We start from the raw sequence: 55294 nt of genomic DNA on the forward strand, positions 1-55294 counted from the left end.
CTCCTTCTCGTGTCCAGAACGCCGCGAAACGTCTGAAACAGAGTAGAATCAATGTCATGCGCCTTGTCCAGATATTTAAACCGGACAGCAGTGGGACAAGCCCGAGGATGACGCCGAGTGAGTGGCAAGCGCTCACCAAGAGCCTCAGGCTGCTGACCGTCCTCCGTCATCCTCGGGCTTGTCCCGAGGATCTGCGACGCTCATGGGGTCTGACACCAGTGACGCAGGACAGATCGGTATTCCAGACGCAACACCACGGCGCACTTTTGCTGGAATCGCTGCTCCCGTTGCACGATGAGCAGGCAGACAGTAAATCCCGTCAGGCCGGGCGTATTAATCGCGCCAGATCCGGTGGATTTTACAGTCTGCAAGTTTTATTTGAATATTTCCTCAAGAATTAGCTAATGCAATTTTGTGGCGATTGCAACAGGAATCAGGTTTTCCCGGAGTTCGCCCGGGAATTCATGAGGTTTCGGCCGAGCGATGCGCGTTCAACGATTCACCGAGAGAGTATTCTCCAGCTCTCCTGGCTGTCACGAAGGCTTTCAACGGCCGATCTCATGCCGTTCCAGCCCGTCAATTCAGGCCGGCACGGGCAAGTCCCTCGATCAGGCGCGCCCGATCCTCGGCGCGGACGAAAGACGATGTTGCTTCGACGGCGTCCCGTGAGATGTCAGGAACGAGTGACTTGAGCCGTCCGAGCAAGTCCGTGGCAGCCTCCCGGTTGTCCAGAAGTCCGGCACAGGCGGTGCCGATGATCAGCGGAACCGCATGGCCGGACCGCAAGCGATGCGCTTCCCGTGCATAACTCAATCCAAGCTCATAATTCGCGCCCTGGAAGTAAGCCATGGCGTAGTAGAACTGAAAGTCGCCGAGAAAAGCCTCGCGCGGGCTCAGTCTGAGGGCGTAGTCGATGCAAGGAATGGCGTCCGCCGCGCGGCCGGCGTTGGCATGCGCAAGTCCCAACTGGCCGTGAGCGAACGCGGAGTTGGGGTTGATCGCGACAGCCTGGCTGATCGCTGCCATCGCCAGGACATTGTCACGCGTCGCAAAGGCTATCATCGCCTGCGCAAGGTAAGCCCACGGTTCCTTATCGTCCGCGGCAATGGCTTGTTGGACGATATCCCTGGCAAGGGCCAGGGCGTATCCCATGTCTTCCCACCCCTGGAACGCGCGCCACATCATAATCCAACCTTTCATGGCGAGCGCCTGGGCATAACCGGGAGCCAGTTCGATTGCCCGATCAAGCAGGGGGAGCATCTTCCGACTGCTCTCCTCAGACAGTTGGGAACACAGGAACACCGCCCGCACGACACATTCCCAGGCATCAAGGCCATGATGCGGCTTGGGGCTTTCGCGGGCATGCTCTGCCGCCAGGAGTTCCGGCCCGATGCGGCCGACGACGCTTGCGGTGATCTCGTCCTGAATGCCGAAGATGTCGCCGAGGTCGCCGTCGTACCTCTCGGCCCAGAGATGGACTTCGGAGGCCGCATCGATGAGCTGCGCGGTCACCCTAATCCGGTTGCCGGACTTGCGGACACTGCCCTCGAGAATATAGCGGACCCCGAGTTCGCGCCCGATGGCGCGCACATCCACGGGCTTTCCCTTGTAGGTGAACATCGTGTTGCGGGCGATCACGAAGAAGCCCCTGAGCTTGGATAGCGCGGTGGTGATGTCCTCGGTGAGCCCATCGCTGAAGAAGTCCTGCTCCGGGTCGGCGCTCATGGCGTTGAACGGCAGCACGGCAATGGATGGTCGGTCCGGAAGTGCGGGCCTGGGCGATGCCGTTCGTGCGGTCGTCCCTTCCAGAAGGGGGCGGTACAGTCGCACCGGCCGCTCCATGTTCTTGAGCGCGCGTTCGCCGAGGTACTCGTAGTCGCAGTCAAGTTTGCCCTGGAGGTGATCGTACGCCGTGCCGGAAATGCAAATGCCGCCTGGATCCGCCAAGGTCTGGAGGCGGGCCGCGATATTGACGCCATCGCCGTAGAGATCCCCATCAACCTCGTGGATCACATCACCGAGATTGACGCCGATCCGGAAGATGATGCGTCGCTCCGTTGGGATATCGGCCTGGTTCTCGGCAACGCCCTTCTGGACGGCGACCGCGCACGCGACGGCATCGACGACCGAGCCGAACTCCACGAGCGCACCGTCGCCCATCAGCTTGACTATACGGCCCTGATACTCGGCCAGCAGCGGATCGATCACCTCCCGGCGCAGAACCTTCAGGGCCGACAAAGTCCCAGCCTCGTCATGTTCGACGAGGCGGGAATAGCCGACGACGTCAGCGGCCAGGATCGCGGCCAGCCGCCGCTCCGCTCTTGCAGTTGCCATGGCTGTCTCTCCCTCAGGAGATCCGCCGGATGAAGCCCAGGCGATTGACGCGACATGCACGATCCGGCTGCCCGACACCGCGACCGTGCTGGTTCATGATACCACTGAGACGGTCATGTGGCGACGCTTCACGAGAGTGCCGCCTTCAACAGGAACGGGATCCGCGAAGCGGTCACTGCAAAGGTCTGTTGCGGTCCAATGGAAGGAGGGCGTCATCAGAAGGAGGTCCGTTTTCGGGACCTCGAACCCACGTCACCCTCACACCAGCGACCGCCTCGCCACCTCGATCACCTTCTGCGTCAGGCCCGTCAGCCGGTCGGCGGCAAGGCGGCTGATCTGCCAGTAGAGCACGACATCGAGAGGTGTGCCTGATATCAGTTCGACGAGGCGGCCGGCCTTGATGTGGGGTTCGGTCAGATGGATCGGGTTCATGCCCCAACCAATGCCGAGCAGGGCGGCATCGAGAAAGCCCTGTGTGGCCGGCAGCCAGTGCGTCGGTGCGTTGACATCTGTCGCAAACGTGCGGCGGATCCAGTCTGCCTGCAGCCGGTCCTTCTGGTTGAAGGTGATGGATGGGGCGCGGGCAAGAGCTTCCGGGGTGACGCCGTCGGGGAAATAGCGGCGGACGAATTCGGGGCTTGCGGTCGCGTGGTAGCGCAGCGCGCCGAGCGAGTAGCGGCGGCAGCCGGCGACCGGCTTTTCCATGCTCGTGACGGCGGCGATGACGCGGCCGCGTTCCAGCCATTCGGCCGTATGGTCCTGATCGTCGACGGAAATGTTCAGGAGATAGTTGGAGGTTTTCGAGAAATCCGCCATCGCCTCCAGAAACCAGGTGCCGAGGCTGTCGGCGCTGGTGGCGATCCGCAGCGTGACGTGCTGTTCGGGACTGTCGCGGTCGCTGAGATCAGGCAGGTGCTCCAGCAATTCGCTTTCCAGCATGCCGACATTTTCCATGTGCCGGCAGAGCCAGTCGCCCTTTTCCGTTGCCGTGCACGGCGTGCCGCGCACGACGAGGGCGGTGCCCAGGCGCTCTTCCAGCTGCTTGATGCGCTGCGAGACGGCCGATGGCGTAACGTTCAGGATGGCGGCGGCCTTTTCGAAGCTGCCGGTCTGGACCACGGCAAGCAGCACGCGAAGGGCGGGATAATCGATCATGGGTAAGCTGTGCTTAATTGACGTTAGGAGGATTAACTAGCCTAATCCGATCGATCCGTCTACGGAACGTCTCAACAACGCGACGGAAGCCTCTGATATCATGAATTTTACCACCTATTTCACCGGTTTAGCCGCCGGGCTCAGCCTGATTGTCGCGATCGGTGCGCAGAACGCCTTCATCCTGCGGCAGGGGCTGCGCAACGAACATGTGTTTGCCGTCTGCCTGGCCTGCGCTCTCTCGGATGCGATCCTGATTATCGTCGGCGTCACCAGCCTGCAGCAGGTGGTAAACCTCATGCCCTGGCTCGATCCGGTCATGCGCTATGGCGGGGCGGCGTTCCTCCTCTGGTATGGGGCGAAAAGCCTCTATTCGGCGGCGCGGTCTTCAGGCGCGCTGCAGGTCGTAAACGGGGCAGGGGCGAGCTTCGGCAGGACCATGGCGATGTGCCTGGCGCTCACCTGGCTCAATCCGCATGTCTATCTCGATACGGTCATCCTGCTCGGCACGATCTCGACGCGTTTTGCCGGTCATCAGGCAGCGTTTGCCGCAGGCGCTGTGACCGGCTCCTTCCTGTTCTTTTTTTCACTGGGATATGGTGCCGCCTGGCTTCGCCCCATCTTTTCACGACCGGCGTCCTGGCGCATTCTCGAAACCATCATCGCCTGCGTGATGTGGCTGATCTCGTTCAGGCTCCTGAACGGCATGTAACGGCAGCATGCGCCTCAAGCCCATTCGACCCCAGGGAATTCAAAATGTCATTCGATCCGCATCACCTTGCCCTCGTCTTCACCGCCTATGTCATCGCCGCAGCCAGCCCCGGTCCCAGCAATATGCGCATCATGGGGGTCGCCATGCATCAGGGGCGCCAGTCGGCGCTGATGATTGCCGCCGGTGTCGTCAGCGGCTCGCTCTTCTGGGGCTCGATGGCGGCGACCGGGGTTTCGGCCATTCTGGCGCAATATGCGCAGGCGCTGATCATCCTGAAAATCTTCGGGGGTCTCTACCTGCTGTTCCTCGCCTACAAGGCCGGCAAATCGGCGATGACCTCCGATGAGAAGCAGGGCAGGGCGATCGATGCCATCAGGCCGGCCTCCGGCTTCAGCCTCTATCGTCGCGGGTTGCTGATGCATCTGACGAACCCGAAGGCGCTGCTCGGCTGGATCGCGACCATGACGCTCGGTCTCGGCCCGGGCGCGACGCCGGCGACCGTTGCCGTCATCCTGGCGGGCTGCGCTATTCTGAGCGTCACCATTTTCGGCGGTTATGCCTTGGTCTTCTCCACTGCGCCGATGATCCGCATGTATCGCCATGCGCGGCGCTGGATCGAGGGTACGCTGGCGCTCGTCTTCGGTGCGGCCGGCATGAAACTCCTGCTGTCACGCGCATAAGAAGGACGTTCCCGGTGCCGCTTTTCCATGGCCTTTCCGCCTTTCCGATCACGCCGGCTGATGCTTCCGGCATCGTCGATACCGGTGCGCTCGCCGCGGTGCTTGCCCGCATTCAGACGGCCGGCGCCGATTCCATCGGCCTGCTCGGCAGCACCGGCGCTTACGCTTTCCTGTCGCGCGGAGAGCGGCGCCGGGCGGTGGAAACGGCGATGTCCACGGTCGGCGGCAAGATCCCCGTCATCGTCGGCGTCGGGGCGCTTAGGACGGACGAGGCGCAGGCACTCGCCAGGGATGCGCGGGAACTCGGGGCAGATGGTCTTCTTCTGGCGCCGGTCTCCTACACACCGCTCACCGATGACGAGGTCTATGAGCATTTCGCCGCCGTGGCCGATGCCGGTCAGTTGCCGCTCTGCATCTACAACAATCCGGGCACGACGAAATTCACCTTCAGCGCCGACCTGATCGCCCGGCTTTCCAAGCTCGGCACCGTCAAGGCAGTGAAGATGCCGCTGCCTGCCAATGGCGATTTCGCCGAGGAGATCGCAAGTCTCCGGGCAGTGACGCCGGCGGATTTTGCGGTCGGCTACAGCGGCGACTGGGGTGCTGCAGATGCGCTGCTGGCGGGTGCCGACGGCTGGTACAGCGTGGTTGCGGGCTTGCTGCCCGCCGAAGCGTTAAAGTTGACGCGGGCCGCGCAGGCGGGTGACGCCAAGGAGGCGGGACGCATCAACGACGCCTTCGCGCCGCTCTGGGCGCTGTTTAAGGAGTTCGGCAGTTTCCGCGTCATGTACACCATTGCCGATCTCATCGGCCTCGGCCGGTTTTCGCCGCCGCGCCCGGTGCTCGGTCTTCCGGAGCAGGCGCGTGGACGCGTGCGCGAGGCGCTTGAAAGCCTCGGTGCTGTAGTCGGCCGCTAGTGCGGCCGCAGCCAGCCCGGCCGGGTCCTTTGTGCGGAAGTCGAATGGCGACCTACGCCCAAGAAGGCGTGTTAAGTGTGAGGGTGGTCAAGCAAACCGGGCGCTTGAGAAATCAGTCGCTGACAGATCGATCAATTCCGGCGGCAGGATCATCTTCTTGAAGTCGACGGGGCGACGTTTGACCTTGACGGCGGTATAGTTTTCACTGGGACCTGCCGTGCTCTTCTTCAAATCGCAAGGATTAGTGCCTGAGCATTCTTTTCTCCGACCGGTCGCCGATCTCTCGCTTCAAAATCGGGAAGATTTGCAGGTCTTTTGGGATAGTCCCTGAGAGGCTTCAGCCAGAATGCAGGGTCGAAGAGCCGCTTGGGAGGTCAGACCGACAGGTGTCACCCGGCACTGCCGGGTGACAGATCGTCCTGATGACGTTGGATGAAGGCCGCGGTCTGGTCGATGTCGTCAAGACCTGATGAACGAGAGCAGGTCGGGGTTGAGGACATCCGCATGCGTGGTCAGCATGCCATGAGGGTAGCCCGGATAGGTCTTCAGCGACCCGTTCTTGAGCAGGTTGACCGCACGCGGCACGGAACTTGCGAAGGGGACGACCTGATCGGCCTCGCCATGCATCACCAGCACCGGCACGGTGATCTTCTTGAGGTCTTCGGTATAATCTTCCAGCCAGGAGGCGACAGTCGCGTGGTGAGCGAGAGCACCACCGCCCATGCCCTGGCGCCACCAGTTCGCAATGATCGCCTCCGAAGGCTTGGCGCCATCGAGGTTGTACCCGTAGAACGGGTTCTCGGGGACGAAACGGTAGAATTCCGACCGGTTGCCCAGCACGCCTGCCCGGATCGCTTCGAACCACTCCGGCGGCTGACCGGACGGGTTTTCCTCGGTCCGGTACATGTTCGGCGTCAGGGAGGCGACCAGTACCGCCTTCGCGACGCGCTCCTGGTGGCGGGCGACATAGCGAGCGACCTCACCGCCGCCTGTGGAGTGGCCGATGTGGATCGCATCGCGCAGGTTGAGGTGCTCGGTCAGGGCCGCGAGGTCGGCAACCCAGTGGTCCATGTCGTTGCCGGTGCCGGGCTGGTCGGACCGGCCGTGGCCGCGCCGGTCGTGGGCGATCACTCGGTAGCCGTGGCCAAGAAAGAAGGTCATCTGGGCGTCCCAGTCGTCCGCCGACAGCGGCCAGCCGTGGCTGAAAACGATCGGCTGGCCTGAGCCCCAGTCCTTGTAGAAGATGTTTACGCCGTCCGTCGTAGTAATTGTAGGCATCGTGTCGCTCCATCTGCTCTGTTGAACATTCGTTTTTCGATACAGTTGATTGCGAAATACCTCCGGTGAGGCGCGTTCGATCATATCTCAAAACTGCGACGTTGACTAAATCCCCTCTTTATCAAGGACAAATACCTTGTACGTTCAAGCTATGCCTTGAATGTATAGCGAGGACCCGATGGAACTCAGGCATTTGCGCTATTTTGTTGCTGTTGCGGAGGAGGGAAGCTTCCTGACCGCAGCCGAGCGGCGGCTAAACACTTCCCAGCCCTCACTCAGCAGGCAAATTCGCGATCTGGAAACCGAAATCGGTGTAAAACTGCTGGAACGGCAGCCACGCGGCGTGACGCTCACCGCCGCCGGCAAAGTGTTTCTTGATCACGCGCGGCTGGCCTTATTGCAAGTCGAGGCGGCTGCGGAAGGCGCCAGGCGGGCAGAACAACCGCAAAAGCAGTCGTTCACCATCGGTTTTCTCGCAGGACAAGAGGTCGTGTGGCTACCCCATGCATTGCGCATCATTCGTGAGGAAGCGCCGGAGGTTGAAATCATACTGTCCAGCCAGTCCTCCCCGGACCTTGCTCTGGCACTGATGCGAGGCAAGCTGGACGTCGCTTTCCTTCGCCCCGAGACGCAGAGTGTCGGTGTGTCCTTCAAGTTTTTAGCCAAGGAGCCACTGATTGCCGTACTGCCGGCGGATCATCGCTTGACGTCGCGCAAGAAGATCCGGCCGCAGGAGCTTGCGTGCGAAACTTACGTCAGTTCGGCTAGAATTTCCCCGGTATTGCAATCCGTGATCCAGGATTACGCGGCGGAAATCGGGATCACACTCAAGGCAGAGTACGAAGGTGACGGCCTGCCATCAGCAATGTCGCTTGTCGTGTCTACAGGTGGAATAACGCTTATTCCGCTTTATGCGCAAAATATGCTGACGCCAAATGTCGTTGCCAGAGCACTTGAGGGTGTGCCTCCGACAATTGATCTCACCTTGGGATACAACGATTCAAATTCCTCACCTTTGCTCCGCCGATTTTTGTCTCGTTCTGATGAACTGGTCGCCAACGTCCAAAATCAGAGCATCATCCGCTATGCTGAAGTTCCATAGAAACCGCTGCACACTTTTGCGCGACATGCTTTAGTACGAAATTTTCCCATCGACGATTGGCTGCAGCCCCGAGGAAAGTTGCTGTTTCAAGACCTGTTTCGCATCATTGCTGATGATCGACATCGGAGCGACGACGGCGATCCTTGCTGCTGAGCCCGCCAGGTCGGCGGTTCGAACGGCTGCCATGCCCACCTGATCGGCGAGCGAGGCCTTTCCGGTGTCCAGGGATTGTCCTGCCAGCCGCCGTCCAAGCAGCTCAACCATGTCCCTGTTATCGGCAAAGGTATTGTGGCCCAGCGCGTCGTCCGCTTTGACGGCGCTCGTATCGATGACCGTCACTCCGAGCTTATCCAGGTCCGCGGCGTAAGGTGTCGAATCGAAGCCGCCGACGCGCGTGACGCCGCCGGAGAGCCATTGCGAAACCTGCAGCGCCTTATCCCTTGTCGACGAGAAGATCGTGAAATGCGGGCGTTGCGGCCCCATCTCGATCATCTGCCGGCGAAAGACATCGATATCGATGTCGGGCGAGGCCAGGATAACGTTCTTTACTTTGGCCGGGATCGTCTTGTTGCGCATGGCAACACCACGCAATGCCTCGGCGGTCAGCCAGGATCCCATGGAATGAGCGAGAATCGTCACTTCGCCGACGTCAGGGCTCTTGGCAGCCTGCAGGATCAGATCCTCCAGCGCCCGCCGTGAGAAATTCGTACTCTCCTTGTCGTAGAGATAGTCGAAGACATTGGCGCGCGAGGGCCAGGTGAAGAGGATCGGCGTAGCATCCGTTCCGGAATCATGGGTGATCTGCGCGAAGCGAAAGACCGCATCGGCGTAGGTGTTGTTGAAGCCGTGCACGAAAATGACGACCTGCCGCCTGGCGTTGCGGTTCTTGTTGAACCATTCAAAGATTCTGCGTTCCGATGCCATCTCGCCGACGTCAAGGACGGCGAACTCCTTTTCGGGATCGGCCGGCACATGCGAAGGCCATTGCACCTCGCCGACTTTGCGGTTTCGATCCGGAGGAATGGAAACGACGATATCGTTGAGGGAAATCGCCGTGCCCCGCTCGCCGGAGTAAAGTTCGCCCGGCTTGTCGGTCGGCTGGCGCGTCGTTGCCACCAGCATGTCCACCGTGCTCGTGCCTGGACCGGCGGTCGCGAGCGGCTGGAGAACATTCTCCATTCGTCCCGCACATCCTCCCAATACCGAGAGAGCCATCAGGACTGAAAGGCACGATCGCTTGACAGCGAAGGAGGTCGATTCGCGCGGCAAGCTGGCAATCAGACAGCGACTGTCGGCAAAGGCTGTTCGTCGAACCTGTGGCATTCGTTCATCTCGTCAGTGGGACATGGCCCGCCCGGAATGATCCGGGCGGGCCTGATGTTGTCAGGCCTCGCGGGGTATTCGAAACCAGGCAACATAGAGAGCCGGCAGGAAGAGCAGCGTCAGGACCGTACCGACGACAATGCCGCCCATCATCGCGTAGGCCATCGGCCCCCAGAAGATTTCCCTGGAGATCGGGATCAGCGCGAGGGTGGCTGCCGCCGCCGTCAGCATGATCGGGCGCATTCGGTGCTCCGTCGCTTCGATGACGGCCTGCCAGGGTGGCACGCCCTCGCTTCGAAGGTGCTCGATCTGCACGATGAGGATCACCGAGTTGCGGATCAGGATGCCGATCAGCGCCAGGACGCCGAGGATCGCGACGAAGCCCATGGGCGAATTGCTGAAGAGCAGCGCCGCGACAACGCCGATCAGCGCGGTGGGGGCAACGGCGAAGACCAGGAAGAGCCTGCTGAAACTCTGCAGCTGGATCATAAGGATGGTCGCCATGGTAAACAGCATCAGCGGTGCGACCGCCACGATCGGCCCCTGCGCCTTGGCGCTCTCCTCGACCGAGCCGCCGTCGACGATCTTGTAGCCGGTCGGAAGGCCCTTGCGGAATTCGTCGACTTTCGGCTTCAACTCGGTGACGATCGTCGCCGGCTGGGTCGGTCCCACCACCGCAGCCTTGATGGTGACGGTCGGTATGCGTGTGCGCCGCCAGATCGTCGGCTGCTCCAGTTCGTAGTGGAAATTCGCAACCGCCGACAGAGGAACCGAGTTGCCGTTGGAGCCGGCAAGCAGAAGGTTCTGCAGCGTCTCGATCGAGCCTCGCTCCGAGGTCTCAGCCCGGCCGATCACGTCGACGAGATAGATGTCGTCGCGGATCTGCGTGGCCGCCGATCCCTCGACGATGCTGTTGAGCGCCGTGGCAATATCCTGCGACGAGACGCCGAGCTGCCGTGCCTTGTCCTGAAGCACATCCACCTTGACCACGCGCGAAGGCTCGTTCCAGTCGTAGGTCATGTTTGACAGCAGCGGATGCTCTCCGACGATGCCGGCAAGCTGGTGGGAGAGATCACGGACCTTCTGGATGTCAGGCCCGCTGACGCGATATTGCACGGGCTTGCCGACCGGCGGGCCGATGTCGAGCAGCTTCACGAAGGCGTCGGTGCCGGGGAAAGTCTTCGTCAGATAGGCCTGCAGCTCCTCCTTGACCTTGTCGCGGACGTCGAGCCCCTTGGTGACGATCACGGTCTGGCCGAAGGAGACGTCGGGCGTCTGCACGTCGAAGGACAGGATGAAGCGGGGAGCGCCCTGGCCGACATAGGTCGTCCAGTGGTCGATATCCTTGTTGCCGGCCAGCATCTCGCTTTCGAACTTCGCCATCTGCTTGTTCGTCTCGGAAATCGAGCTGTTCTGCGGCAGGTTCCAGTCCACGATCAGTTCGGGCCGGTCGGAGGAGGGGAAGAACTGCTGCTGCACCAGGCTCATGCCGCCGATGGAGACGGCAAACACCGCCACCGTCGCGCCGATGGTAATCCAGCGCCAGCGCAAGGCCAGGCCGAGGAGCCAGGCGAAGATCCGCGCGAAGCGACCCTTCTGCCCGTGATGCGATTTCATGGTCTTCGGCAGGATGGACACGCCGAGCAGCGGTGTGAACAGGACCGCAACGACCCATGACACCAGGAGCGAGACGGCAATGACAACGAAAAGGGTGAAGGTGAACTCGCCGGCGGCGCTGGAGTTGAGGCCGACTGGGATGAAGCCCGCGACCGTCACCAGCGTACCCGTCAGCATCGGGAAGGCGGTCGAGGTATAGACGTATGTCGCCGCCTTCCGGAGATCGTCGCCGACCTCCAGGCGGGCGACCATCATTTCCACGGCAATCATCGCGTCATCGACCAGAAGGCCAAGGGCTATGATCAGTGCGCCGAGCGAAATACGCTGCATCGAAATGCCGGTATAGGCCATGACGAGGAAGGTGATCGCCAGCACCAGCGGAATGGAGATGGCGACGACGAGGCCTGCGCGCACGCCGAGGCTGATGAAGCTGATCGCCAGCACGATGACGATCGCCTCGAACAGCGCACGCGTGAAGCCCGACACGGCCTCGTCCACGACGGCGGGCTGATCGGAAACGCGCTCGACGTCGACGCCAACAGGAAGGTCTGCCGTGACCTGTTCGATCTCCTTGTCGAGCGCTTCGCCGAATTCGAGCAGGTTTGCGCCGGTCTTCATGCCGATCGCAAGCCCGATCGCCGGCTGGCCGTTATAGCGGAACAGCGCCGAGGGCGGATCGACATAGCCGCGCTTGATCGTGGCGATATCGGTCAGCGGAAAGAAGCGGTCGTTGACGCGAAGATTGATCGATTTCAGACTCTCTTCAGACGTGAACTGGCCGCTCACCCGCAAGGCGATGCGCTCGGGACCGGCATCGACGAAGCCCGATTGCGTGACGGCATTCTGCGCCTGCAGCGTTTCGATCACGGATTGCTGGTTGAGCCCGAGAGCGGCGATCTTGCGCGTCGAGAATTCGAGATAGATGGCCTCGTCCTGCGCGCCGATAATGTCCACCTTGCCGACATTTGGAACCGTCAGCACTTTGGCGCGCGCGTCCTCGACCAGATCGCGAAGCTGGCGCTGCGTCAGCCCGTCGCTGGTGAAGGCGTAGATATTGCCGAAGACGTCGCCGAAGCGATCGTTGAAGAACGGCCCGACGACGCCGCTCGGGAAATCGCCCTTGATGTCGCCGATCATGTTGCGCACGCGCATCCAGATGGCATTCACATCCCTGGCCTTGGTCGTCGGCAGGAGTTCGACGAAGATCGTCGTCTGGCCGGCAACGGTCTCGCTCTTGGTGTAATCGAGCGATTCAAGCTCTTCGAGTTTCTTTTCGACGCGGTCGGTGACCTGCTTGGTCACTTCCTCGGCGGACGCTCCAGGCCATTGCACCTGGATGATCATGGTCTTGATGGTGAAATTGGGATCTTCCTCGCGGCCGAGGCTGATATAGGAAAAGGCGCCAGCCAGAATGAAGACGATCATGAAGTACCAAACGAGCGAACGGTGTTCGAGCGCCCAGTCGGACAAGTTGAATTTTTTCACGGAGACTATTCCTCAGTCTATTCTGACGGCCTGGCCATCGACGAGTTTGTGAACGCCGGCAACGACGATCCGATCGCCCGGGCTGACGCCCTCGGCGATGCGAACGGAGCCTCCCTCGACGATCTCTCCGTCGATCCTGATCGGGCGAATGGAAACCTTGGCGGCGGCGGTATCGACCACCCAGACATTGGGCTTTCCGTCCTTCGTCAGGATGGAGGAGGAGGGCAGCAGGATCGTCGGCTGCGCGTTAACGGTTGCGGTTGCCGTTACGACCGAGCCCAGGCGAAAGGCTGGCGGGGGATTGATGAGCGTAATCTTTGTGCGTCGCGTGCGCGTCGTGGCTTCTGCTTCCGGCGCAATTTCCCTGACCGTACCGCTGGTGCGGATGGTCGGGTCGAGTTGGAGGGCGACGTCGAAGGGCGAGCCCACCTTGAGGCCGTCGAAGCTTGCGACGGGGATGTCGATCACCGCATCGCTCTGTTCGGGGCGGGCGATGGTGACGATGCTCTGGCCGGCGGCCACGACCTGGCCCACTTCGGCCGAAGTCGCCGTCACGACGCCGTCGAATTCCGCCCGGAGCTGGGCATATCCGAGCTGCTCTTCGGCCTTGTCGAGATTGGCCTGCGCCTTGGCGACCGCGGCGATGGCGCTCTTGCGCCCGAGCTCGGCCTCTTCGTAGGCCGCTTCGGTTCCCGACCGGCTCTGGAGCAGGGATCGCTGACGTTCTTCGGTGGAGGCGGCATTCGTCAACTGCGCCTGGGCGTTCGAAAGTTCGGACTGCGAACTCTTGACTGCAAGCTCCAGCGCCAGCGGATCGATGGCGGCAACGACATCGCCCTTCTTGACGACATCGCCGACGCTGACCTTGCGCGCGATGATCCGTCCGAGGACGCGGAACGCAAGCTGCGTCTCGATCCTGGCCTCGACCGTGCCCGGCAGGGTCAGCGCGGAGGCTGCGGTCGATTTGACGACGACGGAAAGGACGGGACGCGGCGGCTCGTTATGGGCTTCCGCCTGCTTCTGGCAGGAGGTCAGCAGCAATGATCCGAGGATCGCAAGGCCGGCTGTGATACGGATATTCATTCTGCGGCTTCCTTGTCATAGGTGACGACCTCGCCCGGTCGCAGGAACTTCGTGCCGTCGACGACGACGATATCTCCGGGAGAGACACCCGCGCGCACCGCAAAGCGGCCGGTTTCATAATCGGAGACATCGACCGGGTGGAGCGACACGCTCGACGAGGCGGGGTCGACGATCCAGACGGCCGGCTGGCCGCTCTTGGAGGCCATGGCCGACCACGGCAATTCGATGGCGTCCTGCGCCGTGGAGCGGAAAGAGCCGACGACGGGAGCGCCGAGCTGCATGTCCGGCGTTGCTTCGAGACCCACCTTGACCCTGATCGTTCCGGTCGACGGATCGATCGTCGGCGAGATCTCGCGCACGGAAGCTTCTATCTTGCGGGACGGCGCCGAAAGGGGGCTGACGGCGACCGTGTTTTCGAGGTTGCGGCCGAGGTAAAGCGACTCGAAGACGTTGAAGACGGCGTCACGCGGCCCGTCATGCGCAAGCGTGAAGATGAGCTGCGCCGCCTGGGCGACCTGGCCGACTTCGGCGTTTCTGGCGGTGATGACGCCATCGGCATCGGCGCGCAGTTCCGTGTAGGAGAGGGCGTCCTGCGCCGTATCCAATTGCGCCTGCGCCAGTTTCACGCTGCCCTGAGCCGTCTGCAGCGTTTCCTGGGCCTGATCGAGTGCGGCGCGGGTCGCAACCTGCGTCCTGAAGAGGTTCTGCTGCCGGTCGAAGGCGAGCTGCGCCTGCGTCTGCTGGGCAATGGCCGACTGCAGGTTTGCCGTGGCGACGCCGAGATCGGCCTTCTGCTCTTCGGCGTCCATGCGCGCAAGCACCTGTCCGGCCTTCACCGATGAGCCGACATCGACGAAACGCTCGACGATGCGCCCGCTGACCCTGAAGGACAGGTCGCTTTCGACGCGGGCGCTGACCTCGCCGGTGATGGCGTTGTTTTCGACTGTTGGCGTGACCTTGGCCACGACGGCTTCGACATTTTTCGGCTTTGCCTCACTCGCGCTCTGCTTTTCGCATGAGGCAAGCGCGACTGCGCTGACGCCCAGCCAGGCGGCAACAAGGACAGTTTTCATGATTTACCTCTTGCATCGGTTCGGCTGACGAATAATGTTGACTAACCCATCAGTCAATGAAAATTTCTTGACGACTGACAACAAAAAACGCTCAAGGTGAGGCATGCCCGATACGAAGAAACTGACACGCGCCGAGCAGAAGGCCCGCCGGCCCGTAGAGATCCTGGATGCGGCCTTTGAAGAGTTCGTAGAGCGCGGCTATGTCGCGACGCGTGTCGAGGATATTGCGAGCAGGGTCGGGGTCACGAAGGGAACCGTCTATGTCTACTTCGAGACCAAGGAGCAGCTTTTCGAAGCGATGATCGGGCATATTTCGGAGCCGCTGGAAGGTCTGCTGGCGAGCGGGAGTGAGTTGAAAGGAACCGCCACGGAGCGGCTTCAGAAGAGGATCGAGCTGATCTACGATCTCGTGACCAGGGACCGCAGATTGCGCGAACTGATGCGGTTCATCATCGCCGAAGGTTCGCGCTTCCCCCAGATCGTCGACAGACACCACCAGGCATTCATCGATCCTCTCAACTGGCAAATGCAGTCCCTCATCGATGACGGCGTAAGGCTCGGCGAATTCCGCTCGGCGCCGGCCGCGTTTTCCGAGGCAGTCGTGGCGCCCGCCATCACCTTCCTGTTCTTCAAGCTGCTCTTCGACGAGCGGCGGCCCCTGGACAGGGATGCCTATCTGAAGGCGCATATCGATCTCGTCCTACACGGGCTGCTGGCCTGATGGGCAGGGTGTTTTGGCTTGTGGTCAATACGGTGACTGACTGATGAAAAAGCGCTTTGATGGTAGGGATGGGGATAGATTCAAGCCGTGAGTGACGGTGTGTGTCGCCCCTCATCCGACCCTTCGGGCCACCTTCTCCCCGCTGGGGAGAAGGGAAACTGCCGCACCGTCTCCGCATTCTAAAAGGCGTCCTATGCCCCGTCCCCTCGCCCCAGCGGGGAGAGGGTTAGGGTGAGGGGGGTCCGGGCGCTACGAATCAGGTGACCTGATCTCATTCCACCGGCATGAGAACCGGTGCGTCCTTCTTCTTCAGCAGCACGACGATGAATTTCGCCGGTTTGGTCTTGCTCGCATTGCGGCTGACCAGGTGAATGTCAGCAGGGCTTTCGTAAAATGTCTCTCCCGGCGACACGGTGACTTCTTCTTTGCCCTTGAGCTGCATCACGATCGAGCCCTCGATAACGTAGACGAATGCATCTGCCTCATGCTTGTGAATGGGCGTGGACCCTCCCGGCTCATACTCGACCGATATCATCAGCCCTTCCTTGCCGGGATAATCCGGAAGGTCCTTTTTCATGATCGGGGTGACGGTTGCCGCTTCGGCGGCGGCGGCCGGCAAAGCGCCGAGGCAAATCGAAGCCGACAGGCATAGCGATAACAAAGCTGAATTCATTGTCGTAATCCCTCTGTTCGTTGAATGCGGATGTGAGTTGATGCTTGGATCTATTTCGGCTGCCGGGATTTATGTCGGCCGTTGGGACTGGCGAAACCAATCCTCGAAGCCGATCGAGCCGAGTCTCGCGCCATCGCCGGGCACGAGCGAGCGATCGTCCAGTTCGGAGCCGAAATAGCGCGCATGAATGTCCGGTTCGACCGTCCTCGGATCATTGGCTGCTTTCAGATAGCGCGCGACGATCTCGTACATCGGACCGCGCTCGGGACCGGCAATCTCGATCGTGCCGTTCTGCGGTTTTGCAAGTGCTGCATCCGCCACCGCATCGGCGACGTCATCCGATGCGATCGGCTGGAAAGCCGCAGGAGAAAGACGCGCGACGGTGCCGACGGTGGCTTCGTCGGCGATGCCCTTCAGGAATTCGAAGAACTGGGTGGAATGGACGATCGTGTATGGAATAGGCGATGCCTTGATGAGTTTCTCCTGGGCGAGCTTGGCCCTGAAGTAACCGTTCTCGGGCAGTCGCTCCGTCCCGACGATCGAGAGCGCAACATGGTGCTTTACGCCGGCCTTGGCTTCGGCGGCGAGCAGATTGCGGCCTGAGGTTTCGAAGAAATCGAGGACCGCCTTGTCTTCCCACGATGGTGAGTTTGCAAGGTCGACGACGACGTCGGCCCCATCAAGCGCGTTCGCCAGGCCTTCCCCTGATATCGTGTTGACGCCGGTGCTCGGCGAGACGGCCAGCACCTCGTGGCCTTTGCTGCGCAGACGCGCCGCGGTCTTGGACCCGATGAGCCCGGTGCCGCCGATAAGAACGATTTTCATGACGAACCTCCCTGTTGACGCCCCTCCCGGGCGGATGTCTCAAGTCTGGATTGCGCAAGCCGCAATGAGCCGCGAATGGATGTGAGGCTTGGGCAAGTCGAAGTCGCGTCGTCTATCGTTGTCATTGATGAGGTCAGGCGAGACCGAGCCTGAAATCGCGATAGCGGGCACAATCCTCCTCGATGAAATTAGGCGGCCCAGCCCAAATGGCGAGAGGCGCGAAGATTGAATATCACCGTCGAATTTCGGTCGCGTCAGACTTTTGGACGCTGGCCCCCCACAAATCACAGATGGCGATGACTCTTTTCACCTCCTTGGAACGTCGTTGTTGCGACCGTCGTCGAGCGGTCGGACCCGACCCGAATGAGGACTGAGAGATGGATCTGGAAGGAAAGCGAATTGTTGTTGTCGGCGGGAGCCGCGGCTTGGGGAGGGGGCTGGCCGAAGCATTCGTGGCGCGCGCGGCCGACGTCACCGTGGTCGCCCGAAACGCTGATGCCGTGCAGGGGCCAGGCGAGCAACCGGCCGTCACCGCCATATCGGCTGATGCAACCGATATCGACGCGGCGTGGCGGATCATGGAGCAGACGCGCCCCGATCTCGTCATCATGAATGCCGGTGCGGAACCGCCGATGGAACGGATCGACCGGATTGGCTGGGAGGCCTTCACGGCCAACTGGAATGTGGACGTCAAGGCCGCGCTGCACTGGGTACAGGCGGCTTTGACCCTGCCGATGGCGCCCGGCGGGCTTGTCGTGTTGGTCTCCAGCGGAGCCGCCGTGCAGGGGTCGCCGCTGTCGGGCGGTTATGCGGGCGCCAAGCGTGCACAGTGGTTCATTGCAAAATATGCCGAGGGCCTGTCGGCGCAACTCGGCCTGGGTCTGCGCTTCCGGGTCATCGTCCCCCGGCAGATGTTTGCCGGAACCGGTGTGGGCGATACCGGCATTACGGCCTATGCCGCGGCGGCGGGCCGGACATTTGCCGAACAGGCCGCCACCTGGCCGGACATGACGCCGCGGGCTTTTGGCGATATGGTCGCCGAGCTGATCGGCAGGACTGATCTCGCCGAGGCCATGGTCTACGGCGTGCGTGGGGATACGGGAGTGACGGTCATCGAATGACGGAAGACGCGGCTCTCGAAGGCGAAGAGAAGAAAACGCGGCTCGCAGCGCTCGCCAGCGAAGCGGACACGCTTCGCCCCGAACTGCACCGCTATGCGGCGCGTCTGGTGGGGTCTGTCATCGACGGCGAGGATGTGATCCAGGACGCGTTTGCCAGGGTATTTGCGACGGCGGGCTCGATCCCGCCGGACGCGCCGCTGCGCCCCTGGCTTTTTCGCATCGTCCATAACAGAGCCATCGATGCCCTACGCCAGCGCAGCACGCGCCGGGCAGAGCCGCTCGAGACTGCCTTTGATCTCGCCGATATCAGCGCCGCCGGCCCGGAGGACGCGCTGATCCGGCAGGACACGGTGCTGATAGCGCTTAGCCATTTTGCAGAATTGCCGGTGACGCAACGCAGCGCTGTCATCCTCAAGGATGTGTTGGGAGAGTCGCTTGCGGATATCGCAGTGCTGCTGGACCTGAGTGTCGATGCCGTCAAGGCGCATCTGTCGCGCGGTCGGGCGAGATTGCGCGCCATCCCTGACATGCGGCTCGAGGTTGCGCCATCGCCCAGTCCCGAGGTCCTGAACTTTGCAGCGCTCTTCAACGCCCGGGACTGGGACGCCTTGCGTCGCATGCTGGCCGACGATGTTCGGCTTCGTCAGGCGCGGCGGCCGGAAATCTCCGGTGCCGCCGATGTCGGCCGGTTTTTTACCTATTATGCGGAATATCCGCCGGTCAGGCTCGAACCGGCCTGGCTGGAAGGCCGGGAAATATTGCTGGTATCGGCCGAACCCGCTGATAGTCCTTCCTATTTCATGCTGCTCGAATGGCGGGGGCAAAAGATAAGCCTGATCCGCGACCATCGCTATGCGACCTATGTCATTGACGGTGCTGATGTCATGCCGGCCGCATAGGCTGATTGCGGAAGTGCCGTCACCTCTCGAAAGCGCCACAGGTGTTCATTGCGCCCCTGGGGACCGCCCCTATAATCGTGGTACCGCGTGAGGAGGACTGCTGACTTGAAGCTGGTACGGGTATCGAGCCGATCTGAATGGGAGGCGTATCATCGAATTCGACGGCATGTGCTGTTCGATCTGCGCGGATTGTCCGGGTACGATGATCAACATCCCGACGACCGAAAGCCGGAGCATCTTCCGCTGATTTTTGTCGATGGAAATGGGCCTGTCGGTGCCGTCCGTCTTGATTTCACCGGGAACGGGAATGGCGTGGTTCGCATGGTTGCAATTACTGCAGATCGCCAGCGGCAAGGTCTCGGCCGAGCCATGATGATCGCCGTCGAGAGACTGGCCATGGCTCAGAATATAGTCAGGCTGGAAGCCCATGCAGCGCCCGATGCAGTGGGCTTCTACGACAAGCTTGGCTGGGAAATGGTCGATGCACATCGGCCTGATCCTCTTATGGCAAAGTTCTTGAAATGACCGCCCGGGCCGCAAGCCGTCGCTCAGTAAGGCCGGCTCTTCAAAGTCCGGGCCTCGTGCAGGATCAGGCCCAGAAACGAGCCTGATCCGGCTACCTTCGCTGGGGCAAATCACTCGCCCGCGGCAAGCCGCTCCGGCAGCGGTTTCAACGGATAGGCACTCCAGAAAAAGCTATCGGCGGCGGCCTGGTCGAATGCGAAGTTGCGAGCCTCGGCGATCTTTCCGTTCTCGATGCGGAAGGCGAGAACCCAGACCGTATCGACATTCGGGCCGGCATCGCGGTTCGACCATCCGCGGTGCATGTCGATGACCCAGTTTTCATCGGCCATCAGCGCAATCAGGTCGGCGCGAAAATTCGATCGGCCGAGTTGCTGAAAGAAAGCGGCAACCTCCGCCTTTCCTTGCTTCGTGCCGGCCAGCGGGTGATGCCCGGGAATGTGCCACTTGATGTCGTCGGCGAAAAAGCTTTCGACCTTGCTCATGTCGCCGCTGCCATAGGCGGCATAGTAATCGGTGATGACCTTCCTGTTGTCTTCGGGGCTTGCGGCCGTGGAGATATTTCCTTGAAACATGGCGGCGGCCAATACGAGGCCGGCGAGCGGGGATCTGATGAACATGCTGGTCTCCTGTTCGATCTGTCGGTTCGTGATGGCTTGCGATTGCGACGCGCGTCAGTTGCGGGTCCTGGCGCGCTCTGCGGCGCGGGCGGCCATGCCGCGGTCGCCCCTTTCATCCGTGTAGGTCATGGTGAGGCCCGAGATCTTCCAGTCGCCGTCGACCTTGGTCAGTTCGTAGCGGTAGTGCCCCGCCAGAACCCAGAGATCCTTGTCGATCCGATGAGTCGCCTGGAAATCGGCCTTGGCGGTCGCGGTCGTTCCCGTCACAGCGGTGATCGCGCTGTTGGTGACGAGGTGAAGCGTTTCGTCAAAGCCCGGCAGGAAGGCGGACCAGTCGGCAATCACCTTGTCGGCCGGCTGCTTCGTGGCGCTCCCGCCCCACAGGCTGGTATAGTCGAGCGTCACCTCATCGGCGAAGGCGCGGCGCACACGGTCCCACTGATGCCGGTCGGCTCCGGCGGCGATATCGGTGATCCTGGCCACGATTTCCGCATGGTCTTCCATGGCAGGTGAGGCAGGCTCACTTGCCGTCTCGTTGAAGTGCGCGGCGGCCGCATCGGCTGCGATCTTCACCGGTTCGGCCCCGTCATAGAAGTCGAACTGGCTGACGCCATCGAGCCAGATCTCCGACTTCTTACCGGGAACATCGGCAAAGAATGCATGTGCGCCGGCCGGGACCGCGGCATTTTCGGAGTGAACGATCAATGCCGGCTTGTCGAGCTTTGCCGCCAGCGACACGGCGTCATAGGTCAGCCAGGGTTCCCAGGTGGCGAGGTTGAACCGGTTGTCATATTCCCGGATCAGTCCGCGATTGGTCTCGGTATAATAGGGGATCTGGTACATCAGCGCGGACTGGTCCGTGCTGCTCGCGGCTGTGATCACCTGCGGGCGGCCCTGACGCTCGGCTTCCTCGGCCTTCCGGGACGTATCGATCAGCTTTGCGACGCCCTCGGCGCCACCATAGATTTCTTCGACCAACTGCCTGTTGTGAAGCCAGGGCGCCACCAGCGCAATCGATGCGAAGTTCGGATTTCCGGTCGCTGCGGCCGTCGTGTAGCCGGCCGAAGCGCAGATGCCGAGGCCGTTGATCCTGCTCGCATCGACTTCCGGCAGGCTCGCCATGAAGGCTGCTGCGGCGGCGATGTCGGAGGTCTTGGCGGCCGGGTCTTCCTTGAAGCGGACCGCACCTTCGGATTGGCCCCAGCCACGATAGTCAAAGGCCAGTGCGATAAACCCGCGCTCTGCCATTTCCCGAGCATAGCGGCCCGGCATCTGCTCCTTGATTGCCGTCCAGGCGCCGGTGACGATGACACCGGCAAGCTTCTCGCCCTCACGGTGATCGGCAGGCAGGTAAAGCGCGCCTGCAAGCGTCGCGCCCTCGTTTTCAAAAGATACCTTGCGGATCTCGATTTCAGCGCCAAGGGCCGCGGACGACATCATGCCGGCGCAGATGGTTGAAAGGGCTGTGATACGCATCTGGTCTCTCCTTGTCCTTGGTTGACGGACGGGAGTGTCGCGCTTTTCAGCCTGCTGCGCAGGCGTGAATCTTGGCAATGACTATGCGTTTCTTGCTGTCTTCAGCACTCGCTGCGAAAAGCGGCCGGCGTCGTTCCGACATGGCGGCGGAAATGCTGGCCGAACCGCGAGACGTCCTCATAGCCGCTTCTGTGAGCGACGGTGTGAATGGAGAGCCTTGTCGTCTGCAGCAGCACTTTTGCAAGCTTCATCCGTTCGCCGATCACATATTGCAGCGGCGAGGTGCCGAGCGCGTTGGTGAAGGCCCGAACGAAATGAAAGCGGCTCATGGCAGCCTCGGACGCCATGTCATCAAGCGACAGATTATCGGCAAGGTTTGCGTGGATATAGTCCAGGACCCGGCGAAGGCGGCGGTCTTCGATACTGCCGCCGCCCGGCTGCACGAGTGCAAGCACCTTGGCCAGATGCGCGGCGAATGCCAATTGCATGGTTTCGGCATAAAGCGACGTGCGTTCGCCGCTGGTGCCGGAAGCTTTCGCAAGCTGCACCAGAAGCGGATCCAGGGTGCCGACAAGCGGCCGGAATACGAGATCCCGATCGATCCCGACATCCTGCAAAAGTCCCTCCGATATCTCCACCATGAGAAAATCGAGCGGCGCGTCATATTCGCAAAAGCCGGAGGCACCAGCCGGCAAGATCCAACCTTGCCCGGCGCTCAATGGGATCAGTTCGCGCCGGTCCGAGCCGATGCTGAAGCGGTGAAAGGCCTGATCCACATGGAACAGTCCCATAGCCAGCCGCGGCAACGCAAACGCGCCGCCACCCGGCGGCATTTCATGCAGCGCAGCTGTCAGTTTCGGTTCGTGTCGTCCGTATTCCATGCCTGAAGGGTAGCGCGCAATGCGCCGAACTCAAGAAACAGAGGCGTGATGACGGATCTCGCTGATGTCACGGGGGCATCGTGAAACCTTTCGATTTGTAATCCGTTTTCGCTGGCATGACCGACGCAAAACGGAAGCCGAAATCGGTCGACGGCGCCAAGCCCGATGGTGCCGAGGAGACGCACCAGGGGAAGGCATCGACCGGTGAGGTCACGCCGCCGCCCGACGTCATCGAACCCGATCCGGACCTGACGCCCGAGGAGGCGGAGCAGGCGCGCAAGAGGTATTTGCTGAAGCGTTTCTGGATCAGCGCGCGCGGTTACTGGGGCCGCAGCGGCGACGGCTTCGCCTGGCCGTGCTCCATCGGGCTGCTGATCATGATCTGCATGAATGTCGGCTTCCAGTATGGGATCAACAGGTGGAACCGCGGCATATTCGATGCGATCGAGCGGCACGATGCCGGCACTGTCTACTATCTGAGCGCCGTCTTCCTGCCGCTCGTGGCCGGCAGTGTCGTTCTCGTGACGTCGCAGGTCTATGTCCGCATGATGATCCAGCGGCACTGGCGTCGCTGGCTGACGACCGCGCTGATTGCCCGCTGGCTGGCCAACGGCCGTTACTATCAGCTGAACCTCATCGGCGGCGATCACAAGAACCCCGAGGCGCGTATTTCAGAAGATCTGCGGATCGCGACGGAATCGCCCGTCGATTTCATCGCCGGCGTCATCTCGGCGTTTCTCTCGGCCTCGACCTTCATCGTGGTTCTCTGGACGATCGGCGGCGCCCTGACATTGCCGATCGGTGGAACGACCATCACCATTCCCGGCTTTCTCGTCGTGACAGCCGTGCTCTACGCTGCGATCACCTCGACCACGATTGCCGTCATCGGCCGGCACTTCGTCAAGGTCTCCGAGGTCAAGAACCAGGTGGAAGCCGAGTTTCGCTATACGCTCACGTATGTGCGCGAAAACGGCGAGAGCATCGCGCTTCTCGGCGGCGAGGAGGAGGAGCGCAGCGACCTCGACAAGACGTTTACCAATGTGCTGCGCCAATGGGCGCGGCTGTCCCGCCAGTATATGCGCACGACCTTCGTGTCGCATGGGTCGATGCTGGTTGCTCCCGTCGTGCCGGTGCTGCTCTGCGCGCCGAAATTCCTCGAAGGCAGCATGACGCTGGGTGAGGTGATGCAGGCGGCGTCAGCTTTCGCCATCGTCCAGACCGCCTTCGGATGGCTGGTCGACAACTACCCGCGCCTTGCCGACTGGAACGCCTGCGCGCGGCGCGTCGCCTCGCTGATGATGTCGCTCGACGGGCTGGAGCGCGCCGAACAGAGCGACGCGCTCGGACGCATCCAGCGTGGCGAAACGAAAGGCGAGGCGATGCTTGTTCTCAACGATCTCGCCGTGTCGCTCGATGACGGCACCGCCGTGGTCAAGGAAACCCGGGTGGAGATCGAAGCGGGCGAGCGGGTGCTGGTGGCCGGCGAATCCGGTTCGGGCAAGAGCACGCTGGTGCGCGCCATTTCAGGCCTCTGGCCGTGGGGTCACGGGAGCGTCGATTTCCATGCCGACAGGCGGTTGTTCATGCTGCCGCAACGGCCCTATATCCCCTCGGGCACGCTGCGCCGCGCCGTCGCCTATCCCAATGCTGCCGATGGCTGGCCGCTGGATGAGATCAAGGAGGCCCTTCAGAAGGTCGGACTCGACTATCTCAACGAGAAGCTCGAGGAAGAGGCGCCATGGGACCAGATCCTGTCGGGCGGCGAAAAGCAGCGGCTCGCCTTCGCGCGCCTGCTGCTGCACAATCCTGACATCATCGTGCTCGATGAGGCAACCTCGGCGCTGGACGAGAAGAGCCAGGACAGGATGATGGAGATGGTGATCGAGGAACTGCCTGTCGTCACCATCGTCAGTGTCGCGCACCGCGCCGAGCTCGAAGCCTTCCACAGCCGCAAGATCACGCTGGAGCGGCGCGAAGGCGGCGCAAAGCTCGTGAGCGATATCGATCTCATCCCGCGCAAGAGGAAACGGACCGTGCTTTCGCGGCTTCTGGACAGCCGGCCGAAGGGCAGCACGCATTCCAGCGAGGCTTTGACCCCTCGGAATAAGTGAGGTCCGACGCTCGCTCGGCGCTGACCGCGGATGGCGCATTTCCGCCGTCCACACATTGATGCATAGCAATGTATTGAATGTAATTATTATCAAATGCTAATAATAAAGCATTCACCGATTTGCTCTATCAATAGAGATGAACGAAAGAGGGAGGGACCTCTGTTTATCGTATCGGTATTGGATGAGGGCGAAGAGAGAAACTTCGTTGCCGTCGCTTTAAACATCAGCGGCGGCGAGATTCATATCGATGTCGGCGGCGTCGAGCACCATTTCAAACTCGTCGATCTGATCGATATTCTCTCGGTCGAACATCGTCGCGCCCATGACATCGAAGGGCGCATGCGTACCCCGGCGCTCTGCCATTGATATTGAGCATTTCCGTGGTTCGGAGATAAACGGAGTTGCTCTAGAACTCGCTCCTGATCCTGATGCCGACGGCATGGTCCTGTCTTCCGCTGCCGACGGCCGCCCGGTATTCCACGCCGACCGCCCAGTTGTTCAGCAGCGCAGCATCGAGCGAGAGCCCGAGCGTGGAATAGTCATCCCCCAATTCCTCCGCTTCGAGTTCGTACGGCAATGTGCCGATGTCGGCATATCCGAGCCGCAGCCGGCTGGAGCTCGCGAAATCATGGGTATATTCCGCCCGCACGCCTGGGGTCAGTGCTCCCCAGTCCATCAGCATGGTATAGCTCAGGCGAAGGCCGATAACGCCCGCGGCCGTATCGACCGTCTGATCGCCATAGGTCAGGCCGTAGATGCCCCCGCCGTTCTCGGTGAACCCGTCGAGCCATGACCTGGACAATTCGAACCGGCCGTATGGGGAGACAAGCCATGTCCTGTTCCGAAATTCGTAAGCCGCGGTAAGCGAGCCGAACATCTGCCGCCCATCCCTCTCTCCCGAGGCGAGATCCCCTGATGAGGCGACGTAACGGCTTGAATCGAAATCGAGCCGGCTTGCGCCTATCAGGCCGTCGAGGAACAGGTTTTCGGCCGCCTTGAAGGAGCCGTAGATCGCAGCGCTGTACGCCGCGCCACGGCTTTCCGTACCATCATCCCCGACATCGCTCTTGTCGTGGCCATATCCGATGCCGAAGCCGCCGACGAAGCGATCGGAGAAGCGGTAATCCACGCCTGCGCTCACGCCGACCGTGGTCGATCCGATGTCCACGTCGCTGTTGCCCGTATCGGCGAAATCGACGAAGCCTCCGGACCAGACCGCAAACGGACCGATATCCGGCCCTTCTATCTCCGGGGTCGAGCCGTAGCCTTGCCGGCCGGATACCGAAGGGCCGGTGAGGTCGGGGGCGCTGCCGCCCGGCCAGCCGTACTGGCGCTCGGCATTGACAACCCCACCATTGCCATTGTCGGAGCGGCGAAGCCCGAGGCGGATATCGAGCGATCGGCGCTGGCGCTCGCCCTCATCGTGCAGCTGCTCCAGGCGGCTGTTGAAGTTGCGCGTCTGATATTGGGCAAAGTGCCTGGCGGCATCCGCCTGCGCATTGAGGAGGCCGACCACATCAGGATCGTCAGTCGGATCGGGACGGCCAGCAACGGCAAATGTGATCGTTGCCGGGGCCGATGTGCCTGACGCATTCGACAGCGTATAGCCGACCGCAGCCGCGCCTGCGAATGAAGGGCTCGCCGAAAAGGTAAGCCGCATCTGCGCTGCGTCGAGAGAGACGCTTCCCGCTTCCGGGCTCGGCAGGGCGGTGAGCGCGGCTGCGGTGAAAGGCGCCCCGGTCGCGCCTGCCGTCAGGTCGACTGCGACAGTCGTGCCCGCCATCACGTTGATGGTGCGGGACGTGGCTGTCGGCCCAGCGGAGGCGGCACGCGTCACGGTGACATTGTAGGTCTTCACCGTTGCGTCCTGCGCGGTGACGACGACGGGGATCGTCGTGGCGCCCACTGCAAGGCTGACGGAACTGCTGGCGCTGCCGGAGGTGACCGGAGAACCATTGACCGTGACCGTCGCGTTCGGCTCGGAGACAACAGGTGTGAGCGCGATCGCGGTGACATTGTTGGTCACCGAGATCGAATAGGTCAGCGTATTCGCATTGAAGACCGGGCTGAGGTTGCCCTGGCTGGGCTGCAACTGCGACAGATCGGCATTGGACGAGGCGCCGGCAGTCCAGGGCGCTCCGGTCCCTGCCAGGTTGCCGTTGCCTGCGATGTTCTGAACGGAATTTGCCGGGATATCGAGACGTAGGGTGCCCAAGCCCGAAATGTTCTGGGCAAGAACCGTATAAGTGATGTTGTCAGAGGTTTGAAGGTTGGCCAGCGTGGCGCTGGCGGTTCCTGTCGTGGTCAAGACCATGTCCCCCACCGACATGCCTGTCACCGCCTCGGAAAATGCGATCTGGAACGTCACCTGCGTGGCGTTGGACGGTGGATTGCCGACGACGGCGGTCACGACAGTTGGGCTCTGCGTATTGACGAAGACGCCGGCAGTCGAAGCGACATTGTTGAGAGTGGTGTCGGTCGCTTCACCTCCGGCGTTCTCGATGGTGCCGCCGTTCAGGCTCATCGCGGCGCCGAGCGTCACGCCGTCCATATCCATGTCTCCGGATTGGAGCGCGTATCGGAACAGAAGCGAACTCGTTCCGCTTCCTGAAAGATAGCTTGCCTGCCGCGACTGGCTGCCGACGATCACTGAAACATATGGCGTGCCGCTGACGATTACGTTCTCGCTGAATTGCACGGCAAAGGTCAGACTGTCTCCGTTCCCGTAATATCCATTCGCAGGGGCTGAAACGGAGGTAACGACAGGGGCGGATTGGGCGGAAGACGTTGCCGCGCCAAGCAGCACAATCATCGTAAGGAGAATCAGGGAAAGCGGGCCGAACACGAGCTGCCGCATGAAGGCCCTGCCGGGAAATGTCCGATCATGTCGGCTATTCCCACCGTTTTCCGGCATTCCGGACAGCTGTCGAACGGAGGAGGCTGGGCGGCCGGGCAGGGGGAATGCCATGAAAAAACTCGCAATGGTTTTAAATATCGCAATAGTATGAAAGATCTCTACACGCAAAGGGCGTCCAAGGAAATGTCTTGCTGATATCAGGACCCCGTAACGAGAGGTGAAAACTTATTCGTGATGAGCGGAACCTCGCGACGAGCCTGAAGTTGTGCCTGATGACCAATGAAGCACCATGGAGGTTTTCATGCTTCAGAAGCTCATCACGGTATCCATCCTTTCCATCGGCCTCGCCACCTCTGCGATGGCGCAGTCGTCAGGCGTTGGCGGTGGTGCAGGCGGGGTAGGCGGCAGTACAGGTGGCGTGGGTGGCGCCTCCGGAGGCGGCCTGACCGGTTCCGGTTCCTCCGGCGGTATCGGGACAGGCACAGGCGCCGGCACCGGAAATACGTTGTTGCCGAACGCAAACGGCATCGACAACACCAATACCAACAGCACCGTGCCCAATCCCGATATGACGAATCCGGCGGTGCGCGGCCCGTCCGGCACCGGCAATGGGATGGGCAGGGGAACGCCTGACTGCAACGGCATGACGGGTACCGGCGCGTCGGCGGGACTTCCTGGAGCGGATTCGTCCGCACAGGTGCGCCCGAACTGCCAGTAAGAGGCTGACATAGCGCCGCTTTTCCGATCCGTCGCTTTTGGTCGGAGCCGCAGGCCTCGGCCTTTGCGGCGGATCGTTGTTGACTAATGTCAAAGACCGCACCGGGCCGGATTGTTAGCTTTGTGATATCCATTCACGGAGGCAGCCATCATGGCCATTACGACAGTTCTGAGCATCCTCAAAGGCAACAAATACGAGCAGGATCTGAAAAGTGCGACGAGCTTTTGCGCCACCTATGGGGCACATCTGACCGCGCTTGCCGTTTCCATCGGGGCGGCCCCGTCGTTCGGGGAATATAATGCGATCTCGACCGCCTGGCTGGATGAGAGGCAGCGGCAGATCGACAAGCTCGCCTCGACGGTCGCGAAAATCAAGGAGACGCTTTCAACCAGCGACCTCTCGTTCGAGGTCCAGGATCTCTATACGGAATTTGCATGGGCCGACCAGGATATCGCCCAGCGTGCGCTTTATGCCGACATCGTGCTCCTGGGGGCCGATGCGGCTGGGGATGCCGACCTCAGGAAGCGGATCTTCGATGGCGCGCTTTTCCAGGCGCCGACGCCGATCCTGATCAACCGCGGCCGACATGCAATCACCACCTCGCCAAGAGCCGTGGTGCTGGCATGGGATTCCAGCAACGAGGCAGCGCGAGCCGCCCGCCAGTCGCTCGATTTCCTGGAAGGAGCCGAAATCGTTCATGTAACCATGGTCGACCCTGTGGCCCGCATGGGCGCGAACGGCGAGGAGCCGGGCGCCGATATCGCAGCCTTCCTTGCCCGCCATGGCGTCAAGGTCCAGATCGATCGCCTTTCGAGCGAAGGCAAGAGCGCCGACGAGATCATTACCCGGCATGCGGTGGATATGGGCGCGGACCTGATCGTCATGGGGGCTTACAACCACCCGAGATGGCAGCAGAGCCTGTTCGGCGGCGTGACCCGCAGGATGATCGAGGATTGCCAGCTGCCTCTGTTCCTCGTCCACTGAGCGAGAGGACCGGCTACGAACCCCTGAGGCCGCGATCGGATGGATCGCGGTCTGCTCATTTCCCAGCTCGTTTTTAAGTCACGGGAATTCGCCTCGGCTCTGGACCCTCAACCTAAGTTAGAGTCTGCGTGATGGCCCGCAGATCGATGGTATTGGGCTCCCACCAGAGAGAGGGTGTCACCTGCACGACCCGGTCCGATGCACTCGATGACGGGGAGATGCTTGCCTGCGCATCGGCGGCTAACGCCATGCCAGAGAAAAAGCAGCCGACGGCGACAACCCCGCACCCGATGCCTTTGACAACATGTTCTCTATCCCCTCAAAGCGTCCTTGTAGATTCGGCCGTCTTTCATGATGATTTTGAAGTTCTTGTCTGGGTCGGCAAGCAGCCTGATATCGACGGTCGGATCGCCGTCAACGAGGAGCAGATCGGCATAGGCGTCAGCCTCGACCACGCCGATCTTGCCAGGATAAGGATTGCGGGGACCGGACATCGCGAGCATCTCGGCATTGCCGCCCGTAGCCATCACAAGTATTTCGTCGTTGGAATACCAGCGCGACATGGTGCCCAGGATCGCGCCTTGGTTCTTCGTCATCGACGGGTCGAAAAGGATGTCGGTACCCCACGCCGTTTTCAGCTTGTATTGTTTTGCGAGTTCGAAAGCGGTGTCTGTGCCCGCAAACATGGTGCGTTGCTTGGCGCGGTTGGGAGAACCTTCCGGATAGGGATTGGCGAACTCGTTTTCGATGAAGGCCTGGCTCGACAACCAGATGCCCTTGTCAGCCATGATCTTGGCAGTTTCCTCGTCCATCAACTGGCCGTGCTCGATGCAGCGAACGCCACCGCGGATGGCTGTCTGGATGGCGCGGGGTGTATAAGCGTGGACGGTGACGTAAGTGCCCCAGTTTTCCGCCGAATCGACGGCAGCGCGGAACTCCGCTTCGGTGTATTGACTGGCGTCAATCGGATCATAGTTCGAGGCAACGCCGCCGCCAGCGGCAAGCTTGAGCTGACTCGCTCCAAGCATGAGCTGTTCTCGAGCCCGCTTGAGGACCTGATCCACACCATCCGCTACCATGCCGCCGCCGATCGACTCACCACGAGAGAGCTGGGCGTCAATTTGAGCGGGGACCTCGTATGGCAGGCGGAAATCGCCATGGCCGCTGGTCTGCGAGATCATCGCGCCAGATGGCCAGATGCGCGGCCCGGGATTGAGGCCCGCGTCAATTGCCCGTTTAAGACCGAAGGCCGGCCCGGCAAGGTCGCGAATGCTGGTGAAGCCACGCAGCAGTGTTTTGCGAGCCTCTTCGGCCGCCGCGAGGTAAATGTACCCGACATCGGCTGTCATCAGATCAAGCATCGGCAGCGGCGCCATCATTGCATGCCAATGCGCGTCGATCAGGCCGGGCATCAATGTGCGGCCGCCGCCATCGATAACATCGGCCCCGTCGGGAGCTGCTTCTCCTTTCGGTTCGACAGCCTTGATCTTATTGCCGTCCACGACGACGCGCTGGCCTTCAATTAGCTGACCAGATGTGCCGTTGAATATTCTGACATTGGTGAACACGACAGGACGAGTGGGTGCCTCTGGAATCGCAGCCATAACAGCTTTGGGCGACAAGAGCCCCCCGGCGCCCATGGCCGCGGCCCCGGCCAGGAAAGCGCGGCGCGAGAATTTGTGCTCAACTAAGGCGTTCAGCCGCATGAATGCCGGACTATGGCAAATGCAGCTAAAGGTCCCGCTCTCAACATCGTCGGCAGGAGTGCAGGTAAACACTACTATCCCTCCCCAGTAAGATGGCCGCCTACTTTGTAATACCAGAACTGATTGCAAGCAAATACAACACCCGTACCTCCGGCTGTGGAGACGACGCAGACGAGCAGCTATGCAATGGTCATGGAATGTTGTGGCCCGCAGCGGATCAAGCAGGGCTGGTCTCGGGCATGCTTCCGCCGCTGCAAAAGTCGATCTATAAATAGAGATCTACAAATAGAAACGTCGACTTTAGAAGCTTGAAGGCTAGAAGAGAATGAGGATCGGGGGATCTTGGCTATCGCCTCTCTCTCTCTCTCTCTCTCTCTCTCTCTCTCTCTCTCTCTCTCTCTCAGCCGGTCCTAACAGTGGTTCGGAGATGTTGATGGAAAACCACGAGCCGTTTTTACGCGAGGCGATCGCGCTCTCGAAATCCGCGATGGAACGCGGCGACGAACCGTTCGGCTCGCTGCTGGTGAAGAACGGGGAAGTCATCCTGCGCGCCGAAAACAGCGTCTTCACCGGCCATGATATGACGAACCACGCCGAGCTGAACCTGATCAAACTGGCCGCACAGCACTACGACACTGCATATCTCGCCGATTGCACGCTCTACACCAGCACGGAGCCGTGCGCGATGTGCTCCGGGGCGATTTACTGGTCGGGCATCGGGCGCATGGTGTTTGCGTGCTCCGAGGCGCGGCTTGGCGAGATCGCCGGGATCGGGCTGGACGTGCCGAGCCGGGCGGTGCTGCAGACCGGCGCGCGCATCGTCACCGTTGAGGGACCGACGAACCTCGAAGAGGAAGCCGCCGCAGTCCATCAGGAATTCTGGCCGAAGCATCTGGGCAAAGCCTAAGGCTCGTTGTCTAGCGCAGCGCCCTGAGCGCATTCAGGATCACGGCCACATCGATCACTTCCTGCAGCATGGCGCCCGTGACCGGCGGCAGGAAGCCGGCGCCGGCGAAGATCATGGCGACGAGCGAGAGGCCGATGCCGGCGAGAACGCTCCGGAGAGCGATGGCGCGGGAGTGTCTTGCTATGTCGATCGCCGAAGCGATCCTGTTCAGATCGTTGCGGATCAGGACGATGTCGGCGGCCTCGGCTGCAGCCGCAAGATTGGTGGCGCCGACGGCAATGCCGACATCGGCGGCTGCGAGTGCGGGAGCATCGTTGACGCCGTCGCCGACCATCAGAACCTTTCCTCCCATGCGTTTACCGGCCAGGCGTTCCCTGGCGATGACCTCGACCTTCTCGACGGGAGAGAGCCGCGCCTCGACGGCATCCAGCGACAGGGAGCCGGCAATGGCGGCCGCGACGCTGCGCTCGTCGCCGGTCGCAAGCACGATCCGGCCGAAACCCAGTTTGCGAAGCTTGGCCACGAGGTCGACGGCATCGCCGCGCAGGCGATCCTCGAAGCCGATTTCACCTGCAATCCGGCCATCGATGAAGACCTTTGCCTGCATCCTGCCTTTCCCCTCCGTGGGGCGCGAGGGCTTGCCATCCGGCGCGAAGTAATTGTCGCCGCCGACGCTTACCCTGATACCGTCGACAAGCCCGGAAATGCCGGCGCCGGGACGCTCCGATACGTCAGTCGGGCGTGACAGCACCAGCCGACGTCTCTGGGCCTCCTTGACGATCGCCCGGCCGACGACATGTGACGATGCCTGGTCGAGCGAGGCGGCGAGGTGCAGGACTCTGTCAGGGCTTTCAGGGCCGTCGATCGAGACGACCTCGGGATCGCCAGCGGTCAGCGTGCCGGTCTTGTCGAAGACCGCGACAGAGGCGTCCGCCAGGATCTCCAGCGGACCTGCACCCTTCACCAGCACGCCCGCCTTTGCAGCCTTCGAGGTTCCGGCCGCCAGCGCCACGGGAACGGCGAGGATCAGCGGGCAGGGGGTTGCGACGACGAGAACAGCGACGATCCGCGCCATGTCGCCGGACAGGATGGCGGCGCCGGCTGCGATTGCGAGCGTCAGGAGAAGAAAGCCGATCGCGTAGCGGTCGGCCAGCCGCGCAATCCGCGCCTTGGACCGCCGGGATGCCTCGACCAGTTTGACGATGGCGGAATAGGTGCTGTCCTCGGCACGGCGTTCCACCCTGATCTCGATCGCGTCCCCGGCATTGGTGGCGCCGCTTTCGATCCGCTCGCCCCTCAATAGGCGAACCGGGAAGGCTTCGCCCGTCAGGACGGATTGATCGATCGATGCATTGTCCGATATCAGCGTGCCGTCCGCCGGGATGACATCGCCCCTGCGGATCATCAGGATATCGCCCACCGCAATGTCGGGAATGGGCACTTCCTCCAGCCCGTCTTCTAACAGGCGAAGTGCGGTTCGCGGCACCTGCGCCAAGAGGGCCGACATGCCTTCGTCGGCGCGCCGATGCGCATAGGCTTCCAGAAACTGGCCGCCGGCATACATGAGCGCGACGATCGCTCCGGCCAGATATTCGCCGAACCAGAGGGTCGAGCCCATGGCAAGGGCGGCGATCAGGTCGAGACCGAAATCGCCGTTTCTGAGCTTGGCAACGATGTCGATCAGCAGGAAGGCAAGGGCGGCACCGGTGCTTGCCGCAAGGACCAGCCGGCTTGCCTCACCGAAGTCCAGCAGGAAAAGCACGAAGGCGCCTGCCAGACCGAGCACCGCTGCCGCCGCCATGATCGTCGACCGCAGGCCGATATCGGGCACCCATGCGCGCAATTCGCCGAAACTGCCAATTCGGGGCTGAGCCTTCGGCTCGTCCAGAACGCTCATGGCTGCACGCCTCCCATTTTCCGCTTGGGCGTTTTCTGTTGGATGCGCAGGATCGATGCCTTGAATTCGTCGCCCGGCGCCCGTTATGCGCCCGGGAATGTGGCACAGTAACAGGATTTCTCCTTGATCTCACGCAAGTCGCGCCTGCCCGACAGGCATGGCGACTATGCGCCATGAGCCATGAGCGTCATTCGGCTCATCGAGAACGCTTATGGTCGCACGCCTCCGGGCTGACCTGTTTCTGGTGAACGTATACGACCATCACTTGTCTATCAGTTTTTACTGCGCTAAATAATGCAAGATTTAGTTGCATTCATTGCGCCAGATCGTAGGTCAATGGATGCTGAAGCGATACCTTCGGATGACACCATGATCTGGAACCATCGCATCACACGCATCACTGTCGGTCTGCTGCTGCTGGCAATCATCGCTGTCGTCTCATTGCCAGCGATCACCGGCTTTACGAGCCTTGATGGCACCGTCAACGCGCGGTTCGCTGTTGTTAATGCTCCTATCGACGGCACGATTGCAGATGAACCCCTCAAGGTCGGCAGCCCTGTCAGAGGGGGACAATCCCTCGCAGAAATCAGAAATACGCGCGTCAATCGCGCAATCCTCGCTTCGCTCGAGGCAGATCACAACACGGCGCTCGACCGCGTCGCGGCACTTAAAAAGGAGCGGGCGGAGCTTTCCGCGCTTCGCGAAGAATTATCTGCCAGATTGGAGGTCTACAGGCAGACTACCATTGCCAACCTCGAACGCGAAGTCGAAATCCTGCGGAAGAAAGTCGTGGTGTCGCAAGCGCAGGATCTGGTCGCGCAGGTCGACCTGAACCGTCGGATGGAGCTCGAGTCAAAAGGCATTCTTACGCAGAAACTGGTGGAGGCTGCGCGCGCTGCGGGAGTTGCGACCGGCGGCGAAGTCGAAATCAGCAATCTAACCGTCGATCAATTGCAACAAAGGCTCGATGCGGTTCGCCAGGGTATCTTTGTCTTCGGCGACGGACAGAATGATGTGCCTTATTCGCGACAACGCGAGGACGAAGTTATCGTTCGCATCAACGACCTGAACTCACGCATAGCGGAAAATGAGACACGCGCCGCCGAAGCCCAAAAGCAGCTGGTCGAAGAGGAAAATCGCGTCAGAAGCCTTGAATCCGCAACCGCAACAGCGCCGTTCGACGGCGTTGTCTGGAGCAGGAGTATCGTCAACGGTTCGAACGTCGTGCTGAACAACGAGCTGATGCGCCTCCTCGACTGTCGAGAGCTGTTTGTGGATATCCTTGTTCCAGAGATCAACTACGACGAGATCTACCCGGGACTTGTCGCGCAGGTGCGCTTGTTCGGGCGCAGTGATGTCTTCAAGGGCACGGTCATTTCTGTGAGAGGCAGCTCGGCGGCTGTCGAGATCGATTCCTTTGCAGCCAGTTTACCGCCATCGACACAGCGTAACGCTCGCATTCGGGTCCACCTCGATCCATCCTTCATGAACGAGGATTTTGCGAACTTCTGCCAAGTGGGGCGCACAGTGCAGGTACGGTTTTCCAAGCATCGCATCGACGTGTCCAACTGGGTCAAAAGCCTGTGGTTCAGTATCTTGTAGCGCTGCTTCCGACCTTTTTCGTTTTAGCCTTTTTTTTACTGGGGCCGTTCAATTGGTCGCGCCATCACACCTGGACGCGGGCGGTGACCTGCGCGTTTGTCGCAGCAGTCGCATTGCGATACATGTTCTGGCGCTTGACGGAGACAGTGCTTCCCTATCCCAACGACGGTGCGAATTTTTACTGGGTTTGGATCCTCTTCGTCGTGGAGATTCTGGCGTGCGTCGAGGTCATCCTTTTTCTGGTATTGATGAGCCGCTACGTCGACCGGAGCGCAGAAGCGGACAGGCTGGCTCGCGTTTTCTTTGCGCGAGGGCAGCGTGAACTTCCGACTGTCGATGTTTTCATTCCCACCTATAATGAGCCGCTCGACGTGCTCGAACGAACCATCATCGGCGCCCTCTCGCTGGATTATCCTTCGGACAAATTGAATGTGTATGTGCTTGACGATCAACGCCGGGATTGGCTGAAGGCCTATTGCGAAGAGAAGAACGCCATCCACGTCACGCGCGGCGACAACAAGCACGCCAAAGCGGGCAATATGAACAATGGGCTGAAGGTCAGCTCGGGTGAGTTTATCGCGGTCTTCGACGCCGATTTTGTCCCTTATCGACATTTCCTTCGCCGAACGCTGCCCTTCTTTTGCGACGACAGCATCGGCATCGTCCAGACACCTCAACATTTCTTCAATGTCGATCCGGTGCAATCGAACCTGGGCTTGGAGAATATCTGGCCGGACGAGCAGCGCTTGTTCTTCGACGAGATCGCGCCCAGCCGAGACGCCTGGGACGTCAGTTTCTGCTGCGGGTCATGCTCGATTGCCCGCCGCAAGGCCATTGACGCCATAGGAGGGTTTCCGACGGAGTCGATCACGGAAGACCTGCTGACAACTCTTTCGATGCTCAACAAAGGCTACAAGACGCGCTATCTGAACGAGCGGCTGTCGATGGGACTGGCTGCCGAAAACCTGACCGGTTATTTTGTGCAGCGCGAACGGTGGTGCCAGGGGGGTATTCAAACTCTTTACCTGTACAATGGCCCGTTGCGCGGCCCGGGATTGACGCTCTTTCAACGGATCATGTTCCTGCCGGCATCATGGCTCGTGCAGTACCTGGTCCGTTTCACGATATTACTCGTTCCCATCCTCTATCTCTGGCTCGGCCTGATCCCGCTTTATTTCACTGACATAGCCGATTATGTGGCGCACCAGGTGCCGCTGCTGGCGGCGTATTTTCTGCTTATGCTGTGGATTACCCCGACGCGCTATCTGCCTGTGGTTTCCAGTGCCGTCGGGACCTTTGCGGCATTCCGTATGTTGCCTACCGTGGTCTCCAGCCTGGTGCGACCATTTGGCAAGCCGTTCAGGGTGACGCCGAAGGGCAGCGGCAACGAGTCGAACCAGTTCGACCGCTACAGCTTCGTCTGGATCGCAAGCCTGATCGCGGCCACCGTCCTTGGTCTGCTGGTCAACATCGTACCGGAAACGTCGCATGTGCAAGGCCAGTTTTCACCGGTCGCGGCCTGGTGGTCAGGTATCAATATCGTCGTCTTGCTCATCGCGTCACTCATCTGCTTTGAGAAGCCCCGGCGCCTGTTTCATGCGTTCAAGCTCGATGAACCCGCTATAGTAGACGATGTCCGTGGCCAAATCGTAAGTTTGGCACTGGACAAGGCGGTCGTTGCAGTCCCGACCATGGCCCGATTTCAATCCAAATCCGTCGTGCTTAAACTGCCCGGCTTTGCTCCGTTCAAATCAGAGCTCAGACAGGTCACCCAACGGCGCAGGAGCATAAGTCGCAGCGGTGATAGGCAATCTTACTACCTGCATCTGTATTTCGAACTCAGTGGCTCTGCTCGCGACAGCATGATTGTGAAACTCTACACCGGTCGATATTCGCAGGACATTCCCGACATCGATAAAGTCGCGGTCTCTCTTAATCTTCTTCTGCGGTCGTTCGGACGGACGCGCACGTTGTAGTCGACCGTCAAAAAACATCCAGCCCCGCGAATGTGCTACATTGTGTAATCGCGTGCTTCTGTCGCGGGGAGGGATCGAGAATGCAGCGCAAGCTGGCTACGATCATGGTCGGGGATTTCGTCGGTTCCACCTCCGCGATGGAAACGGACGAGGAAGGAGCGATTACCCGGATCGACACCGTCCTCGAGACTGTTCGCATGATTGTCCAGCGCCATGACGGCCGTGTCTTCAGCACGGCGGGCGATGGCCTGCTCGCCGAGTTCGCCAGCCCCGTCAATGCGCTGAGGTCCGCCATCGAGGCGCGGGCGGAGATCGCTGCTCTTCCCGGATCGAGCGGCGGCGACATGCGGTTCGGCCTCCATCTTGCCGATGTCGTCGTCGTCGGCTCGGACCTGCGCGGCGACGGGGTGAATCTCGCCGCGCGCATCGAGGCGTCTGCGCCGCCTGGCGCAATCGAGGTTTCAGGCCTGCTTTACGACCAGGTCCGCCGGATCTCGCCTTGCGGATTCGAAGATCTCGGCGAACGGCGGCTGAAGGGAATTCTCGAGCCGATCCGGATTTACCGGGTCACCGAACTGGTGGACCGTCACGTCTTTCAGTTCGCCCCGACGCGATCCGCCCCCAGTGCCACCCAATCTCCCCGAACCAACTCGATCGCAGTGGCGCGGTTCGACGTGGCGCCCGGCGCCGTCGCAGATCAGTGTTTCCTGGCGGAAGGCATTACCGATGACCTGACGCTCGAACTCAGCCGCCTCAGGGGTTTGTTCGTCAGTTCGCGTTCGGCGGCAACCGCGTTGACGACGAAAGACCCGGTCGAGATCGGCCGCCTTCTCGGCGTCGGCTACGTCATCAGCGGCTCGATCCGGCAGGTGGGCGACGACCTCAGGGTCAATATCGCGCTGACCGAGACATGCGAAGGCCTCGTCATCTGGTCGGACCGCATCAAGCGTCCGTTTGGCGAATTGCTCGATGTGCTGGACGAGATCATCGCCCGTGTTGCAGCAACCGTGTCCGGACGGATCGAGCAGTCGGAACTTGCCGCCGCACGGCTGAAGCGCCCGGAGAACATGACGGCCTATGAGTATTATCTGCGCGGTCTCGACCATCACCGCCTGATTGGCGTGTCGGATATTCACATACACGAAGCCATGGCCTGGTTCGAGCGGGCAATGGCGGCCGACCCGGGTTTCGGCCGTCCCTTCGCAATGCATGTCTGCTCATGGAGCAATCTGCCGAACTTCGACATGGACAAAGCCGAACAGCAGGTGGCACATGCGCTCGCCCTCGACCCGTCCGACCCGGAAGCCCATCGCATCATGGGCGCCATCAAGATGAAATCGGGCGACTTCGTTTCGGCGCGTTACCATCACATTCGTGCCCACGAACTCGCACCGAACGACGCCTATATTCTTGGCCGCAGCGCCGCGTTCTATGTCTATGCCGGGGAGGCCGAGCATGCCCTCGACATGCTCGATCGTGCGGAGACGCTCGATCCGTTCCTGCCGGTCTGGATCACCGAAGAGCGGGTGGCGGCCCTCTACGCGCTCGGCCGTTTCGAAGACATGATGCGCGTCGCCCTGACGCTGCCCTTCCAGACCAGGCGCAAGTCGCTCTACCAGGTTGCCGCGAGCATGGCCTGCGGCGACGCCGGAAAGGCGGAATTCCTGGTTCGGCAGGCCCTTTCCCTCGATCCGAGCCTGTCGGCGGTCTACATCCGGATGCAGGAAACCTATGCGGACGAGTCCGTCACGGAAACCCTTGTTGTGCGCAATTGCGATGCAGGCCTGCCGTTGACGCCGCGCAAGGCCGCAGCCAGGAAGAAATCACTCTCGCTGAGATGATGATCGCCAGAGCGCAGATGCCATCAGGCTTTACGCATGTGGTCCATCGGGATGACGTGGCGGCTGCTTCTACGCCTTGAGTCTGGCGATCTGCGGGCCGACGATCGCGGCAAACAGGCTGGGGTCGCCGAGCGCGCGGGCGGACAGCATGGCGCCGTGGACGCAGGCCATGAGGATCTGGGCTTCCTCCTCGGGCGATCCGTTCAGGCGGAAGAGTTTCTGCTCCGCGCCGGCTTTCAGTACCGATGCCAGCCAAGAGGCCAGGTTCTCGAAATGCCGGCGCACGTGCGACGCGACAGTGTCGGGCAGCATCTGCATTTCGCAGGCGAGCATGGCGCAGACGCAGAAAGGCTCCGACGCGTCGAGAATGCAGGTCTGCCAGTAGTTCAGATAGGCCTGCAGCTGCTCGGCAGGGCCGGGGACGTGTTGGCCAAGCGAGGTCAGGCCGGCTTTGGCGCGCTGCGTGTAGCGGTCGACCAGAACCTGCACCAGTTCGGCCTTGGTGGGGAAATGGTGGTGGATGCTTGCCTTGCGGATGCCGATCGCATCGGAAATATCGGCATAGCTGAAGCCATTATAGCCTCCCGCCACGACGAGAGACTGCGCCACGTCCAGTATTCTTTCCGAGGTCGTCTGTTCCATGCTGCTGGCCTACCTGCTGGTAGGGAGGCTGTCAAGCTGGTGGGATTTGGCCCGATTTCACGAACCTGTGTTGGCGCCAATGCGAACGCGGATTGACTCTCTGATTCTATCTACCTACTAGTAGGATGGCAAACCAAGGAGCCTATCATGCAGAATCAATCTTCCCCGCAATCGAGCTGGTTGCGATCCTATTATTTCGTTCGCGCGCTGTTTTCGATCGGCTGGATCATCGCCGCCATTCTCGTCAGCGGGCAATCGGCGCTCGCCTTCGTACTGCTCGTCATCTATCCGGCCTGGGATGCGGTGGCGAACCTCGTGGATGCCAGGGTCAACGGCGGGCTGAAGGCGAACCCTGCCCAGTCTCTCAACGTCGCCGTCAGCACGATCACGACGCTTGCCGTCATCATCGCCGTCCTGAACAGCACCTATGCCGTGCTTGCCGTCTTCGGCGTCTGGGCGATCCTCTCCGGCCTCCTGCAGCTTTCGGCTGCCGTTCGCCGCTGGCGTATTTACGGCGCGCAATGGGTGATGGTGCTCAGCGGCGCACAATCGGCGCTCGCCGGCGCTTTCATGATCAGCAAGTCATTCGCAGCCGTGCCGCCGAGCATTCTCGACATCGCGCCCTATGCGGGGTTCGGCGCGTTCTATTTCCTGCTGTCGGCCGTGTGGATGACGGTTGCGGCCTATCGGAAGGCGGCTGTGCAGGGGTGAAAGGGACGCAGTCCGGCACCATGCAGGAACATTCCCCATCGAGATGTGTTCGACATGCAGCGCAAATCGTGAAGGGAGGGAATGCGGATGCCAGTCGCCAAGGCGCAGATGACGATCCGAAAGCCGGTCACAGAGGTTTTCCGGTCGCTGATCGATCCTGCAGTCACGTCTCATTTCTGGTTTTCCCGCGGTGCCGGACCGTTGGAAGCAGGGAAGAAAATCCGATGGGATTGGGAGATGTACGGCGTACATACAATCGCCGACGTAAAGGAAATCGAGCAGAACAAGCGAATCCTGATCGAGTGGAATGGGCCTGAGAACCCGAGTTTCGTCGAATGGACGTTTGAGGCCAAAGGCAATGGCCAAACCTTTGTAACCGTTAAAAACTGGGGTTTTTCCGGCGGAGTGGACGAGGCGATAAATTCCACCGAAGGGTTCACATATCTCCTGGCAGCCATGAAGTTCTACCTTGAGCACGGCATCGAGCCCAATCTCGTCATGGACTACGCGCCGGACGCGCGCGTGGTCCCGAAAGCTTAGCCGGGTTGCATTGCTCACTTCGGCAATGATCGTTGTTTCCTTGCGAAACGGGTGAAGCCGACGCGGTCAGGCAAGAAGCTGGTTATTGAAGTGGTGGATGCCTGACCGCTTGGATTCGTCCGCCGGCGCTCGGCGAGCGGTTTTTGCGCAGCGGCGTCGAGGGTGAGGAAAAACCCGCTGGGCTGCGCCATCGAGCATGCATTGCTCGGCAGCGTGGAGGCGGCGCTCGACGATGCCGAGGCCTTGCTCGTTTCCCGGCTGTCGAAGACGAACCTTGCCGATATTCTCAAGCGGATTCCGAAGCCGGTGCCGATCGCAGGGATCGGGATTTGAGTGATACCGGGTACTTTGGGCGATAACGCCGCAGGTTTGTCTCGCCTTGGATGCGGTCCAATGCTATCGCTACAGGAACAGGAAACAGGGCAAGACATCAATGGATCTGGCAATTCCCAGTGCAACCAATCTCAGCCTGTTCGTCAGCGCCACGCTGGTGCTGCTTCTCGTGCCGGGACCGGCCGTCCTTTACATCTTCGCGCGCTCGGTCGAGCAGGGCCGTTCTGCTGGCCTCGTGTCGATCCTCGGCATCCACACCGCTACACTTGTTCATGTCGTCGCCGCTGCCGTGGGGCTGTCGGCGCTCCTGGCGTCGTCCGCGCTCGCCTTCAGCGTCGTGAAGTATGCCGGCGCGGCCTACCTGATTTGGCTTGGCGTCAAGAAGCTCTTCGGCCCGTCGGACATGTCCGACGTCGAGAGTGATTTAGCAGCGCGGAGCCGCATGCGCCTCTTTCGTGAGGGCTTCATAGTCAACCTCCTCAATCCGAAGACAGCGCTGTTCTTTCTTGCCTTCCTGCCGCAGTTCGTTGAGATCGACCGTGGCCATGTGGCAGCGCAGGTCGCTTTTCTCGGGATTCTCTATACAGCGATTGGCGTTCTGACTGACGGCAGCTATGCACTTGTCGCGGGTACGGCCGGCAATTGGCTGAAGCGCAGTCCCGTCTATCTCAAGACTGAACGTTGGGTCAGCGGTTTCGTCTATATCGGCCTTGGCTTGACGGCCGCTTTTGCGGGCAATCAGAAGAAATAGGCCGGCATGACTTTCCCGGAAGTCGCCCTAAACGGCTCGCCGTTCGCCTTTATAGGCTCGCGGCCTAGTGTTGCGTCACCCATCCAGCCTTGTCGCGATCGTCCGCACCCGCCATCCATACGAGGATCCCATCATGAGCACTATCGAAGCCGTCGCCGAAGAGGCCAAGGGCTGGCGCCGTCATATTCATCAGAATCCGGAACTGCTCTTCGATCTGCCGGAGACGGCGGCTTTCGTGGCGGGCAAGCTTGCCGAATTCGGCTGCGAGAATATTACCACGGGGCTTGCCAAGACCGGCGTCGTTGCCGTCATCGAGGGCAGCAGAGGCCCCGGCAAGACGATTGCGCTTCGCTGCGACATGGATGCGCTGCCGATGTCGGAGCAGACCAATCTTCCCTATGCCTCCAGAAATGCCAACCGCATGCATGCCTGCGGCCATGACGGGCACACCGCCATGCTGCTTGCCACCGCCAGGTGCCTTGTCGAAGACAGGGATTTCGCCGGCAAGGTCGTGCTGATCTTCCAGCCTGCGGAGGAGGGCGGCGGCGGAGCGCGGGTGATGATCGAGGAGGGGCTGCTGGAGCGTTTCGGCATCGACGAGGTCTACGGCATGCATAACGAGCCGGGCCTGGAGATCGGTTCCTTTGCCACGCGCGCAGGCCCCTTCATGGCGGGCGCCGACCGTTTCGTCATCACCATCAACGGCAAGGGCGGGCATGCGGCCTCGCCGAACATGACGCGCGATCCTGTTCTCGTCAGCGCCCATATGGTCACGGCGCTGCAATCGATCGCATCGCGCTTCACCGATCCCTTTGACCCCGTCGTCGTCTCCATCACCTTCTCGGAAGCCGGCAACGACAAGGCGCTTAACGTCATTCCCGCCTCCGTGCGCCTCGGCGGCACGATCCGCACCATGCAGCCGGAAACGAGAAAGGCCGTCGAGCAGCGGTTCCGCGAGATCGTGCATGGCACGGCGAAGCTCTTTGAGACGGAAGCAGAGATCGACTGGCGGCCAGGCTATCCGGTCACGGTCAACGATGCTGGCAGGACGTCGGCGATCGTTGCGGCGGCTCGGCGCGTTGCCGGCGAGGGGCGGGTGGATGCGGCTTACGAGCCGTCGATGGGGGCGGAGGATTTCTCCTACATGCTGGAAAAGCGGCCCGGCGCGATGATCCTGATCGGCAACGGGGACAGCGCGGGTCTGCACCATCCGGCCTATGATTTCAACGACAAGGCGATTGCACATGTGGTGCGCTATTGGCTGTCGCTGGTCGGGCAGGAGCTTGGAGGGAAGTAGGAATGTTGGAGAGGTAGTGCCGTGGGGCACCCTCCAGCATCGATGGTTGCCACCACCCCTACGCAGCCTGAACGCTCTTCACCACGCCCGTCCTGTCGATGACGCAGGCGAACTTGCGGCCGGAGGCATCGAGATCGACGCTGAAGCCGCCGGCTTCGACCGGGCGCGAGCCTGTCGGCAGGACTTTTGCCCTGTCGAGGCCGGCCTGTTTGGCGGCGGCATCGGCGCAGAGCAGCTGCAGGTCGGCGGGGGCGGTCTCGACCGCCGTGCGCGACATCTGGTCTGGCGGCGGGGCGGACTGGCAGGCGGCGAGTGCTGCGATCGAGCAAAGGAGCAGGGCCGGAAGCGGCCGGCTCTTCAAGGACATGTGCATATCTTTCCCCCGTTTCAGACGCCCTTATAGAGGGCCGCGCCCTGCATCAGCACGATGACCTTCGCGCCGACCTTTATGCGCGAGTGCAGGTCGATGATGTCGTCATTGTTCAAGCGAATGCAGCCCGAGGACACGTCGAGGCCGATCGACCAGGATTCCGGCGTGCCATGGATGCGGTAGATCGTGTCGGCATCGCCCGCATAGAGATAGAGCGCGCGGGCGCCGAGCGGATTGTCGGGGCCGCCGGGCTGTCCGGCTGCCCATTTGGCGGCATTCGGGTCGCGGGCCACCATTTCGGCGGGCGGGGTCCAGGTCGGCCATTCGGCCGTGCGCCCCACGCGCACGATGCCGGCCCAGCCGAAACCTTCGCGCCCGACCCCGATGCCGTAGCGGATCGCCTGGCCTCCGGGCTGCACCAGATAGAGGAAATGCTGGTTGCCGTCGATGATGATCGTGCCCGGCTCTTCCGCCGTGCGGAAGGTCACGACCTGCCGGCGGAAGGCATCCGGAACCTGCTTGTTGCGGGCGAAATATTTGCGTGCCGTGTTCTTGTCGTAATCGACCCACTTCCTGGTCTTCGGATCGTAGATCTGCGTGCCGGCCGCAAGGGCGACATAGGCGGCGAGGGTCAGCACCAAGGTGGCGAGGGCGGCTTTCTGTAGGATCCGGCTCATGGCTTTGCCCACCCTTCAATGCGGGCGGCGTTCCCGGCCACCCATTTTTCCGCATAGTCGGCAGGCGGTTGGCGCTCCACCTGCAGCGCGTAGGTCATGGCAGTCACTTCCTCGGGCGTCAGATCGACCTTCTCCAGAAAGGCGGCGATGTCAGCATGTTTCTGACCGAAGGAGGCCGACCAGGCGATGTGGAATTCGGAGGGCGGCCAGGCGGTATCCGCCTTCGAATGCTCGATCCACAGGGGATCGCTGCCGGGCGCGATCTTCCATTTTGCGGGATCGTAGGCCGGCTCCTTCAGCCGCGTCACCTTGTGCAGTTCGAAGACATTGTGCGGCGCGTAGCAGGCAAAGACCATCGGCCGGCTGGTGGCGACGGCCGCATCGACGGCGGCCATGCCGACATCCTCTTCCGTCTCCACGAGGGCTAGATTTTTGGCGTAGCCGTAGCTCAAGGCGCGGATGCGCTCGACGCTCGCCGAGGTCCAGGTGGCAGCGCCGATCCAGAGCTCGCCGCGGCCATCGCCATCGGTGTCGAGCAGCGCACCTTTTTGCGGGTCGGACAGGTCCTTGATGCTCTTGATGCCGGCCTTTTCCGCGTCTTCGGTGGCGCAGAGGCCCTGCCAGGCGGGAACGGCGCGTTTTGCCAGCACCACCGCCTTCTTCGCATCGACATATTTTTCGATCGCCGCATCGAGGTTCGGCCGCCAGACCTCCGGATGGATATCGAGTTCACCGGTTTCGAGCGCGGCGAAGGCATTGAGTTCTCCCATTTCGCGCAGGCCGGCCTCGAGGCCGAATGTCTTGCCGATCGCGACCTTGAGGATATTGGCGGTTGCCTGGCCGGACGGCCAGTTCGGCACGGCGATGACGAGATCGGCGGCCTGGACGTTGCCAGGGGAAACCGATGCGATGAGAAGCGACACGGTCGCGGCAAGTATGGCCGCCCGCCGCTTGAACTGCGGCGGGCCGGCGGGTGTGTGCTTCGTCTGTCTCAGCCCATCCCCCTTAGTCTGTCCCACAGAATCCCCTCCGTTTCCGATCCCCAATACCGTCGAGGAACCGTGCGCCGGAACCTGACGGCTCGCGTCATGCATGAGGCTCCGGCGCATACGCGAGACCGAATGGCCGGCAGGCTCTCAATGCCTGCGCCCTATATTGCCTGAAGTCCTAAACACACGACGCGCCTGCCGGGGAAGTACGTTACCGTAAATGCCGCCGTAAATTCGTAAGGCGAATGGCGAAGCGGGAGGGGGGTGCAGCTAGGGTTCGGCGGCGGTTCAACGGTGGGAAATCGAGCAGCCTGCAGGGCGCGCATTCGGTCAGGTTCAGAAAGGAATGTGGTAATATATTGCCGCTCTCCGACCCGCGATGTGCCGCGCGGCACATCCCATCCTCGTCACTTCTGCCCCACCCGAAAAACCAGACTTGCCCCGAATCCGCGAATAAGGTTTCGTGGCCTCCTTTTCACCAGGACCCCAGTACGCCCATGTTTTTCTTCGCCAAGATTTTCTGGATCGTTTCCCAGCCGGTGACGATCTGCTTCCTTCTGATGGCGCTCAGCGTGCTCCTGATGCTCTTTTCCTTCCGGCGGCTCGCCATCGCCGCCGGGCTGGTGTCGCTCGCGCTCGTCTTCGTGAGTTTCTACACCACATCGGGCGCGCTGATCGTGCAGGAGCTCGAAGACCGCTTTCCGCGGCCGGCCGCACCCGCCGATGCCGCCTGCGTCATCGTGCTCGGCGGCGGCATCCCGACGTTGGTCGATGGGGCGCGGGGCGGTTACGATCTCGATGACGGCGGCGATCGTTATATCGAGACGGTGCGGCTTGCGGGGCTCTATCCCAATGCGAAGATCATCATGTCCGGCGGCGATGGCAGCCTCGAAGGTGTCGCCATGACGGAGGCGGATGTCATCCGCCGGATGTTCAATGATTTCCATATCGATCCAAACAGGGTCGAATATGACGCGGAGTCGCGCGATACCTATGAAAACGCCACAAATGTCCGGGCGATCCTGCAGCGGCTGAACCTCACCCACTGCCTGCTCGTGACCTCGGGTTTCCATATGCCGCGCGCCGTGGCGATCTTCCGCAATCTCGGCATGGACGTCACCCCCTGGGTCGCCGATTACCGCACGACCGGGAAGGAGGGCCTGAAAGTGACGGTCGCCTATCCGCTCATCAATGCCGGGCTTCTGAGCACTGGCGTGCGGGAATGGATCGGCATCGTCGCCTATTATTTCGCCGGGCGCGTTGCGACCCTTTATCCGCAGTGAGCATGCAGGCTGAAGGGATCCCTGAAAAACTTGTGCCGCCCGCCGGCGGTCCGCTTTTGCTCGCATCGGAACATAGCTATATGTTTGCGCTGACACAGCGGGTTTTCGGTGCCGGGGAGTTCGATTGAGAATATTGATCATCAGCCGCAAGGCGGAAGAGGTCCGGCGGAGCTTCCAGACCCGGCAAATGGCGGCACTCGGCCTGTCCTTCGAATTTTTGGACGCGTTCGAAGCTGCCGATCTCACGGCCGAGGAATGCCAGACGGCAGCCAGCAACTGGCCGAGCCCGACGCGGCGGCAGGACATTGCCTGCTTCCTGTCGCACCGCAAGGCCTGGCAGGCGGTGATGGCGCATGGCGCGAAGATGCTCATCCTCGAAGACGATGCGGTGCTGTCAGACGATATCGCGGTCGTCCTCGCCAATATCGAAGCCCGCAATGATGCCTGGAACAGCGTCTACGACCTCGAATTCGCGCCGCGGCGTCATATCCTCGATCGCAAGCCCGCCTGGCAGGACGCGGCCGGCCGTTTTGGCGCGACCCGCGTCTATCAGAACCGGGTGGGGCTCGCGGGCTATATCATCGGCCCCGAGGCTGCAAAACGCATGCTTGCGGAAACCACGACCTATTCGCTGATCGATGCGCATTTCTGGCATCGCTCCTGGCTTGCCGCCTACCAGATCGAGCCGGCGCCGGTCATCCAGCAGCGGTTTCTGGAGGATGAGGCCGAAAGCGCCGACTTCGTGCGCCCGGAAAAGGATCTGGTCTTCCTGCCGCTCAGCAAGGTGCGCAAGCTCGCGCGGCGGCTAGAGCTCGAAAGCATCAAGGCGAGAAACCTCGTCGTCGGCCTGTTCGTGGGGCAGAAGAGGGATGTTCGCGTCGATCGGTCGAGGTTCAAGGCCGGGGTGGTGAAATCCGTTTGACGCTGTGCCGTCTCCAATCTTTACCATCGCCTTCTCTCAGATATCCCGCGAGCAGGGAGCGACCCTCTATCGCTCCTATCCTCACGGTTGTATAATTCCGCAGATAAACGAGTGTGGTGTGTTCGAAACCCGTTATCCAAGGGGAGGATGCCTTGTCCAGATCATCGTTGTTTCTGTCACTGGCGCTGGCTGTCGGCCTGTCGGTCCCATCAATATCCGTGCCGACCGAGGCAAGCGCGCAGGCCCAGATCTCCATCAGCGTCGGCACCAATCTCAACAGCGGCAGAGGGATTACCTGCAGTCAGGGCGAGAGGCTGATCCGCAGCCGTGGTTTCAGGGACGTCAGGCGGATCGACTGCCGTGGTCGTTTCTTCGTTTATCACGCCCGGAGAGGCAACCGCCAGTTTGAGATTTCCATACGGCAGCGCGATGGCCGCGTTGTGGACATGCGCCGCATCGGCGGAAGGCGATAGTGCCGGGAAGGGGGCCGAAGGACGGCCGAGACCCTTGCCCCGCCCCCGTAACGACCCATCTCCCTGACGGTCACAACCGGGAACGCGATCCATGCCAACACAGATCCTCTTCATCCAGGGCGCCGGCGAAACCACCCACGACGAGTGGGACAACAAGCTCGTCGACAGTCTCGCCCGGGAACTCGGCGAGGCCTGGACCATCAACTACCCCCGCATGCCCGATGAAGCGGACCCGCATTATCAGGCCTGGAAAGCCGCTTTGCTGAAGGAGTTCGAAACCCTCGAAGACGGCGCGATCCTGATCGGCCATTCCTTCGGCGGCACGGTGCTTCTCCACACGCTTGCCGAGGCGTGGCCGGCATTCGAGCCCGGCGCCGTCATCCTCATCGCGCCGCCCTTCATGGGCGAGGGCGGATGGGAGAGCGATGAGATCGGCGGGCACGACGACTTTTCAGAGAGCCTGCCGGAGGGGCTGCCCGTGCTCATCTATCACGGCAGCGATGATGACACCGTGCCCTTTGCGCATATCGAGGCTTACGCCAGGGCGATCCCGGATGCCGTCCTCTGCTCGCTGCCGGGGCGCGATCACCAGCTTGACAATGATCTCGCCGACATCGCCAAGGATATACGTTCGCTGGCCGTATAGGCCGGCAGGCCCGCCCATTCCATCACTCAACCATTGGCATCGCATCCTCCTGCATCCTCATCCGCGAGGAGCGCATCCATCAGGAGGTCATCGGCCGATGAACATCTTCAGCCTGCGGTTCGATTTCGACGAGCTCGTCATCCCCATCCTTGGCCGGAACGACAATGGCCTGCTGCTCTATGGCTCAGCCGAGCTCTCGGGCGATCATGAAGGGTTCAGCGTCGAGTCCATCCAGCTCGACGGGGGCACCATGCTGCGCCCGGCCGGCAATGCCGAACCCGGGCGGCCGGCGCCCTTTGCCGACGAACTCTTCCGCCGCATCGCCGCCGTTATCGAAAACGACAAGACGGTGCCCGGACGCCACGCGGCGATGGAATGGGCTGAACTCGTGGAGCGCCACAGCGAGGCGGCCTGAGCGTTGTGTGCCGGTGCTAAGGTTCCTGAAAAAGTCTCGCCGATATGGATCGTGATCGAAGATAGGAATAATTTCCTTGATTGTTGTCGGCGTTGGCAGATACAACCTTATGACGGCAGCGATATCCAGAGAGGGAGTTTTGCATGCAGGCCTGCCCGCTCCAACGGAGCGACGATACGGAACTCGTCCTGCTCTGCAGCGAGCTGCACGAAGCGGCAATGTTTGCGGAACTGCGGCTGAAAGCGATGCCCGACTATGCCGATACCGTGGAGGAAACGGCTGCCATCGAGGCGATCCTGCAGCCGGGTGAGGTGATCGCCGACCAGATGCTGTCTCTGCAGGCGGCGACATCGGATGGGGTGGAAGCCCGGCTGCGTGCGACGCTCTGGAAGCGTGGCGAATATATCGGAACCTATCTGGGTGAAGGATGAGTCCGGAATCCCGGTCAGGTTAGGGTGAGGGGACCAACACTCTCGAACCCCCAAAACAAAAACGGCGCCCCTTGCGGAGCGCCGTCGCCTGCTTAACGCAGAAAGACCTGAATCAGATCAGAAGGCCTGGATATTGACGGCCTTCGGGCCTTTGCCCATGCGATCCGGCTCGGTGTCGAAAGAAACCTGCTGGCCCTCGCGCAGCGACTGGATGCCGGAAGCCTGGAGAGCGGAGATGTGGACGAAAACGTCCTTGGCGCCGCCTTCCGGCGTGATGAAACCAAAACCCTTGTCCTGGTTGAAGAATTTTACGGTGCCCTTGGTGGCCATAGGGATAGTCCTTTTTCCCATGTCTGGTTAGTTTATCCGCACCCCCGGCGGTGGGGAGGCGGACGGCTTTAGCTTTCGCGTATCGGCCCTGGAAGCCGGACGCGAAGGGTCAGTCGAGACGTCACGTACGGGGAAAGAACATCTACGCGCATGGGTGTCACCCATGCCGCCTTGCCGGAATTGGCGCTCCGGCGCGGCATTACCACTTCAGTCCAGTCACCGGCATGCGAAATGCCCGAGTGTCGCAGTTCGTGCCAGCATTTCGGGCAAAAAGCAAGCGGCAATATTGTGGCATGGTTTTTTGCGTTGCGGGAAATGGTGACGATTCAAATGGTTGGCGGAGCGTTAGCATATGCTGATGCACGTGTTTCATTGTGGGATACGACCGGATTGCAACCTGAGGGCGGTTGGCTGCCAACTTCCGGATGACGGGCTTTCCAGGCCAGTGCATTTTACCGCGAGCCGCAATGCACAAGGCCGAGGACGAGCAACGGAAATCGAACCCGTTAACTCTTCACCTGTGGGAAAATCCGCCGCGTTCCACAATTTCGTCCCGAGCTGCCGCAATTATGGCAGGGTGTTTCGGGGCTTGATGCGGTGGCCGCCTGCGGTTAGGTCTCGGAGGGACGAAGCAGTGAATGAAGGAAGTGCCGGCGTGATCGATCCCTATGCCATGCTCGGACTGGAGCGCGACGCCACCGGCGAGGCGATCAAGCTTGCCTGGCGCAAGGCGGCCAAGGGCGCGCATCCGGATGCCGGCGGCGATTCCGATCATTTCAATCGGCTGCAGATCGCCTACGAGCTCTTGCAGGACCCGGTGCGCCGGCGCGTCTACGACGATACCGGCTACGATCCGCAGCTTGCCGACCCCAAAGATCTAGAAGGCGTGCTGATGCTGGAATCGCTGGTCAACGAGGTGATCCTCGACGAGCGCGAACCCGGCAGCTTCGACCCTGTCGCCGCCATGCGCCGCAAACTTTCCGACGATATCGTCAAGAGCCGCTTCCATATCCTGGAGCTCGAACGCCACCGCGCCCGCGTGCGCAAACACATAGACCGCCTCGGCCGGCGGCCGGAAACCGACGTGCTCGGCTCCATGATGCGTGCCCGCAGCGAAGCCATCGCCGACGCCATCCGCAAGACGGAAAAGCAGATCGCGACGATCGAGCATACCTATACGATGCTCGAAGGGTATTCGTATGAGGTAGAGATTCCGGGGCCGGTGGAAGAGGTGGAGCTGGTGGATGTGGCGGAGCCGCAGCGCGGGGAGGCTGCGGAGTAGGGGGTGGCCCTCATTCCATGTCCTCGTGCAAGATAGGGTGACGTTGTGCTCGTGGCTCCCTCATCCGGCCCCGGCAATCCGTCAGTAAAGCGTCCTCTTGTATGCATCCTCGAGATCTTCATCCATTCTGCGCTGCTCATCCTTGTCATCAGGCGCGCCTGATGTTTCGTCCAGAATGATCTTCACGAGCGAGGGCATATCCGTGCGATCCTGGTGGTGCTCGGGGCTCCACAGGTGAGAGCGCCGGAATGCCTTGGCGCAATGCATGAAGACCTCGTCCACCGTGACCACGATTGCGAGTTTGGGACGGCGATCGTTGACGCTCATGCTCTCCAGAAGGTCGGGATCCCTTGTCAGAACGGCGCGTCCGTTCACGCGCAATGTGTCGTCGAAACCCGGGATCATGAACAGCAGTCCGACACTCGGATTGGCGAGAATATTGACCAATGTATCGAGGCGGTTGTTGCCGGGCCGGTCCGGTATCGCCAGCGTTCGCTCATCGAGGATTTTGACGAAGCCGACAGGGTCGCCACGCGGGCTGACATCAGCCTTGCCGTCAGGATTCTGCGTGCCGATGCACAGAAAGGGCGAGCGCCGGATGAACTCCTGCGCGTGTATGCCGAGGGTGCCCCGACACTTCTGTATGGCCAGGGCATGCGTCGCCTCGAACAGGCTTCGAAGAGATTGCTCATCGGCTATGGCAAATTCCGGATTGAACTCGAACGCCATCGTTATATTCCCCCCTCGAAATCAAAATGATGTACGTACATCAGATTTGATATCGTAAATTGTCGTTGCAATCAAGTTGGATCGACCTTGCGGAGGTTGGCCGCTCGCGGCGGGTGGCCGAAGCATGAAGTGGAGTTCCGGGCTGGCTCCCAAAGAAAAAAGCCCGGTGGGGTTTCCGGGCTTGAGATCAAATGATGGGTGTGGCGGCTCGTTTCCGCCCCACCTCCTTACGCGACCTTCTCCTCCTCCGACGCGTGCAATTCCGCTAATGTAGCGTGATTGAAACCTGCCGCCCAGCTCGCGCAGGAATTGAGCAGGGGAAAAACTGTGGAAATCGCCGGGGAACAATCGCCATCGTCAGCGGTTCCCTAGGAATCGACCACTGATCTATCTGGGAGAACACCCATGCGCATGAAAATTGTCGCAGCCTCTCTGCTCGCCCTCGGCATGGCCACATCCGCCTTCGCCCAATCCAACCCGGCCCCGACCGGCACCACGATCGACAGAAGCACCGTCGATTCCGGCGGCGGCGCCGGCACGAAGAAGCCAAGAGTGATGGACAAGACCACGACCGGCAGCACGAAGATGGGCGGAGCCATGAAGATGAAGAAGGCCGACTGCAACGGCAACGAAGCCGCCAGCAGCACCGGCACCGGCAACCTGCAGACCCAGGGCGGCACCAGCAACGCCACCCCGATGGATGAAGCCTGCGCGGCGCATAATAATTGATTGCGGCGTGGGGTGAGAGGATGCCCGGTCGTGGTGTGGCCGGGCGTATTTGCAATGCTCAATCGCTTTCGGGTGCTCAAGGAAATAGAGAGGATGAAGGCGAGGGCATGCCGTGGGGCACCCCCCTCCCGTTTTTACTCCTCACCCCATCAACAACAGATCCGGACGTGCCCACCCGGCATAAGATACGGGGGACAGTGGCAACCCACAAATATCCAGCTATGCTCATCCCAACACCAAAACAGCCCCGGGGAGCACACCGCGCGTGCCGCATATCTACATCGTCACCGATTGCGAATTCGACGGCCCCATACCGGGCACCCACTCGATGCTGTCCTTCGGCTCCGTTGCCGTCTCCGAGACCGGCCAGATGCTCGGCGAGTTCGAGGCCGTGCTGCAGCCGCTGGAGGGGGCCGGGCAGGACCCCGTGACCATGGCATTCTGGCAGGCCCATCCGCAGGCCTTCGCGGCGGCGACCGCCAATCCCGAGCCGGCTGCCGAGGTCGTGGCGCGCTTCACCGCCTGGGTGAAATCCTTCCGCGCCGAGCCGATCTTCGCCGCCCATCCCGTCGCGCTCGACGGCCCCTGGATCGATCATTACCTGAAGCGCTTCACCGGCCGGCCGCTGTTCCAAGGGCCTTGGATCGCCGATCGGCTGTTCCGGCATCCGCCGCTCTGCATCCTGTCGATGGTGGCGGGTGTGACGGGCCGCAGCCCGTGGGAATGCGATATCGCCCATTATCCGCGCGAATGGCTCGGCAATATCGAGCACACGCACCGCGCCATCGACGATGCGCGCGGCTATGCCAACCTGCTGCATTTCCTGCTGACGAGGCGCGAACCCGGCGGCGGTTACCGGCCGCTTCTGTCGTAAGGTAAGGGCGAGGGCATTTCGGTTTTTCTGCTGACAGGAAAATGCTCTATCCCGCTGTTTTCACGTCATTCCAGGCGCAAGACTGCTTCTGCGGAATTGCTCAGCCAAGCCGTATCAGCCCCGCCTCGGTTGGCCTGAAGCCGCAGGCGCGGTAAAAGCCCTCAAGATGCGGCTCGAAATCGACATGCAGACATTTCGCCCCGCGCTCACGGGCGATCCGCACCGCCTCCTTCACCAGGGCGGTCGCAATGCCCTGCCGGCGCAGATCCGGATGCACCGAGGTATCGAGGATGAAGGCATGGATGCCGCCATCCCAGGCGACATTGACGAAGCCGATCAGCCGCCCCTCGTGATAGGCGCCGAGATGGGCAAGGCTGCGCGGCAGGATGCGGGCGAAATCCGGCGGCTCGGATGTGCCCCAGGCGGCGGCCCAGAGCGCGGCGAATTCGTCGGGCGAGGGGAAGGGGTCGATGCGGATGTCTGGCATGGAGCGGTGTCCGGTCTGGTCGGGCGTTTCTGTCCATGCAAAGTGACAGAAAATGCAGCCGCGGGCACGCTCTGCAGAATACGATCCAATGAGTCGCTTGCGCTGGAGGACGTATTCTTGCTCCGAATTGCTGATGATGTCTTGCCGCAGCCTTTCAGGGAGAAAGGCAGCGGCAAGAGTGCAGAAATCACGTCAGGCTCGCCCGAGGGCCGGTTTCCGGTTTGGGCCGGTCACCGGCTCGCTGGCAAGACCTTCCGCTTCGGTCAGTAGCATTTCCGTTTATCTTTGAATCACGAAAATGCTCTGTATCCTAGTTTTTACGCAATTCCGGACGCAAAACCGCTGCGCACTTTTGCTGGAATTGCTCTAGTAGCATACTTCGCCTCTGATTGTACGCCCGTCAGGCGCTGCCATCCACTGCCACTGGCAGCGGTCGTAGTCGTCATTGCTGCCGAACAGAAGGGCTTCGCGATCTCTGAACCGTCCATCGAAGTGGTCGCGGCCGAAGTGGTCGTGACCGAAAAACCCCCCGCCGCGATTTTCGGCGAAGTGGCCCATTCCCATTCCTCCAAAGTGCTCGCCTCCCATGTGCTCGCCTCCTCCGCCATGGCTCTCGCCCCCGTGACCTCCTCCGCCATGCGCCAGCGCGGGCGTTACTGTTGCAATGGAGCCAACTGCGAGGGTCAGAGAGACAAGACCCGTTACTGCGATCTTACGAAGCATAGACATGGTAGTTTTCCTATAAGACGGCTCTGTGTAGCCGCCATCAGGATATGTTCATCGAATCTGGTGAATGCCTGCCACAATTGAGGGATTCTGCTCACTTCTTGTCACATCTGCTCACCGCAATCGGAGCGGCCGTGATTGGCGGGGATGAATGGTGGAGCGGCTGTCATAGCTGGTCCCGGTCGTCATCTGTCCGCGCAGGAAGTGAGTTTTCGGCTTCTTCGATTGGATCAGCACCTTTGTTGAAACTGGGGCCGTCAGCCCCAACAGCAGCGCCGGCCTCCAGCTTCTCACGATCTCGCCGATGACAACAAGGCTATCCGGCCTGCCTTCCTCCACACGCCGGCCTGCCGCGTCGCGATAGCCGCCCGTGCGGGAGGAATGCCCCGCCTGCATCATCGTCGCCTCCCGTTCCGCACGCACCGCGCCCGCCGGCGCCTTGGCGAGAAGCTGCGACAGCTGCCGCATCGCATCCATCAGTCGTGTCGGCCGCCACGGTGTCGCCCCAGGGTGTGGCTGTGTGCCCGCGAAGGTGGGGCAGGGTGGAGGGCAATGAGGGGTGGG

Annotated in this window: 56 protein-coding genes; 31 read left to right on the top strand and 25 right to left on the bottom strand. The window is 61.3% G+C overall.

Features of this window, described 5'->3' with window-relative positions; genetic code table 11:
* Positions 1–401: hypothetical protein (locus FHT82_RS30200; protein WP_210276858.1), on the top strand; the 401-nt coding region annotated here is incomplete at its 5' end.
* 175 nt (positions 402–576) lie between these two features.
* Here the strand turns inward: FHT82_RS30200 and FHT82_RS21180 are convergent.
* Both FHT82_RS21180 and FHT82_RS21185 read right to left on the bottom strand, forming a co-directional pair.
* On the bottom strand, positions 577–2334 hold the full coding sequence (locus FHT82_RS21180) for an adenylate/guanylate cyclase domain-containing protein (protein ID WP_183734661.1): 1758 nt from the start codon (positions 2332–2334) through the stop codon (positions 577–579).
* 258 nt (positions 2335–2592) lie between these two features.
* A complete protein-coding gene (locus tag FHT82_RS21185; protein ID WP_183734662.1) occupies positions 2593–3489 on the bottom strand; it encodes a LysR family transcriptional regulator ArgP in 897 nt (298 codons plus the stop codon).
* Positions 3490–3589: 100 nt separating this feature from the next.
* On the opposite strand from FHT82_RS21185, the gene FHT82_RS21190 reads away from it, so the two are divergent.
* The 3 genes from FHT82_RS21190 to FHT82_RS21200 are packed head-to-tail and all read left to right on the top strand — an operon-like array spanning position 3590 to position 5795.
* Positions 3590–4198 carry a LysE/ArgO family amino acid transporter gene (locus tag FHT82_RS21190; RefSeq protein WP_183734663.1) on the top strand — a complete coding sequence of 203 codons (609 nt, stop codon included), beginning with the start codon at positions 3590–3592 and terminating at the stop codon, positions 4196–4198.
* A gap of 44 nt (positions 4199–4242) precedes the next feature.
* Positions 4243–4878, top strand: coding sequence for a LysE family translocator (locus FHT82_RS21195; RefSeq protein WP_183734664.1), 636 nt, complete (start codon positions 4243–4245; stop codon positions 4876–4878).
* A 14-nt stretch (positions 4879–4892) separates the two neighbouring features.
* The gene (locus FHT82_RS21200; protein WP_183734665.1) at positions 4893–5795 is read left to right on the top strand and encodes a dihydrodipicolinate synthase family protein; all 903 of its coding nucleotides are present in this window, start codon (positions 4893–4895) and stop codon (positions 5793–5795) included.
* 459 nt (positions 5796–6254) lie between these two features.
* Here the strand turns inward: FHT82_RS21200 and FHT82_RS21205 are convergent, their stop codons facing one another.
* Positions 6255–7073, bottom strand: coding sequence for an alpha/beta hydrolase (locus FHT82_RS21205; RefSeq protein ID WP_183734666.1), 819 nt, complete (start codon positions 7071–7073; stop codon positions 6255–6257).
* A gap of 178 nt (positions 7074–7251) precedes the next feature.
* Between FHT82_RS21205 and FHT82_RS21210 the strand changes: the two genes are divergently transcribed.
* The gene (locus tag FHT82_RS21210; RefSeq protein WP_183734667.1) at positions 7252–8175 is read left to right on the top strand and encodes a LysR family transcriptional regulator; all 924 of its coding nucleotides are present in this window, start codon (positions 7252–7254) and stop codon (positions 8173–8175) included.
* Positions 8176–8205: 30 nt separating this feature from the next.
* On the opposite strand, the gene FHT82_RS21215 is transcribed toward FHT82_RS21210, so the two are convergent.
* The 4 genes from FHT82_RS21215 to FHT82_RS21230 all read right to left on the bottom strand — a co-directional run bounded on the left by FHT82_RS21215 (position 8206) and on the right by FHT82_RS21230 (position 14756).
* A complete protein-coding gene (locus FHT82_RS21215) occupies positions 8206–9390 on the bottom strand; it encodes an alpha/beta hydrolase (RefSeq protein WP_246698201.1) in 1185 nt (394 codons plus the stop codon).
* A 168-nt stretch (positions 9391–9558) separates the two neighbouring features.
* Positions 9559–12600: an efflux RND transporter permease subunit gene (locus FHT82_RS21220; RefSeq protein ID WP_183734668.1), complete on the bottom strand. Its 3042-nt coding sequence runs from the start codon at positions 12598–12600 to the stop codon at positions 9559–9561.
* A gap of 12 nt (positions 12601–12612) precedes the next feature.
* A complete protein-coding gene (locus FHT82_RS21225; RefSeq protein ID WP_183734669.1) occupies positions 12613–13683 on the bottom strand; it encodes an efflux RND transporter periplasmic adaptor subunit in 1071 nt (356 codons plus the stop codon).
* Positions 13680–14756, bottom strand: coding sequence for an efflux RND transporter periplasmic adaptor subunit (locus FHT82_RS21230; RefSeq protein WP_183734670.1), 1077 nt, complete (start codon positions 14754–14756; stop codon positions 13680–13682). Before FHT82_RS21230 ends, FHT82_RS21225 begins: the two co-directional genes overlap by 4 nt.
* A 103-nt stretch (positions 14757–14859) precedes the next feature.
* Between FHT82_RS21230 and FHT82_RS21235 the strand changes: the two genes are divergently transcribed.
* A complete protein-coding gene (locus FHT82_RS21235; RefSeq protein WP_183734671.1) occupies positions 14860–15477 on the top strand; it encodes a TetR/AcrR family transcriptional regulator in 618 nt (205 codons plus the stop codon).
* Positions 15478–15748: 271 nt separating this feature from the next.
* On the opposite strand, the gene FHT82_RS21240 is transcribed toward FHT82_RS21235, so the two are convergent.
* Complete coding sequence (locus FHT82_RS21240; protein ID WP_183734672.1) at positions 15749–16150, bottom strand: cupin domain-containing protein; 402 nt, start codon at positions 16148–16150, stop codon at positions 15749–15751.
* 69 nt (positions 16151–16219) lie between these two features.
* On the bottom strand, positions 16220–16975 hold the full coding sequence (locus FHT82_RS21245) for an SDR family oxidoreductase (RefSeq protein WP_183734673.1): 756 nt from the start codon (positions 16973–16975) through the stop codon (positions 16220–16222).
* Between the two features lie 377 nt (positions 16976–17352).
* Between FHT82_RS21245 and FHT82_RS21250 the strand changes: the two genes are divergently transcribed.
* The 3 genes from FHT82_RS21250 (at position 17353) to FHT82_RS21260 (ending at position 19520) form a co-directional block, all read left to right on the top strand.
* Positions 17353–18096: an SDR family NAD(P)-dependent oxidoreductase gene (locus FHT82_RS21250; RefSeq protein WP_183734674.1), complete on the top strand. Its 744-nt coding sequence runs from the start codon at positions 17353–17355 to the stop codon at positions 18094–18096.
* Entirely contained in the window at positions 18093–18995 is a 903-nt protein-coding gene (locus tag FHT82_RS21255; RefSeq protein ID WP_183734675.1) for a sigma-70 family RNA polymerase sigma factor, read from the top strand. Before FHT82_RS21250 ends, FHT82_RS21255 begins: the two co-directional genes overlap by 4 nt.
* A 105-nt stretch (positions 18996–19100) precedes the next feature.
* A complete protein-coding gene (locus FHT82_RS21260; RefSeq protein ID WP_183734676.1) occupies positions 19101–19520 on the top strand; it encodes a GNAT family N-acetyltransferase in 420 nt (139 codons plus the stop codon).
* A 110-nt stretch (positions 19521–19630) separates the two neighbouring features.
* Here FHT82_RS21260 and FHT82_RS21265 read toward each other — a convergent pair whose 3' ends face one another.
* From FHT82_RS21265 to FHT82_RS21280, 3 genes are all read right to left on the bottom strand, one after another.
* Positions 19631–20137 carry a nuclear transport factor 2 family protein gene (locus FHT82_RS21265; protein WP_183734677.1) on the bottom strand — a complete coding sequence of 169 codons (507 nt, stop codon included), beginning with the start codon at positions 20135–20137 and terminating at the stop codon, positions 19631–19633.
* 54 nt (positions 20138–20191) lie between these two features.
* The gene (locus FHT82_RS21275; RefSeq protein ID WP_246698190.1) at positions 20192–21613 is read right to left on the bottom strand and encodes a nuclear transport factor 2 family protein; all 1422 of its coding nucleotides are present in this window, start codon (positions 21611–21613) and stop codon (positions 20192–20194) included.
* A gap of 101 nt (positions 21614–21714) precedes the next feature.
* On the bottom strand, positions 21715–22494 hold the full coding sequence (locus FHT82_RS21280) for an AraC family transcriptional regulator (protein ID WP_246698191.1): 780 nt from the start codon (positions 22492–22494) through the stop codon (positions 21715–21717).
* A gap of 116 nt (positions 22495–22610) precedes the next feature.
* On the opposite strand from FHT82_RS21280, the gene FHT82_RS21285 reads away from it, so the two are divergent.
* Positions 22611–24605: an ABC transporter ATP-binding protein/permease gene (locus tag FHT82_RS21285; RefSeq protein ID WP_183734678.1), complete on the top strand. Its 1995-nt coding sequence runs from the start codon at positions 22611–22613 to the stop codon at positions 24603–24605.
* A 216-nt stretch (positions 24606–24821) separates the two neighbouring features.
* Here FHT82_RS21285 and FHT82_RS21290 read toward each other — a convergent pair whose 3' ends face one another.
* Both FHT82_RS21290 and FHT82_RS21295 read right to left on the bottom strand, forming a co-directional pair.
* The gene (locus FHT82_RS21290) at positions 24822–24968 is read right to left on the bottom strand and encodes a hypothetical protein (protein ID WP_183734679.1); all 147 of its coding nucleotides are present in this window, start codon (positions 24966–24968) and stop codon (positions 24822–24824) included.
* 43 nt (positions 24969–25011) lie between these two features.
* Positions 25012–27462 (bottom strand): autotransporter domain-containing protein, encoded by a 2451-nt coding sequence (locus tag FHT82_RS21295; RefSeq protein ID WP_183734680.1) that lies wholly within the window; start codon positions 27460–27462, stop codon positions 25012–25014.
* Positions 27463–27763: 301 nt separating this feature from the next.
* Here FHT82_RS21295 and FHT82_RS21300 point away from each other — a divergent pair, with 301 nt between their 5' ends.
* Positions 27764–28180, top strand: a complete 417-nt coding sequence (locus FHT82_RS21300; RefSeq protein ID WP_183734681.1) for a hypothetical protein — start codon at positions 27764–27766, stop codon at positions 28178–28180.
* A 150-nt stretch (positions 28181–28330) separates the two neighbouring features.
* Positions 28331–29164 carry a universal stress protein gene (locus FHT82_RS21305; protein WP_183734682.1) on the top strand — a complete coding sequence of 278 codons (834 nt, stop codon included), beginning with the start codon at positions 28331–28333 and terminating at the stop codon, positions 29162–29164.
* A 311-nt stretch (positions 29165–29475) separates the two neighbouring features.
* Here the strand turns inward: FHT82_RS21305 and FHT82_RS21310 are convergent, their stop codons facing one another.
* Entirely contained in the window at positions 29476–30942 is a 1467-nt protein-coding gene (locus tag FHT82_RS21310; RefSeq protein ID WP_348647640.1) for an amidohydrolase family protein, read from the bottom strand.
* A gap of 361 nt (positions 30943–31303) precedes the next feature.
* On the opposite strand from FHT82_RS21310, the gene FHT82_RS21315 reads away from it, so the two are divergent.
* Positions 31304–31777: a nucleoside deaminase gene (locus tag FHT82_RS21315; protein WP_183734683.1), complete on the top strand. Its 474-nt coding sequence runs from the start codon at positions 31304–31306 to the stop codon at positions 31775–31777.
* 10 nt (positions 31778–31787) lie between these two features.
* On the opposite strand, the gene FHT82_RS21320 is transcribed toward FHT82_RS21315, so the two are convergent.
* Positions 31788–33578: a heavy metal translocating P-type ATPase gene (locus FHT82_RS21320; RefSeq protein WP_246698204.1), complete on the bottom strand. Its 1791-nt coding sequence runs from the start codon at positions 33576–33578 to the stop codon at positions 31788–31790.
* Positions 33579–34043: 465 nt separating this feature from the next.
* Between FHT82_RS21320 and FHT82_RS21325 the strand changes: the two genes are divergently transcribed.
* From FHT82_RS21325 to FHT82_RS21335, 3 genes are all read left to right on the top strand, one after another.
* Positions 34044–35276, top strand: coding sequence for an HlyD family efflux transporter periplasmic adaptor subunit (locus FHT82_RS21325; protein ID WP_183734685.1), 1233 nt, complete (start codon positions 34044–34046; stop codon positions 35274–35276).
* Positions 35258–37252 (top strand): glycosyltransferase, encoded by a 1995-nt coding sequence (locus FHT82_RS21330; protein ID WP_183734686.1) that lies wholly within the window; start codon positions 35258–35260, stop codon positions 37250–37252. Before FHT82_RS21325 ends, FHT82_RS21330 begins: the two co-directional genes overlap by 19 nt.
* Positions 37253–37332: 80 nt before the next feature.
* Entirely contained in the window at positions 37333–39093 is a 1761-nt protein-coding gene (locus FHT82_RS21335; protein ID WP_183734687.1) for an adenylate/guanylate cyclase domain-containing protein, read from the top strand.
* A gap of 69 nt (positions 39094–39162) precedes the next feature.
* On the opposite strand, the gene FHT82_RS21340 is transcribed toward FHT82_RS21335, so the two are convergent.
* Positions 39163–39735, bottom strand: coding sequence for a TetR/AcrR family transcriptional regulator (locus tag FHT82_RS21340; protein ID WP_183734688.1), 573 nt, complete (start codon positions 39733–39735; stop codon positions 39163–39165).
* A gap of 147 nt (positions 39736–39882) precedes the next feature.
* Between FHT82_RS21340 and FHT82_RS21345 the strand changes: the two genes are divergently transcribed.
* The 5 genes from FHT82_RS21345 (at position 39883) to FHT82_RS21365 (ending at position 43367) form a co-directional block, all read left to right on the top strand.
* Positions 39883–40446, top strand: a complete 564-nt coding sequence (locus FHT82_RS21345; protein WP_183734689.1) for a DUF308 domain-containing protein — start codon at positions 39883–39885, stop codon at positions 40444–40446.
* Positions 40447–40533: 87 nt separating this feature from the next.
* Positions 40534–40986, top strand: a complete 453-nt coding sequence (locus FHT82_RS21350) for an SRPBCC family protein (RefSeq protein ID WP_246698192.1) — start codon at positions 40534–40536, stop codon at positions 40984–40986.
* Positions 40987–41148: 162 nt separating this feature from the next.
* Positions 41149–41319: a hypothetical protein gene (locus tag FHT82_RS21355; RefSeq protein ID WP_183734691.1), complete on the top strand. Its 171-nt coding sequence runs from the start codon at positions 41149–41151 to the stop codon at positions 41317–41319.
* Between the two features lie 100 nt (positions 41320–41419).
* On the top strand, positions 41420–42070 hold the full coding sequence (locus tag FHT82_RS21360; protein ID WP_183734692.1) for a LysE family translocator: 651 nt from the start codon (positions 41420–41422) through the stop codon (positions 42068–42070).
* A 133-nt stretch (positions 42071–42203) separates the two neighbouring features.
* Positions 42204–43367, top strand: a complete 1164-nt coding sequence (locus tag FHT82_RS21365) for a M20 aminoacylase family protein (protein ID WP_183734693.1) — start codon at positions 42204–42206, stop codon at positions 43365–43367.
* 58 nt (positions 43368–43425) lie between these two features.
* On the opposite strand, the gene FHT82_RS21370 is transcribed toward FHT82_RS21365, so the two are convergent.
* The 3 genes from FHT82_RS21370 to FHT82_RS21380 are packed head-to-tail and all read right to left on the bottom strand — an operon-like array spanning position 43426 to position 45352.
* Positions 43426–43734, bottom strand: a complete 309-nt coding sequence (locus FHT82_RS21370; RefSeq protein ID WP_348647641.1) for a hypothetical protein — start codon at positions 43732–43734, stop codon at positions 43426–43428.
* Positions 43735–43754: 20 nt separating this feature from the next.
* Positions 43755–44414, bottom strand: coding sequence for a L,D-transpeptidase (locus tag FHT82_RS21375; protein ID WP_183734695.1), 660 nt, complete (start codon positions 44412–44414; stop codon positions 43755–43757).
* On the bottom strand, positions 44411–45352 hold the full coding sequence (locus FHT82_RS21380) for a glycine betaine ABC transporter substrate-binding protein (RefSeq protein WP_348647652.1): 942 nt from the start codon (positions 45350–45352) through the stop codon (positions 44411–44413). Before FHT82_RS21380 ends, FHT82_RS21375 begins: the two co-directional genes overlap by 4 nt.
* Positions 45353–45900: 548 nt before the next feature.
* Here FHT82_RS21380 and FHT82_RS21385 point away from each other — a divergent pair.
* The 6 genes from FHT82_RS21385 (at position 45901) to FHT82_RS21410 (ending at position 49573) form a co-directional block, all read left to right on the top strand.
* Entirely contained in the window at positions 45901–46686 is a 786-nt protein-coding gene (locus FHT82_RS21385) for a YdcF family protein (RefSeq protein WP_183734697.1), read from the top strand.
* Positions 46687–46810: 124 nt separating this feature from the next.
* Entirely contained in the window at positions 46811–47608 is a 798-nt protein-coding gene (locus tag FHT82_RS21390) for a glycosyltransferase family 25 protein (RefSeq protein ID WP_183734698.1), read from the top strand.
* A 152-nt stretch (positions 47609–47760) separates the two neighbouring features.
* Positions 47761–48081 (top strand): hypothetical protein, encoded by a 321-nt coding sequence (locus FHT82_RS21395; RefSeq protein ID WP_183734699.1) that lies wholly within the window; start codon positions 47761–47763, stop codon positions 48079–48081.
* Positions 48082–48172: 91 nt separating this feature from the next.
* Positions 48173–48727 carry an alpha/beta fold hydrolase gene (locus tag FHT82_RS21400; protein WP_183734700.1) on the top strand — a complete coding sequence of 185 codons (555 nt, stop codon included), beginning with the start codon at positions 48173–48175 and terminating at the stop codon, positions 48725–48727.
* Between the two features lie 97 nt (positions 48728–48824).
* Complete coding sequence (locus tag FHT82_RS21405) at positions 48825–49142, top strand: hypothetical protein (protein WP_183734701.1); 318 nt, start codon at positions 48825–48827, stop codon at positions 49140–49142.
* Between the two features lie 143 nt (positions 49143–49285).
* A complete protein-coding gene (locus tag FHT82_RS21410) occupies positions 49286–49573 on the top strand; it encodes a hypothetical protein (RefSeq protein ID WP_183734702.1) in 288 nt (95 codons plus the stop codon).
* A 117-nt stretch (positions 49574–49690) separates the two neighbouring features.
* Here the strand turns inward: FHT82_RS21410 and FHT82_RS21415 are convergent, their stop codons facing one another.
* A complete protein-coding gene (locus tag FHT82_RS21415; RefSeq protein ID WP_007818490.1) occupies positions 49691–49903 on the bottom strand; it encodes a cold-shock protein in 213 nt (70 codons plus the stop codon).
* A 150-nt stretch (positions 49904–50053) separates the two neighbouring features.
* Here FHT82_RS21415 and FHT82_RS21420 point away from each other — a divergent pair, with 150 nt between their 5' ends.
* Together FHT82_RS21420 and FHT82_RS21425 are read left to right on the top strand one after the other, a co-directional pair.
* Entirely contained in the window at positions 50054–50332 is a 279-nt protein-coding gene (locus tag FHT82_RS21420; protein ID WP_183734703.1) for a hypothetical protein, read from the top strand.
* A 244-nt stretch (positions 50333–50576) separates the two neighbouring features.
* On the top strand, positions 50577–51185 hold the full coding sequence (locus FHT82_RS21425) for a J domain-containing protein (RefSeq protein ID WP_183735078.1): 609 nt from the start codon (positions 50577–50579) through the stop codon (positions 51183–51185).
* A gap of 81 nt (positions 51186–51266) precedes the next feature.
* On the opposite strand, the gene FHT82_RS21430 is transcribed toward FHT82_RS21425, so the two are convergent.
* Positions 51267–51914: a pyridoxamine 5'-phosphate oxidase family protein gene (locus FHT82_RS21430; RefSeq protein ID WP_183734704.1), complete on the bottom strand. Its 648-nt coding sequence runs from the start codon at positions 51912–51914 to the stop codon at positions 51267–51269.
* Between the two features lie 405 nt (positions 51915–52319).
* Between FHT82_RS21430 and FHT82_RS21435 the strand changes: the two genes are divergently transcribed.
* Entirely contained in the window at positions 52320–52643 is a 324-nt protein-coding gene (locus FHT82_RS21435; protein ID WP_183734705.1) for a hypothetical protein, read from the top strand.
* A 265-nt stretch (positions 52644–52908) separates the two neighbouring features.
* Positions 52909–53517, top strand: a complete 609-nt coding sequence (locus FHT82_RS21440; RefSeq protein ID WP_183734706.1) for an exonuclease domain-containing protein — start codon at positions 52909–52911, stop codon at positions 53515–53517.
* Positions 53518–53617: 100 nt separating this feature from the next.
* On the opposite strand, the gene FHT82_RS21445 is transcribed toward FHT82_RS21440, so the two are convergent.
* The 3 genes from FHT82_RS21445 to FHT82_RS21455 form a co-directional block, all read right to left on the bottom strand.
* Positions 53618–54004, bottom strand: coding sequence for a GNAT family N-acetyltransferase (locus FHT82_RS21445; protein WP_183734707.1), 387 nt, complete (start codon positions 54002–54004; stop codon positions 53618–53620).
* Positions 54005–54370: 366 nt separating this feature from the next.
* Positions 54371–54733 (bottom strand): hypothetical protein, encoded by a 363-nt coding sequence (locus tag FHT82_RS21450; protein ID WP_183734708.1) that lies wholly within the window; start codon positions 54731–54733, stop codon positions 54371–54373.
* A gap of 111 nt (positions 54734–54844) precedes the next feature.
* Positions 54845–55198, bottom strand: coding sequence for a hypothetical protein (locus tag FHT82_RS21455; protein WP_183734709.1), 354 nt, complete (start codon positions 55196–55198; stop codon positions 54845–54847).
* Between the last annotated feature and the right edge of the window lie 96 nt (positions 55199–55294).

The organism is Rhizobium sp. BK275 (assembly GCF_014193555.1).
Classification (GTDB): Bacteria; Pseudomonadota; Alphaproteobacteria; order Rhizobiales; family Rhizobiaceae; genus Rhizobium.

What these genes read in the sequence shown, in the direction of transcription:
- FHT82_RS21180 (WP_183734661.1), bottom strand. Translation starts at nt 2,334, where the DNA reads ATGGCAACTGCAAGAGCGGAGCGGCGGCTGGCCGCGATCCTGGCCGCT.
- FHT82_RS21185 (WP_183734662.1), bottom strand. Translation starts at nt 3,489, where the DNA reads ATGATCGATTATCCCGCCCTTCGCGTGCTGCTTGCCGTGGTCCAGACC.
- FHT82_RS21190 (WP_183734663.1), top strand. Translation starts at nt 3,590, where the DNA reads ATGAATTTTACCACCTATTTCACCGGTTTAGCCGCCGGGCTCAGCCTG.
- FHT82_RS21195 (WP_183734664.1), top strand. Translation starts at nt 4,243, where the DNA reads ATGTCATTCGATCCGCATCACCTTGCCCTCGTCTTCACCGCCTATGTC.
- FHT82_RS21205 (WP_183734666.1), bottom strand. Translation starts at nt 7,073, where the DNA reads ATGCCTACAATTACTACGACGGACGGCGTAAACATCTTCTACAAGGAC.
- FHT82_RS21210 (WP_183734667.1), top strand. Translation starts at nt 7,252, where the DNA reads ATGGAACTCAGGCATTTGCGCTATTTTGTTGCTGTTGCGGAGGAGGGA.
- FHT82_RS21215 (WP_246698201.1), bottom strand. Translation starts at nt 9,390, where the DNA reads ATGGCTCTCTCGGTATTGGGAGGATGTGCGGGACGAATGGAGAATGTT.
- FHT82_RS21225 (WP_183734669.1), bottom strand. Translation starts at nt 13,683, where the DNA reads ATGAATATCCGTATCACAGCCGGCCTTGCGATCCTCGGATCATTGCTG.
- FHT82_RS21230 (WP_183734670.1), bottom strand. Translation starts at nt 14,756, where the DNA reads ATGAAAACTGTCCTTGTTGCCGCCTGGCTGGGCGTCAGCGCAGTCGCG.
- FHT82_RS21235 (WP_183734671.1), top strand. Translation starts at nt 14,860, where the DNA reads ATGCCCGATACGAAGAAACTGACACGCGCCGAGCAGAAGGCCCGCCGG.
- FHT82_RS21240 (WP_183734672.1), bottom strand. Translation starts at nt 16,150, where the DNA reads ATGAATTCAGCTTTGTTATCGCTATGCCTGTCGGCTTCGATTTGCCTC.
- FHT82_RS21245 (WP_183734673.1), bottom strand. Translation starts at nt 16,975, where the DNA reads ATGAAAATCGTTCTTATCGGCGGCACCGGGCTCATCGGGTCCAAGACC.
- FHT82_RS21250 (WP_183734674.1), top strand. Translation starts at nt 17,353, where the DNA reads ATGGATCTGGAAGGAAAGCGAATTGTTGTTGTCGGCGGGAGCCGCGGC.
- FHT82_RS21255 (WP_183734675.1), top strand. Translation starts at nt 18,093, where the DNA reads ATGACGGAAGACGCGGCTCTCGAAGGCGAAGAGAAGAAAACGCGGCTC.
- FHT82_RS21265 (WP_183734677.1), bottom strand. Translation starts at nt 20,137, where the DNA reads ATGTTCATCAGATCCCCGCTCGCCGGCCTCGTATTGGCCGCCGCCATG.
- FHT82_RS21275 (WP_246698190.1), bottom strand. Translation starts at nt 21,613, where the DNA reads ATGCGTATCACAGCCCTTTCAACCATCTGCGCCGGCATGATGTCGTCC.
- FHT82_RS21280 (WP_246698191.1), bottom strand. Translation starts at nt 22,494, where the DNA reads ATGGAATACGGACGACACGAACCGAAACTGACAGCTGCGCTGCATGAA.
- FHT82_RS21285 (WP_183734678.1), top strand. Translation starts at nt 22,611, where the DNA reads ATGACCGACGCAAAACGGAAGCCGAAATCGGTCGACGGCGCCAAGCCC.
- FHT82_RS21290 (WP_183734679.1), bottom strand. Translation starts at nt 24,968, where the DNA reads ATGGCAGAGCGCCGGGGTACGCATGCGCCCTTCGATGTCATGGGCGCG.
- FHT82_RS21295 (WP_183734680.1), bottom strand. Translation starts at nt 27,462, where the DNA reads ATGCGGCAGCTCGTGTTCGGCCCGCTTTCCCTGATTCTCCTTACGATG.
- FHT82_RS21300 (WP_183734681.1), top strand. Translation starts at nt 27,764, where the DNA reads ATGCTTCAGAAGCTCATCACGGTATCCATCCTTTCCATCGGCCTCGCC.
- FHT82_RS21305 (WP_183734682.1), top strand. Translation starts at nt 28,331, where the DNA reads ATGGCCATTACGACAGTTCTGAGCATCCTCAAAGGCAACAAATACGAG.
- FHT82_RS21315 (WP_183734683.1), top strand. Translation starts at nt 31,304, where the DNA reads ATGGAAAACCACGAGCCGTTTTTACGCGAGGCGATCGCGCTCTCGAAA.
- FHT82_RS21320 (WP_246698204.1), bottom strand. Translation starts at nt 33,578, where the DNA reads ATGGCGGCGGCAGCGGTGCTCGGTCTGGCAGGCGCCTTCGTGCTTTTC.
- FHT82_RS21325 (WP_183734685.1), top strand. Translation starts at nt 34,044, where the DNA reads ATGATCTGGAACCATCGCATCACACGCATCACTGTCGGTCTGCTGCTG.
- FHT82_RS21335 (WP_183734687.1), top strand. Translation starts at nt 37,333, where the DNA reads ATGCAGCGCAAGCTGGCTACGATCATGGTCGGGGATTTCGTCGGTTCC.
- FHT82_RS21340 (WP_183734688.1), bottom strand. Translation starts at nt 39,735, where the DNA reads ATGGAACAGACGACCTCGGAAAGAATACTGGACGTGGCGCAGTCTCTC.
- FHT82_RS21345 (WP_183734689.1), top strand. Translation starts at nt 39,883, where the DNA reads ATGCAGAATCAATCTTCCCCGCAATCGAGCTGGTTGCGATCCTATTAT.
- FHT82_RS21350 (WP_246698192.1), top strand. Translation starts at nt 40,534, where the DNA reads ATGCCAGTCGCCAAGGCGCAGATGACGATCCGAAAGCCGGTCACAGAG.
- FHT82_RS21360 (WP_183734692.1), top strand. Translation starts at nt 41,420, where the DNA reads ATGGATCTGGCAATTCCCAGTGCAACCAATCTCAGCCTGTTCGTCAGC.
- FHT82_RS21365 (WP_183734693.1), top strand. Translation starts at nt 42,204, where the DNA reads ATGAGCACTATCGAAGCCGTCGCCGAAGAGGCCAAGGGCTGGCGCCGT.
- FHT82_RS21370 (WP_348647641.1), bottom strand. Translation starts at nt 43,734, where the DNA reads ATGTCCTTGAAGAGCCGGCCGCTTCCGGCCCTGCTCCTTTGCTCGATC.
- FHT82_RS21375 (WP_183734695.1), bottom strand. Translation starts at nt 44,414, where the DNA reads ATGAGCCGGATCCTACAGAAAGCCGCCCTCGCCACCTTGGTGCTGACC.
- FHT82_RS21385 (WP_183734697.1), top strand. Translation starts at nt 45,901, where the DNA reads ATGTTTTTCTTCGCCAAGATTTTCTGGATCGTTTCCCAGCCGGTGACG.
- FHT82_RS21400 (WP_183734700.1), top strand. Translation starts at nt 48,173, where the DNA reads ATGCCAACACAGATCCTCTTCATCCAGGGCGCCGGCGAAACCACCCAC.
- FHT82_RS21405 (WP_183734701.1), top strand. Translation starts at nt 48,825, where the DNA reads ATGAACATCTTCAGCCTGCGGTTCGATTTCGACGAGCTCGTCATCCCC.
- FHT82_RS21410 (WP_183734702.1), top strand. Translation starts at nt 49,286, where the DNA reads ATGCAGGCCTGCCCGCTCCAACGGAGCGACGATACGGAACTCGTCCTG.
- FHT82_RS21415 (WP_007818490.1), bottom strand. Translation starts at nt 49,903, where the DNA reads ATGGCCACCAAGGGCACCGTAAAATTCTTCAACCAGGACAAGGGTTTT.
- FHT82_RS21420 (WP_183734703.1), top strand. Translation starts at nt 50,054, where the DNA reads ATGGGTGTCACCCATGCCGCCTTGCCGGAATTGGCGCTCCGGCGCGGC.
- FHT82_RS21425 (WP_183735078.1), top strand. Translation starts at nt 50,577, where the DNA reads ATGCTCGGACTGGAGCGCGACGCCACCGGCGAGGCGATCAAGCTTGCC.
- FHT82_RS21430 (WP_183734704.1), bottom strand. Translation starts at nt 51,914, where the DNA reads ATGGCGTTCGAGTTCAATCCGGAATTTGCCATAGCCGATGAGCAATCT.
- FHT82_RS21435 (WP_183734705.1), top strand. Translation starts at nt 52,320, where the DNA reads ATGCGCATGAAAATTGTCGCAGCCTCTCTGCTCGCCCTCGGCATGGCC.
- FHT82_RS21445 (WP_183734707.1), bottom strand. Translation starts at nt 54,004, where the DNA reads ATGCCAGACATCCGCATCGACCCCTTCCCCTCGCCCGACGAATTCGCC.
- FHT82_RS21450 (WP_183734708.1), bottom strand. Translation starts at nt 54,733, where the DNA reads ATGTCTATGCTTCGTAAGATCGCAGTAACGGGTCTTGTCTCTCTGACC.
- FHT82_RS21455 (WP_183734709.1), bottom strand. Translation starts at nt 55,198, where the DNA reads ATGCGGCAGCTGTCGCAGCTTCTCGCCAAGGCGCCGGCGGGCGCGGTG.